The sequence below is a fragment of the Paraburkholderia sp. EG287B genome (assembly GCF_040965595.1).
Classification (GTDB): Bacteria; Pseudomonadota; Gammaproteobacteria; order Burkholderiales; family Burkholderiaceae; genus Paraburkholderia.
In genome coordinates, this window is sequence record NZ_JBFRCG010000041.1 from 1 (window position 1) to 40,538 (window position 40,538).

35 protein-coding genes and 3 pseudogenes are annotated in these 40,538 nt (G+C 59.7%); 20 read left to right on the forward strand and 18 right to left on the reverse strand.

The features are described from left to right. The 9 genes and pseudogenes from AB4Y40_RS41115 to AB4Y40_RS41155 all read right to left on the reverse strand — a co-directional run. A pseudogene (locus AB4Y40_RS41115) lies at positions 1 to 536 on the reverse strand (type VI secretion protein VasK); the annotation flags it as partial. Continuing rightward, positions 520 to 1,710 carry a hypothetical protein gene (locus AB4Y40_RS41120; RefSeq protein WP_368692742.1) on the reverse strand — a complete coding sequence of 397 codons (1,191 nt, stop codon included), beginning with the start codon at positions 1,708 to 1,710 and terminating at the stop codon, positions 520 to 522. The pseudogene AB4Y40_RS41115 and the gene AB4Y40_RS41120, both read right to left, overlap by 17 nt. Before the next feature lie 83 nt (positions 1,711 to 1,793). After that, a complete protein-coding gene (locus AB4Y40_RS41125) occupies positions 1,794 to 2,054 on the reverse strand; it encodes a PAAR domain-containing protein (RefSeq protein WP_368692743.1) in 261 nt (86 codons plus the stop codon). 31 nt (positions 2,055 to 2,085) lie between these two features. Beyond that, positions 2,086 to 2,814 carry a hypothetical protein gene (locus AB4Y40_RS41130; RefSeq protein WP_368692744.1) on the reverse strand — a complete coding sequence of 243 codons (729 nt, stop codon included), beginning with the start codon at positions 2,812 to 2,814 and terminating at the stop codon, positions 2,086 to 2,088. Beyond that, positions 2,811 to 3,566, reverse strand: a complete 756-nt coding sequence (locus tag AB4Y40_RS41135; protein ID WP_368692745.1) for a hypothetical protein — start codon at positions 3,564 to 3,566, stop codon at positions 2,811 to 2,813. Before AB4Y40_RS41135 ends, AB4Y40_RS41130 begins: the two co-directional genes overlap by 4 nt. 9 nt (positions 3,567 to 3,575) lie before the next feature. Further along, positions 3,576 to 4,712: a hypothetical protein gene (locus AB4Y40_RS41140; protein ID WP_368692746.1), complete on the reverse strand. Its 1,137-nt coding sequence runs from the start codon at positions 4,710 to 4,712 to the stop codon at positions 3,576 to 3,578. Positions 4,713 to 4,814: 102 nt separating this feature from the next. Then, positions 4,815 to 5,468, reverse strand: coding sequence for a hypothetical protein (locus AB4Y40_RS41145; protein ID WP_368692747.1), 654 nt, complete (start codon positions 5,466 to 5,468; stop codon positions 4,815 to 4,817). A 2-nt stretch (positions 5,469 to 5,470) separates the two neighbouring features. Further along, positions 5,471 to 7,885 carry a hypothetical protein gene (locus AB4Y40_RS41150; protein WP_368692748.1) on the reverse strand — a complete coding sequence of 805 codons (2,415 nt, stop codon included), beginning with the start codon at positions 7,883 to 7,885 and terminating at the stop codon, positions 5,471 to 5,473. 73 nt (positions 7,886 to 7,958) lie between these two features. Then, positions 7,959 to 10,331 (reverse strand): DUF2345 domain-containing protein, encoded by a 2,373-nt coding sequence (locus tag AB4Y40_RS41155; protein WP_368692749.1) that lies wholly within the window; start codon positions 10,329 to 10,331, stop codon positions 7,959 to 7,961. Positions 10,332 to 11,211: 880 nt separating this feature from the next. On the opposite strand from AB4Y40_RS41155, the gene AB4Y40_RS41160 reads away from it, so the two are divergent. Continuing rightward, positions 11,212 to 11,955, forward strand: a complete 744-nt coding sequence (locus AB4Y40_RS41160) for a PAS domain-containing protein (protein ID WP_368692773.1) — start codon at positions 11,212 to 11,214, stop codon at positions 11,953 to 11,955. Positions 11,956 to 12,210: 255 nt separating this feature from the next. Here the strand turns inward: AB4Y40_RS41160 and AB4Y40_RS41165 are convergent, their stop codons facing one another. Together AB4Y40_RS41165 and AB4Y40_RS41170 are read right to left on the reverse strand one after the other, a co-directional pair. After that, the gene (locus tag AB4Y40_RS41165; RefSeq protein ID WP_368692750.1) at positions 12,211 to 13,092 is read right to left on the reverse strand and encodes a hypothetical protein; all 882 of its coding nucleotides are present in this window, start codon (positions 13,090 to 13,092) and stop codon (positions 12,211 to 12,213) included. Between the two features lie 1,066 nt (positions 13,093 to 14,158). Further along, positions 14,159 to 15,079, reverse strand: coding sequence for a LysR family transcriptional regulator (locus AB4Y40_RS41170; RefSeq protein ID WP_368692751.1), 921 nt, complete (start codon positions 15,077 to 15,079; stop codon positions 14,159 to 14,161). Between the two features lie 126 nt (positions 15,080 to 15,205). On the opposite strand from AB4Y40_RS41170, the gene AB4Y40_RS41175 reads away from it, so the two are divergent. The 7 genes from AB4Y40_RS41175 (at position 15,206) to AB4Y40_RS41205 (ending at position 20,770) form a co-directional block, all read left to right on the forward strand. Then, a complete protein-coding gene (locus AB4Y40_RS41175) occupies positions 15,206 to 15,460 on the forward strand; it encodes a hypothetical protein (RefSeq protein ID WP_368692752.1) in 255 nt (84 codons plus the stop codon). A 147-nt stretch (positions 15,461 to 15,607) separates the two neighbouring features. Beyond that, complete coding sequence (locus AB4Y40_RS41180) at positions 15,608 to 16,309, forward strand: alpha/beta fold hydrolase (protein WP_368692753.1); 702 nt, start codon at positions 15,608 to 15,610, stop codon at positions 16,307 to 16,309. 323 nt (positions 16,310 to 16,632) lie between these two features. Further along, positions 16,633 to 17,259, forward strand: a complete 627-nt coding sequence (locus AB4Y40_RS41185) for a tyrosine-type recombinase/integrase (protein ID WP_368692754.1) — start codon at positions 16,633 to 16,635, stop codon at positions 17,257 to 17,259. Positions 17,260 to 17,565: 306 nt separating this feature from the next. Further along, positions 17,566 to 18,378 carry a class I SAM-dependent methyltransferase gene (locus tag AB4Y40_RS41190; RefSeq protein WP_368692755.1) on the forward strand — a complete coding sequence of 271 codons (813 nt, stop codon included), beginning with the start codon at positions 17,566 to 17,568 and terminating at the stop codon, positions 18,376 to 18,378. 1,065 nt (positions 18,379 to 19,443) lie between these two features. Further along, positions 19,444 to 19,656: a hypothetical protein gene (locus tag AB4Y40_RS41195; protein ID WP_368692756.1), complete on the forward strand. Its 213-nt coding sequence runs from the start codon at positions 19,444 to 19,446 to the stop codon at positions 19,654 to 19,656. A gap of 66 nt (positions 19,657 to 19,722) precedes the next feature. Further along, the gene (locus AB4Y40_RS41200) at positions 19,723 to 20,088 is read left to right on the forward strand and encodes a group 1 truncated hemoglobin (protein ID WP_368692757.1); all 366 of its coding nucleotides are present in this window, start codon (positions 19,723 to 19,725) and stop codon (positions 20,086 to 20,088) included. A 190-nt stretch (positions 20,089 to 20,278) separates the two neighbouring features. Then, positions 20,279 to 20,770 carry a type II 3-dehydroquinate dehydratase gene (locus tag AB4Y40_RS41205; RefSeq protein ID WP_368692758.1) on the forward strand — a complete coding sequence of 164 codons (492 nt, stop codon included), beginning with the start codon at positions 20,279 to 20,281 and terminating at the stop codon, positions 20,768 to 20,770. 287 nt (positions 20,771 to 21,057) lie between these two features. Here the strand turns inward: AB4Y40_RS41205 and AB4Y40_RS41210 are convergent, their stop codons facing one another. Then, positions 21,058 to 21,606: a hypothetical protein gene (locus AB4Y40_RS41210; RefSeq protein WP_368692759.1), complete on the reverse strand. Its 549-nt coding sequence runs from the start codon at positions 21,604 to 21,606 to the stop codon at positions 21,058 to 21,060. Positions 21,607 to 21,729: 123 nt separating this feature from the next. Then, a complete protein-coding gene (locus tag AB4Y40_RS41215; protein WP_368692760.1) occupies positions 21,730 to 22,020 on the reverse strand; it encodes a hypothetical protein in 291 nt (96 codons plus the stop codon). 341 nt (positions 22,021 to 22,361) lie between these two features. Here AB4Y40_RS41215 and AB4Y40_RS41220 point away from each other — a divergent pair, with 341 nt between their 5' ends. The 4 genes from AB4Y40_RS41220 to AB4Y40_RS41235 all read left to right on the forward strand — a co-directional run bounded on the left by AB4Y40_RS41220 (position 22,362) and on the right by AB4Y40_RS41235 (position 26,603). Continuing rightward, positions 22,362 to 22,988, forward strand: a complete 627-nt coding sequence (locus AB4Y40_RS41220) for an isochorismatase family cysteine hydrolase (RefSeq protein WP_368692761.1) — start codon at positions 22,362 to 22,364, stop codon at positions 22,986 to 22,988. 86 nt (positions 22,989 to 23,074) lie between these two features. Then, on the forward strand, positions 23,075 to 24,253 hold the full coding sequence (locus tag AB4Y40_RS41225) for an MFS transporter (protein WP_368692762.1): 1,179 nt from the start codon (positions 23,075 to 23,077) through the stop codon (positions 24,251 to 24,253). Between the two features lie 85 nt (positions 24,254 to 24,338). Beyond that, positions 24,339 to 25,325, forward strand: coding sequence for an MDR family oxidoreductase (locus AB4Y40_RS41230; RefSeq protein ID WP_368692774.1), 987 nt, complete (start codon positions 24,339 to 24,341; stop codon positions 25,323 to 25,325). Between the two features lie 39 nt (positions 25,326 to 25,364). After that, positions 25,365 to 26,603 (forward strand): YbfB/YjiJ family MFS transporter, encoded by a 1,239-nt coding sequence (locus tag AB4Y40_RS41235; protein ID WP_368692763.1) that lies wholly within the window; start codon positions 25,365 to 25,367, stop codon positions 26,601 to 26,603. A gap of 5 nt (positions 26,604 to 26,608) precedes the next feature. Here AB4Y40_RS41235 and AB4Y40_RS41240 read toward each other — a convergent pair whose 3' ends face one another. Then, the gene (locus AB4Y40_RS41240; protein WP_124599808.1) at positions 26,609 to 27,121 is read right to left on the reverse strand and encodes a helix-turn-helix domain-containing protein; all 513 of its coding nucleotides are present in this window, start codon (positions 27,119 to 27,121) and stop codon (positions 26,609 to 26,611) included. 252 nt (positions 27,122 to 27,373) lie between these two features. Here AB4Y40_RS41240 and AB4Y40_RS41245 point away from each other — a divergent pair, with 252 nt between their 5' ends. The 3 genes and pseudogenes from AB4Y40_RS41245 to AB4Y40_RS41255 form a co-directional block, all read left to right on the forward strand. Continuing rightward, on the forward strand, positions 27,374 to 27,997 hold the full coding sequence (locus tag AB4Y40_RS41245; RefSeq protein ID WP_368692764.1) for an isochorismatase family cysteine hydrolase: 624 nt from the start codon (positions 27,374 to 27,376) through the stop codon (positions 27,995 to 27,997). A gap of 66 nt (positions 27,998 to 28,063) precedes the next feature. After that, positions 28,064 to 28,690 (forward strand): glutathione S-transferase family protein, encoded by a 627-nt coding sequence (locus AB4Y40_RS41250; protein WP_368692765.1) that lies wholly within the window; start codon positions 28,064 to 28,066, stop codon positions 28,688 to 28,690. A gap of 34 nt (positions 28,691 to 28,724) precedes the next feature. After that, positions 28,725 to 29,120 (forward strand): annotated as a pseudogene (locus tag AB4Y40_RS41255) (glutathione binding-like protein); the annotation flags it as partial. Positions 29,121 to 29,183: 63 nt separating this feature from the next. Here the strand turns inward: AB4Y40_RS41255 and AB4Y40_RS41260 are convergent. Next, positions 29,184 to 30,101 carry a LysR family transcriptional regulator gene (locus tag AB4Y40_RS41260; RefSeq protein WP_368692766.1) on the reverse strand — a complete coding sequence of 306 codons (918 nt, stop codon included), beginning with the start codon at positions 30,099 to 30,101 and terminating at the stop codon, positions 29,184 to 29,186. Between the two features lie 182 nt (positions 30,102 to 30,283). Between AB4Y40_RS41260 and glaH the strand changes: the two genes are divergently transcribed. The 5 genes from glaH (at position 30,284) to AB4Y40_RS41285 (ending at position 36,088) form a co-directional block, all read left to right on the forward strand. Beyond that, positions 30,284 to 31,129: a glutarate dioxygenase GlaH gene (glaH, locus tag AB4Y40_RS41265; RefSeq protein WP_368692775.1), complete on the forward strand. Its 846-nt coding sequence runs from the start codon at positions 30,284 to 30,286 to the stop codon at positions 31,127 to 31,129. An 85-nt stretch (positions 31,130 to 31,214) separates the two neighbouring features. Continuing rightward, positions 31,215 to 32,453: an alpha-hydroxy acid oxidase gene (locus AB4Y40_RS41270; protein WP_368692767.1), complete on the forward strand. Its 1,239-nt coding sequence runs from the start codon at positions 31,215 to 31,217 to the stop codon at positions 32,451 to 32,453. A 39-nt stretch (positions 32,454 to 32,492) separates the two neighbouring features. Beyond that, a complete protein-coding gene (locus AB4Y40_RS41275; protein ID WP_368692768.1) occupies positions 32,493 to 34,544 on the forward strand; it encodes an FUSC family protein in 2,052 nt (683 codons plus the stop codon). 52 nt (positions 34,545 to 34,596) lie between these two features. Continuing rightward, positions 34,597 to 35,556, forward strand: coding sequence for a LysR family transcriptional regulator (locus AB4Y40_RS41280; RefSeq protein ID WP_368692769.1), 960 nt, complete (start codon positions 34,597 to 34,599; stop codon positions 35,554 to 35,556). Positions 35,557 to 35,641: 85 nt separating this feature from the next. After that, positions 35,642 to 36,088 carry a MaoC family dehydratase gene (locus AB4Y40_RS41285; protein ID WP_368692770.1) on the forward strand — a complete coding sequence of 149 codons (447 nt, stop codon included), beginning with the start codon at positions 35,642 to 35,644 and terminating at the stop codon, positions 36,086 to 36,088. A gap of 273 nt (positions 36,089 to 36,361) precedes the next feature. Here AB4Y40_RS41285 and AB4Y40_RS41290 read toward each other — a convergent pair whose 3' ends face one another. From AB4Y40_RS41290 to AB4Y40_RS41300, 3 genes and pseudogenes are all read right to left on the reverse strand, one after another. Next, entirely contained in the window at positions 36,362 to 37,447 is a 1,086-nt protein-coding gene (locus AB4Y40_RS41290) for a hypothetical protein (protein WP_368692771.1), read from the reverse strand. Positions 37,448 to 38,324: 877 nt separating this feature from the next. After that, entirely contained in the window at positions 38,325 to 38,612 is a 288-nt protein-coding gene (locus AB4Y40_RS41295; protein WP_368692772.1) for a hypothetical protein, read from the reverse strand. Positions 38,613 to 38,728: 116 nt separating this feature from the next. Continuing rightward, positions 38,729 to 39,781: pseudogene (locus AB4Y40_RS41300) on the reverse strand (diguanylate cyclase). Between the last annotated feature and the right edge of the window lie 757 nt (positions 39,782 to 40,538).

Consider the following 40,538-nt stretch of genomic DNA (forward strand, 5'->3'; position numbering starts at 1 on the left):
CCGAGCCACTTTTCTTTCTCGATACCGTCCGGCGCGGCGTGAACGAGGACGGTTTCGCCGACGTGCATGACGCCCGCCTGCTTGAGCCCGGGCGCAACCTGATCGACCCGCTCGTCGCTGCCGTCGACCATCAGCCAGCGCAGACGGTAGCGCCAGAACCAGCCATGAGCGACGCGTAGTTCCTCGGCCATGCGTTGTAGCCGGGCGTCGCGCTTGAGCGGCTTTGCTGCCTTCGTGCGGTCTCCGGTTTCCGAGCGGAACAGTCTGGCGGCCCAGCCACATGCACCCGTCGATACCGCGAACAGATGCGCGATCACGACGAAAACCAGCACGATCGGGATGCCGACCAGTAGCCGCGCGCGAGGTGCGCCATCGGCGATACCAAGACGGTCATTCCCGAACCAGACCAACAGGAGTGCGGCAATGGCGAGGACGAGCGCTGCGAGGGGCATGCCCCAGATCGCCGCGCGGCTCAGAGTCGGATTGCTGGCCACGGCTTCGGGCTCCATGTTCTTGAGGTTATTTTGAGTCGTCATGTGTGGAGGCGTTGGGTTGTTCTGCTGGTATGACGTGGAGGATGGCTGACTGCAAGCCGTCGACAACCAGTTGCGGGCCGTCTGCAGCGCCAGCCTCGATGGCGGCCGCAATCGCCAGCAAGCCGTTTGCGGTACCCACGTTGCCGACAATACGATCGAGCCGGTACTGTGCGGCGTCCTTCGACGCGGCCTGAAAACCAGCGGCAGCGAGGGCGCGGTCGCTGTGCTCTACCGGGCGCGTGATCCACGCGCGCGTTACCTCTGCGGCCTTAGCCTTGCCCCAGATAGCGGCATTCGCAAAACCGTACCCGGCCTCACCATCGATTGCCTGGACTGGACGGTGCAGCGCAGCCTTGTGGCAGACTTCCGGCGGGAGCCTGAAGTAACCGGGATCGAGCAGCACGGCGGCACAACCTTCGCCACAGCCTTCGTCGATGGCATCGTCGTACCATGCTGCGGCGACCGCAAGCAGCGGACGGTGATCGTGGGCGTCGAGCCAGCCGTCGGCTACCAGCAGACCATCGGTCGCGGGGACGGCCTGAACATCAAGTGGCGACAGCGCCGCCAGCCGCAACGCTTCCCGAACCTGCGTCAGGCGCAGGGTCGCAGTCTCCGGCCCCGCCAGCACGCGTACCTGCGGCCAGTACGGTTTTTCGTATCGCGTCAACGCCTGGATATTGCCGACTAAAGGTTCGAGCGCAACACGGATCATCTGAACAGCGGGGGCGACCTCCAGCAGCACGGCGTCGTCGCCCTCGCTTTCCTCTTCTCCCGCCACCGGCAGCCCGGCCAGCAACGGGTCACAGGCCTCGAAACGATTGCACGAGACCTTGCCCGAGCCATGTCGGGCACTCTGCATCTTGAGGAGCGAGCGCTTGCCTGCAAGAGCTTCGGTAAGGGACTTACCCGCCAGCGGTAGGCAATACCCGGTGCCAACTACGTGCAGCGGACGCTGCGCGAACCGGATCCTCTCCTTGAGCCAGCGGTCGCGATGATGGTTGTGCCAGTACGCGCGATACCACAGGACCTCGTAACCTGCCCGGGCGAAACCGACCAGAACCAGGAACACGCCGTTCGGTGCGCCGACCATCCAGTTCCAGAACTCGAGGCCACGCGCCGGCTCACCCTTCGGCCAAGAAAACAACACGAATAGCGAACCGAGCACGTTACACATGAACCACGTCACCGCCCATGGCCAGAAACGCATCCTGGACGGATATCCGCTGGGGCGTCCGGCGGGAGAAAGATCGACCGGCATTACTCGATGTTGAAATTCATGAGCGACGAGAGCAGACGGCAGCCGCACGCGCAGCGGTAATGATGGAAGGCAACCTCCTTGCCGTCGCGATCGGGAAATTTTGCGCAGCCCTCGTCAATGGTGGTTGGCCCATGCTGCTCGCAGATCGCTTCGTCGCCCTTCCGGGCGAGCGGGCGACCCATAACCTCGAACCACGGTGAGCCGCCTGTGACTTCGCCGCCGTGTTCGAGTTTGTCGCCTGTACGGATAGGAGATTGCATATACTAGTTAAATAATTGATTTCGACTATTGTTACTGCGCCGGCATAGCAGCGCATTTAAATTGAACACTTCGCAAGAGAGTAGGGAGAAAACCATCCTTCGAGTTACCTTCGCTCTGAATATCCGCCCCCCCGCCAGACACACCAATCAAAACGTTCTTGCCTTTGACGAAACAAAATCGCGATCCTTGAATCCCATCTTTCGATTCAATGTCGACAACAAACCCATTTGCGCCGGGCACATCGATATTTCCAAAATTCACCACCCCACTCTTCCGAAGCGGACTCCATTTCTTCCCGTCAAAATCTGCTGGACACCTCAATGAGTTAGCGCTCATAATATCCTGCATCTCTTGAGAAATATCGGTTTGTGCATTATCGGGAGACCACTTAAAATCTGCAGTGTTTTCGCACATAAAGCCAATCCACGGCACATGTGCAGTCCCGCGTTTCTCAAACCACCAGTCATACCCAGAATACATTTGCGCCTGCTGAAGGAATGGAAGTTCCCGATCAGGCAGCGGAGCGTCTGCGCGATAAATTATGAGATCTGGATCGTTGTATTTAATATGCTCGCCCTTTTTCAGAGTCATCGAAAACTTGCAGTCGCCCATTTTTACTTGCACCGATGTTGGTCCATCTGCCGTGAGTGTGCTTGTGCCCACCCCCAACGTCCTCACGCCATCATCGGCTAATGCTTCACCAGAAAAGCATGCAACAGCGAGCCAACCAGCCACAAAGATTGTTATGTAATGCTTCACGATTCCTCCACGCGCCCGAAACCAACCGGGAAAATAGATGTACTCCCGTCCGGCTGCGGGAAGCTAGTTACATCGAATAGTATTATTTGTGCGTTAGCGAATGACAAAAACCGAGACTGTATGTCCCACACCGAATTATAGTTACTACTTGGCTTGCCAGTGTTTATTGTGGCTGCGACCTTACCAAACGCCCCGTTTATGTAGAAGTATTTTATTCCGTGGTCCGTTGAGAGCGGACTGTATTCACTGGATTGATTAGTCCAGTACTCGTCTGCGCAACATGCTGCACCCGACCAAGCCCAATAACAGCCCGCGCTATCCGCTGCTTCAAATGGGTTCGCCATCGCCTCTCTTTTTTCGATAAGGTCGGCCGGAATATGCGTAGATGTATCTCTAAGGTAATGCATCGAATCGTACATCCCCTTATGACCATTGGGCAATGTTCTGCTTTGGTCAGCCATCTGGGTATGCTGCTTCAGGACGTCCTCCACCGTTGCACTTACTGCAATCCCTTTGAATTTCCAATATTTAATATAATTTGTGGCGTGTGTGAGCTGAAGCATTCCTCGCCCATCCCATGGAGCGTACCAAAATGGTGATCCCTCATGGTATTTTTGGAACCATTGCGTCTCCTCTGTTGCATTTCCAAAGAAAGACGCCATACGCGCGGGCGATTGAATCCCGTATTTGCGGATCGCGTTGTTGAGTTCCAAGCGCCTCTTAATGGCATTCGGATTATCTGCTGCCAACATGGAAGCAGCTCAACTAAGGTGTACCGTTTGCCACTTCCACGGCGTGGCTTTTTGTACAACATTTTTTGGAAGCAGGTGCTGAAGTTCCTGGCGACTTAGCCACCCACACTTTCTGAAGTGGCGAATAAACGCAAGCGGATGGAAGAACCAGAGTTGCTGCCCGGCAAGGGGCGTCTTGTCCAGAAACTGGAACTTGCTCAGGAAGTCCGTGAAGTTTTTGTACCCGTCGGGATTGGTATCCTTCTGCTTGCCAAAGAAACCATACGGATCGTTCAGGTCCTTGTAGCGTTCCTCGTTGTTGGACGGATCCCACTCGCTACGCGCCTTGAACACCATCCCCCGAAGCTTTTCGTCCACGCCATCCGTGTTCTGCACGTAGCTGGCAAGCTGCAGGTTGACGTCATTGTTGTTGTTCGGATCGACTTCGAGCGGTTGCGCCGACGGCAGCGAATCCTGAATGCCCGTCAACCCGCAAAGCGTCGCGTAATCACATCGCCCGGCGTCGTTGAACGGCGTGTTGTCATCATCCACCTTTTGCCAACCCGTAAAGAACGGGAAATCCGCGTCGGACAGCTTCTTGATGGCGTCCGGCGCGATGTTGACATAGCCCAGCGTGCCATTCTCGTCGAATGGCACTGCGATCCAGGTTGCACAAGCCGCCTGCGTCAGCGTTGAATGTTCCGATAGAATGCGTCCAAACCGCAGCATCTCATAGCCATCGCTCGGACATGCCGGATAGAGGGCCATCGCGCGTTCATACAGGTCGTATTCGTAATGCTTTTGGGCGTTGTCGTACGGATCCGCAACGGGGTCGGGCGTAAGCAAGGCCACGATGCCACTGCCACCCCTATCGATCCACGCGCGCGTAAAACGCTGCCCCTTGTCGAACCATGCCTCGACATAGAGCGTATCGCCTGCACCAAGTGAGCCGCCCGGCACGCGCGGAAACCAGGTCTCATCCATGCCCGCAGGCTGCGGATAGAACTCCTGCGGGCCGGAAATGACGAAATAGCTGTGCCCCCAATAGTCACTCGTGGTTGGCTGAGCCGGTTTTTTCACGAAAATGAATATCCTTTCATAGCTTCCGCTTCTCCAATGACGCTTGAATGGCGTGAGCGGTTGGTATATCGCAATTTTATTTTTCATTATTTCCGACACTCCATGTTTTACCGTTTCCGCAATCCGTCACTGGATTACCGTTTGTGTCAACCGGCGGCTCTGTTGCCATATTTTTTCATCGGATAAGCGTCACTGGTCAACAGGGATACTTGCTGGCGCGGAATTTCGCCCTGAAAAGTCAATAAATTCGACGCTGCGAAGAATATCAAGAGCGTATGGGAGCAGATTACTCTTTGGATCGCTAAGGTACATAACGGGTTCACCTCCGCACAAGGCGATGGCTCCGTGAAAAATACAAAATGACAGGTAGCGCTCACGCTGCGCCGGATCGCCATCCCGATCGTCTTGGATTACATAAAATCCGTTCCCGTTGACTGCATCCAGGTTACCCACTTTGGTGAATTCGCTCAAAAGTTTTTCATTTCTTTCGCTATCGAAGTAAGGGACCCAATTTTTTCTATTTCCGTCATAGACAGCACCATGCTGCCGTGCGATCTCCTCTTTGGATTGATCCATCAAGCGGGTGCAAACGAAATTTATGCCAAACTTCAACATCGGCGCTTTAACGGGTGGTTCTTCTGTCCAGTAAGACGCATTCAATGGCATTCCGCTGGCTAGATGACCTTTGAAATAGTCCTTGACGCTGATAACACATTTTTGCCCCATGTCGACCACGAGCCTAGATGGCTCGGCAATTGCAACGGCGCTATCCGTAGCATACGAGACGAATGGGATGATTACGAAAATGATCCCAAGCAAAACTACACGCAATTTGTCACGCATGTTCAATCTCTCCGAGGAATACGTCCCTCAGGAAACCCCAGTGAGGGAACCCCAGACGCATCTGGAAATTTGACTTCGGCCAGCACCGCTAGCGCCTGCGCGTAAGCCACGCACCGGGCGATGTAACCGTTAAAAGGTCTATTGGGTTGTCCTACCGTACTGGGGAGATTCACAACAGCTGATGCGTCCCGAAAATTCATGCTGTGGTAATAGACCTTTCCAACTGGCGAGTTCGGATGGGAATGATGGGGATCAGGTGGTCGCCTGGCAGTTATTGCACGCCGCTCCAATGCGATCGGTTTATCAGCGTAACGAGCCATGCCCATCTTGGCCCAGTAGTACCCTGCGCTATCGGCGGGAGCAACGGTGTCTTCAAGCGTTACAGGCTGGCCCTCGGCACTGACTTGCTCGCGCCACCCGATCATCACGAGCGTCACGCCACTGACCGGGTCAGCTAAATACATTTGGGCCTGCGCCCGATGTTGATTGGCTTGAGCCTGAGCATGTGCCAAGGCGTCACGTGTTGTTTGTGATATCTGGCCCTTACGTCCCCGAAAATCCCAGTAACCGATGTAATTTGACGAATGCGTAAGCTGAAGAAATCCTCGACCATCCCATGGGTAGTACCACTCACTACGATTGTTCTCATGCAATTTTTCAAACCATTGGGTTTCCTGCAAAGAATTTCCAAAGAACGCCGCCATACGTTCAGGTGTAGAAATGGTGTATTTTCGCAAAGCACAATTTAACGGAATCCGATGTGTTTTAGCGAGATCTGCTCGACGCCTCGAATAGGCCACGTCTTCGTAATAGAGCCCGTGTGCTCCGGCTTCGCGCAGGACTTCAGTCGGTAACAGTTGTTTGAATTCGCTCGCACTTAACCACGCACACTTCCTGAAATGCCGGATAAACGCAAGCGGATGGAAGAACCAGAGTTGCTGCCCGGCAAGGGGCGTCTTGTCCAGAAACTGGAACTTGCTCAGGAAGTCCGTGAAGTTTTTGTACCCGTCGGGATTGGTATCCTTCTGCTTGCCAAAGAAACCATACGGATCGTTCAGGTCCTTGTAGCGTTCCTCGTTGTTGGACGGATCCCACTCGCTACGCGCCTTGAACACCATCCCCCGAAGCTTTTCGTCCACGCCATCCGTGTTCTGCACGTAGCTGGCAAGCTGCAGGTTGACGTCATTGTTGTTGTTCGGATCGACTTCGAGCGGTTGCGCCGACGGCAGCGAATCCTGAATGCCCGTCAACCCGCAAAGCGTCGCGTAATCACATCGCCCGGCGTCGTTGAACGGCGTGTTGTCATCATCCACCTTTTGCCAACCCGTAAAGAACGGGAAATCCGCGTCGGACAGCTTCTTGATGGCGTCCGGCGCGATGTTGACATAGCCCAGCGTGCCATTCTCGTCGAATGGCACTGCGATCCAGGTTGCACAAGCCGCCTGCGTCAGCGTTGAATGTTCCGATAGAATGCGTCCAAACCGCAGCATCTCATAGCCATCGCTCGGACATGCCGGATAGAGGGCCATCGCGCGTTCATACAGGTCGTATTCGTAATGCTTTTGGGCGTTGTCGTACGGATCCGCAACGGGGTCGGGCGTAAGCAAGGCCACGATGCCACTGCCACCCCTATCGATCCACGCGCGCGTAAAACGCTGCCCCTTGTCGAACCATGCCTCGACATAGAGCGTATCGCCTGCACCAAGTGAGCCGCCCGGCACGCGCGGAAACCAGGTCTCATCCATGCCCGCAGGCTGCGGATAGAACTCCTGCGGGCCGGAAATGACGAAATAGCTGTGCCCCCAACAGTCACTCGTGGTTGGCTGAGCCGGTTTTTTCAGCCCGATCTGTACCGTGTCGAACCAGGCCGTGAAATTGCCGTCTTCCATGAAGATTTCGAAGTGAAGATGCGCCACGCCCTGATGCTGGCCGACGTAGCCGAGCATGTCCCTGCGGTACACCCTCTTCGTGCCGCCCATCTGGACCATCCCATCCTTGCCCCCTGCCGTATCGAGCAGCCATTTGGGTAGCGCGTTCGCCGAGCCGGTCTCCGGCGGATCGTTGGGTTGGGGAACAATATCCTCCTGGCTGGTCATGTCCAGCAGGTGCATGTAGAGCGAGTAATACGCGAGCGTGCGTCCCTCGCCCGTGTCGGTCGTGTGCCGCAGCAGAACGAAGCCGGCATTCGAGTTCAGCAAAGGCTGCCCGGTCTTCGAATCGGTCGCGCCGTCCGAGATGCCGTTCTTGCAGACCCGGTAGGCGACAACTTCCCCATCGGCGATCGCGCGCACCGGCTCTGCGTGGCCCGCGCCCTGCGTGCCAGGATGCAGATGGATAGCGCAATGAGAACGCCGGTCGAAGGTGACCGGCCAGACCCCGTGATGGCCAATCTCGAATTGGTCGATGAGATCCATCATGGGGTCCGGTTTCGACGCGTCGCTGGCCGTCTGGCCCGACGCCGGAAGAAAGGGAGGGCTGATGATCATGGCTTCAGTGGGATGACGAATACGGTTCGGAAATCTTCAGGCTGCTTTTCGGCAGGGACGGCAGCTGGGTCGGCACGTTGTCGGGTCCAACGAACGTGAACGAGCCTGCCTTGATGGTGAACGCGCCAGGGCAATGGAAGGTCATGTTGCCGTTCTCGATCACGAGCGAGGCCCCGCCGCTGTTGAGCGTGATTTTCGACTTCGCTGCGACCTGGACGTCCGCGCTCTCGCTCGCGATGCGGAGCTGCTTCTGCGCGAACAGGTCCATGCCGTCGCTGAGCGCCACCGCCGTAAACTTCCCCTTCGCGGCGGTCAGGTTGATACCGAGCTTGTGCGCGCATAGCGAAATCAGTTCGCCTGCCGCCATCCGTAGCCGCCTGACGATGCTGACGTCCAGATGCTGGCCCGCCGTAACGATCATGTTTTCGCCAGCCGAGTGCTGGGCCGAGCGAGGCGTCACGAAGGCCATGCCTGCCGGGGCGCTCGCGAGCAACCCCGCGTCACGAAGCTGGTTCAGCCCGTCGAGCAGCGCCGATTGCGTCGCGCGGTCGGCAGGATCAGCTCCCGCCTGCGTCGTCGCCGCCGCGAGGTCCGTTACGCGCTGCAGCGCCGCCTTGAGTTGCGCGACGGCGGCAGGCATCTCAAGGTGCGGCGTATCCGGTCCGGCCGCCGCGTCCGCCGAGAAGAACAGCCCCCTCGCCGCGCGCATCGTGCCCCACGACTTCGAGGTAAATTCGTACCCTTCCCCGCGAAGGAGCTTTTTGCTGTTGAGCAGGTAGCCCTGGTTGATCGCAGACTGGCTGTAGACCGTCGCGATACGCGCGCTTTCCTTGCCCTTCAGGTCGTTGAAAACGATCTCGGCCCCGAGGAGCGGCGAGCGCCAGATTGCATAGCTAAAAAGCGCGTCGGTGCTTCGTACCACATCAGGGTGCGAAAAATCGTGCAGGGCGCCAGCTATATGGAGACGATCGATATCGCCGTGGGCCCCGTCGAGCAAAACCTCGGTGGCGGGAAGCAGCGGCGAATGGAAGCCGCCCTGGTAGGACGATGACGGACGCAGCAGGCGCAGGTTCAACAGCTTGTTACTGGTGTTCCCCGAGCCCTGCAGGAACTTCGGTACAACGGGATAACGCCCGTATTCGTCGACGTATGCGTAGGGGGCCGAGTCCAGGGTAGTGACCACGCCGACGACAGGCCCCGTCAGAAATCGCCAGTCCCGCTCGTAGTCAAACGCCGGCCGGTACGTCAGATGCGCGGGCATCGCCTTGAAGCGCGCAAAAGCGGGCTTCGTGCGGCTTCCCTTCATCTTGAACGACGTCACCACGAAGCCGTATTCGGCGCTCGGCATCTTCGCGTTGGTCAGCTTGATCACTACGCCCGGTGCAATGCCCTTCGCGTCGCTAGCGCCAGCGAGCGTCACCTGACGCGCGACTTGCTCGTCGCGTCGAGTCTGCGCGAGTGTCTCGCCCTGCTGCTGCGTCAGATGGAACTCTGCGCTGCGGCTGATCTGCCCGTATACCGAGCAGTCGTCCGTCTCCCCGGAGACGCTTGCTGTGGCCCGTAGCGGTTCCTCAGGCGTGCGGTAGTTGCGCTCCCACACCTCGATCGTCGCAGGCACCAGCGTGCGCTGTTCGTGGACCGCCTGCGCCGCCTCGTGCGAGTTGCTCTGCAGTCCCGCGCTGGCCAGCAACGGCAAGTTGACCGAGCGGATATAGGCGCGCGGATTGTTCGCGAATACGAGGATATCGAGCAATCCGTTCTCGCCGCGCTCCTGCCGGTAAAACCAGAAAATGCCCTTGCGCTTCGCATGGCGCGCGATGAAGTGCCAAACCGACTCCTCGTACATCACGATCTGCTGCATCTTTTCCTGCGGCCCTTCGAGATGGAACTCGACATCGAAGGCGTCGAAGTTTTGCCCGTCGACCAGCTTCTTCCTGACCATCTCCTCGAACGTGACATCGGCGAGCACATCGGAGTGGACCATGCGCTTGCCGAGCGCAGCAAAGCGCGGTTCGATGCGGACCTCGTAGGCCGCCTCGTCGCGGCTTGTGCGGATCCGTCTCCAGCGCGTCACCACCCCATTGAAAGTGGCCGCCGCATGATCGGCAGGCGTCGTCCAGTTCGCCGAGGGCACCGCGGCGCGCTCGTCGACCTGCAGGCCCGCGCGCCGCCCGACGTAGTCCTTGCCGTCGATGTCGAGGCGCGCAGACGTGACCGTGACAATGACGACGTAGTCCTTGCAGAATCCGCCGCGCACCTTGAAGTCGAGCACATCGAGATCATTCTCCTGCTTGCCGATCCACAGCCTGAAATGCTGGGACAGGCGCACGCTCGGGTGTCGCAGCGCATCGGTGAAATTCTTCGAGAGAGCATTCATTCCACGCTTTCCTGTGCGGTTGAAAGGAACGAAAACAAAATCGTTGCGTCCGCAGCTATCGCGCGAAAAATCTAGGGCTGCAAGCACTGTCCGTCAATCACCAGGCAGCGGCCTTTCCTGGAATCTTCAACAACCCTGTTAAATGACAATAAATCGTAGTCCTTCTATTTTTTAAGACAGAATTTCGCGGTAGCCGATCAAGCGGAACCTCGTTGCGCAAAAGCAGCCCGAGCTTCGTTTGTAACCGCAGGGCGCCGAACCCCAGCGTCGGGCCGCCAATTAGAGAATGGGCGCGCAGCCTGCGGAGCAGGCAAGCGAGTTCTGCGATCCACGCGGCCAAGCCTGGATCACGGCTGGACGCAATGCGAATTGCATTTGCACCAGATCTCGCCGGGTTCTAGCTCGAGCTAGCGAAACTGGACTCGTATCACGTCTGCTCTCAACTGACGTGACGCAGTGGAGGAGACCGGGCTACGCCACGTCATTCGGAATGTGCCGTCTCCGTCGACTTTTGGCGTTTCGAACGGCCCGTATCGAATCTGCTTTGGGAGACTTGCGAAGAACTTATCGGGTGCTATGCCTGCCAGCACTCGCATAAACTCGTTGCGCACGCCACCTTTTCGCCCGCGATCCTTATGCCGTGGACGTTTCAGCCCCAGCACCCCGGCCCACGCCCCAACGCTCCGCTCCATTTATCGCCCTCCTCCGCCGCGGCAACGTTTTTTTCCCCTCGAACCGCCCCATTCATGATCGAAAACACCGGCCGATAAGCATCGGACAGCGGGACAACCCAATCAAAAAGCGACGGAGACCACGAGTGCACACCGAATCATCGACCCGACCCAACTAGCAGGGAGAAGCCGCTCTCCCACCCGGGAAACTGCTCGTTTCCACCACCGACACGCGCGGCGTGATCACCTACTGCAACGACGCATTTATCGAAGCCAGCGGACTTTCCCGCGAAGCCCTGATCGGGCAGCCTCATAACGTCGTGCGCCACCCCGACATGCCCGCCGAGGTGTATCGCGACATGTGGGCCACGCTGAAAAAGCGCGAGCCATGGGTCGGCGTGCTGAAGAACCGCTTCAGCAAGGGGCGGCATTGCTGGGTGCAAACCGGCGTCACGCCCATCATCGAAGGGCAGTATGTCGTTGCGTACCGGGCCGTTCACACCGCCGCTTCGCGCGATCAGGTTCGCGCTGCCGAGGCGCTGTATGCGACCTTGCTCGCGGAGCAAAGAGCCGGCCGGCAGGCGCACCATCTGCAGGCACGCGCAATCGTGCGCAAGGACATGGTGGGGCGGCTTGCGCGCTTCGTGCATCCCACCATGAAGACGCAGACCTACCTGCTCAGATGCAGGCGGTGTAGTGTACCGGGGCCAAGCGTCTTCTCCGGGTCGACTTCAGCCGACAGTACACTGCGCGTGCGCCTGCTCGGGGCTACGCATCGCAGGTGGCCACCCTGGCTTGCGTCGCCAGACCGTGGGCTGAAAAAGACCTGCTCACCTTACCAGATGAGCAGGTTGGTGCAGAGTTTAATTAACGGTGTGGGATCCACACGAAACCATGGCACGTCGTCTGTGTGGGGTCGCAGAAGTTGCCCGCGACCGCCCCCGGGTCGTTGATCGCGAACGGGAAAGTAAAGCTTGATCCTGGCGGGTCAATGGTGGCAATCGTTCCCTGGTGCGAGCGGACAAAACCGTGCAGCGCAGAGAAGTCTGAGAGGAGGGACCACCCAGTGGTGTCACCCGCGGCATTTATCGCGTCTGGCCCGGTCAATATATTGTCGCCAGGCGCCGCGAAAACCGTCATCGTTCCGTCGTTTGCGCGCAGGAACCCGAGGGCCACGTCACACAGTGCGTCATTGCAAAAACTTCCCGTTACCGTGCCCTGAGCATTGATCGCAATCGTTGGGGCGGTGTTGAGGAATCCGCCGTTCGGGGCATTAAACGGGGTGAAGCTCCCATTTGTTGTCCGAACGAATCCGATAACCAGGCCCGGGTCGGCCTCAAGGTAATACCCGACGATCGAGCCCGATGAACTGATATCGGTCGGCCAGGTGTAGACGAGCTTGGCGGATCGAATGTCGTGTAGATCCCGTTAGCTTGTCTCAGGAATCCGTGAAACAGCCCACCACTGCCGGTATAAACCCCGGTGACCGAACCTGCTGCGTTGATACCTTGTGGATCGGTACTGTTGTTCGAGCCGAGAACGTCGAACGTCTGAAACTGTCCGTCCGGCGTGCGCAGATAGCCATGTCCTCCCGTCAAGTCCACGTAAGAACCCATGACCACGCCGCCTGGTGTGATGCCAATGGCCGTGCTGCAAAACGCTCCCGGCGTGCACGCTGTGCCTGGCGGATCGAAGGTTGTGATCGTGCCATCAGGAGCCCGCAGGAAGCTGTGTTCCGCGAAGCCAGCATCCAGGTAGTAGCCGGCGACGGCGCCAGCATTATTGATGGCGGCGAGAACCGGCCCATACGAGGTGTCCTCGCCCGGTACGTCGAAGATGACAAACCTACCGTCAGCAGCAGGCGCCGCGGGCGACGCGGCAGCTGCGGGTGAAAGCGCTGCAAGCTGGGAACGGCAGGTCTTCAGGGCCCCGCGAAGCCCTTTCATCACAGAGGGCGCATTTGGATTTCCGACCGGCATCGACTGATAAATCGCACTGAGCGCAGCGCAGGCGTTGCCTGCCCAGGCCGGGCTGCTGAGACAGAGAAGGGTGACTGCTGCTGCAGGAAGATATAGATGTTTATTCTTCATTTCGTACCTCTTCACAATAAGCGATTTAAGTAAGCACGATCCACCTTTAACGTTTGGGAATAAACTAAAAAAGCCACTCCGCAATGCCGACGATTTACCGTGTCGTACGGGAATAACCGGTGCGGAAAACGAGCGCAGCCACTACGGTGTGGTGGGCGCCTGGAATTTCACTGATGAGCTGGGCAGTATTGACGTCGTCGGGCGTAGCAGTCACGCTCCGCCGGGCGATCGCATGCTCTCAAGTAGGCAGACATGCCGTTGCGGAGCAAACCTTGGCGAGTCCAGAGAACGACTCAGGTTGGCGCCGAATTCAGTATAGGCGGCGCGAAGATAATCGCCGGACAAAAAAAGCTAACACTGAACACAGTTTTGGCGGCCGCAAAAGACTCGTGAGCCTCGATGAACCAAGTAGAAGCTCACCTCACCGGCCTCTCGGACTATCCTCTTGCACGAAGTCATCGACGAAGATCTGGCGCATTTCCCCGCCTAGTTCAATGAATCTGCGGAGGCGGCTGGGATGATAGTCCTTCAGGGAACCTGATGCTTCCCGACTCCACTGGCCGACGGCAAGCTAACGAAGGAAAACATGACGAGACGCCGCGAGTAGCCCGGACAGCCGAAGCCAGCTTCGCTGAACAGCCTATAGCGGTAGTTGACTTGATGACCGGGACCAACGACCGCACGGAGTCGACTAACGCCGATTGCGCCAGACGATAGTCGGCCAATAGCGGTCGGCCACGTGCGTCAGCTTCGGAGCAGTTGAAATGCGAAGTATGCCTCTTGCGTGGCGCCATTGCCGTTCTGGCACATCGTAGGTGAGCGTCTGGGCGCCGCTATTTCTGCTGCGACGTCCGGAAGGAACGAGGACCATCAACGTAGTATGGAGCGGCGAGCTTCTCCCAGGGCACGATGACCGGCGCCTGCAGGAAGGTAGCAACCCGACCGAACGCGCGACGGCGCTGAGTGCGCTGGGAACGTTGCCCAGAAGCGGTCGGGCGAGGCGTGCGGGGAAGCGCTCCAAAGCCAATGAAACAGTATACGTACGAGAACATTGGCCGGGGTTACATCACGTCAGCAGGACGGGTGTGTCTGTGCCCGGCAAGGAGCCGGCGATCAGTTCATCGGCGCGTGCCACGAAGCGCTGGAGCAACGGCGAGGGATTCGTCTTCGCGTAGCCCAGCATCAGGTCGATCATCGGTGCGGTACCGGACAACGGGCGCGCGACGACGGTCGGGATCAGTGCGTTACGTACGTACTGCGGCAGCAGGGTGAAGCCCCCGGTCGATGCCACCAGCGACATGCCCCCAGACAAGGTCTCGGCATCGTAGGTCTGCCTAAGCGTGATGCCGATCTCGGCCGCGTAGGCGTCGATCACGCCCTTCAGCACTGGCGCGATTCGTGCCGTACTGACGAACGCCTCGGCCGCGAGGTCCTGCGGCCGAACAGCTTTGCGCGCGGCGAGGCGATGGTGCTTCGGCAGGATCACTACCAACGGCTCCTTCACTAGGTGCTTAAATACGAGGCCGGCGGTCAGCGCCTCGTGCCGCAGAAGTGCGACGTCAAGCTCGCCCCGCATTAGGGCGTTAGCGAGCTCCGGCGACGACTTGGTCACGAGTGTGATCTCGACATCGCACTCCTCCTCGCGGAGGATGCGCAATGCCTCACGCAGCCAGACCGCTTCCTGCCCGAGCAGGAAGCCGATGACGAAACCCTGCTTCCTGGGCCCTTCGCAACGGCGCGCCGCTTCGCAGGCGACCTCGATCTGCGCCAATGCGAGCCGCACGTGATCGAGGAATACAAGCCCCGCGGGCGTGAGCGCGACGCCGCGAGCATGACGTTCCATCAGCCGGGCACCGACTTCGGCCTCCAGGTCCCGCATCTGCCGGCTAAGTGACGGCTGCGCGGTATGCAGCCGGCGCTCGGCCGCGCTTGACAGACTGCCCTCTTCGGCGATGGCCACGAAAAAGTGGAGATGACGAAGGTCCATCCGAGCCTCCCATGCCTCAACGGTATGCTTGCAGCATCAAAAGTATTTCCTGCATGGCCCGCCTGCGTATAGGCTGATTTTGTCGGTATCGCTAGTCAAAGATTGCTTCGACCGAGGAACGCCACCATGCGCACGCCAAGCAAAGTCGGCATCGTCTTCATTCACGGCATCTGGGCAGATGGACCGTGCTTCGCCAAAGTCATTCCGATCCTGCGTGCCGAAGGATACGAGGTGATCGCGGCGCAGTACGGCTCCAAAAAGCACGCCGGCGACGTCCCCGCGCGGCGCAGCGCACTCGACCGGCGAGTCGGCCCGGTGCCCCTCATCTTCCATTCGTACGGCTGCACTCGGCGACATGTTTGGCGCGATCCCGGATGCTGAAGCCGCCGCAACTGTTTGCGCAGTGCGGAGCCAATCGTAAATGAACAAGTACCTCTGACGAGTTCTGGTACGACTCGTCGCCAGTTGCTTGTCGCCGGCACCAGCCTGGAGGCAGGCATCGCTTTTCCATTGAAAGGAGTAAGCAAAGTGAACGCATCGCACAAGCCAAGCATCGTGTTTTGCCACGGCATCTGGGCCGACGGCTCGTGTTTCAACAAGCTGATCCCGGCGCTGCGAGCGGATGGCCACGAAGTGATGGCGGCGCAGTACGGCCTCGACTCGGTGAAAGGCGACGTGGAGGCAACCATTCGCACATTCGGCCGCGTTAGCGAGCCGATCCTTCTCGTCGGCCACTCCTACGGCGGCGCCGTGATCACCTACGCCGGCATGGACCCCCGCGTTGCCGCGCTAGTCTACATCGCGGCGCTATGCCCGGACGAGACGGAGACCGCGCAGCAACAACAGGAGAAGTTTCCGACGACGGACATCTTCACTCACGTCGAAGTCGCCGATGGCCGAGTCTGGCTGAAACCCGACGGGCCCGCGGCTTTCGCTGGTGACCTGTCCGCAGAAGAACAAGGGGGCGTCTATGCGACCCACTTCGCGCCGGCGGCGGACCTGTTCACCCACAAGCTGGACGGAAACGCCTGGAAGTCGAAGCCTTCCACGTATATCCTCGCAACCGAGGATCACACCGTCCATCCCGAGTTGCAGCGCACCTACGCGAAGCGCATGGGCGCCACGATCGTGGAAGTCAAGAGCAGTCACGTCCCGATGCTCTCGTGCCCCAACGAAGTGCTCGCAGCAATTCGCAAGGCCGCCGCCGAGGTTGCTGCGAAACGGGGATAGGCGTCCTGTACGCGCCGCGAAGCTCGGAAGCATTGGCGAGGCAGTCAACCTCCATCACGCCCTTGTCGAACGGTTCCTTGTGGCCCGAGAAGTCATCGCAGGCGAGCGTGCCGCGTCAGCGCCAGGCGAACGCTTGTAGATGGCTTCTGAATTGCTGAGCAACCAGTCCGTCATTCCGATCTCGCTGCGCGATCCAGCTCAATTGCGACGTTGAACGGCCGCTACGGAGCGCCGAATCCGGCGGCCCCGACGACCGCAACCGGTCAGCGTCCACCGGCCGACGCGCACACTGGATCTCCCTCCAACTTTGGAAGGAGATTGTCATGGAGACGGAGAAACGCGCCGCCGGCGCCCGAGTGCCATGGAACAAGGGCAAGCTTACTGGGCAGAAACCGCCTTTGAAGCTTCCGGAAATCTGGGCGATTCGCACGAGACTGCAGATGTCTTCGAACATCCGCGAGTTGGCAATGTTCAATCTTGCGATTGATAGCAAGCTTCGGGCGTGTGACCTGACGCGACTGCTAGTGCAAGAGATCTGCCAGGGTAGCCACGTCGGATCGCGAGCAATTGTCATGCAGCAAAAGACGCAACGTCCGGTCCAGTTCGAGATCGCAGAGCAGACTCGCCAGAGCATCGAAGCCTGGATAAAGGCGCGGAGATTGAAACCAGACGACTATCTATTTCCGAGTCGGCTGCACGCGTCGCCGCATATCTCGACGCGGCAATATGCTCGGCTGGTCCACCGATGGATCGGCTCGATCGGACTCGACGATACAGCGTACGGCACCCATCCCATGCGCCGCACGAAGGCTTCCTTGATCTACCGGCGAACGAAGAACCTTCGGGCTGTGCAGTTGTTGCTCGGCCACACCAAGCTCGAGAGTACCGTTCGCTACCTCGGCATTGAAGTGGACGACGCCCTTGAGATGGCAGAGCAAACCGAAGTATGAAGGCAACTGGCCGGCGAGCGGACGCTTGCCGGCCAGCAGGGGCCACCAGATCCATGCTCGCGACCGTCCGTTTAAGGTGGGAGAGTGGGTGCGTATTGCGGACACTAAGCCTTCCGGCCACGACTTCACATACGACAAGGTTCACTGTATTGCTCCAAGGTCTCCGTCTGTCAGGGCGAATTGATGAACCCCCATTCAGCCTTGTATAACCGGCCGAGGGACACTAACCTATTCAGCATGCGTCGGCTGGGAACGCTTCGACCCGATGTCGGCATGCACCCGGCCGAGCCGTGATGGATGTTTGCCATGGAACATGACGAATTCAGCGTCTTTGAGCTTCGGGGCTGGGAAACAGTCGCGCAGCCATATCACTCGTATTTTGGTGAACTGACGACGCAGTCCAATGATGCGCTGCTCGATGCGCTTGACGTCGGTGCCAGCGTCCAGTTCCTTGATGTCGCGTCGGGCCCTGGCTATCTAGCGGCAGCGGCGGCGCGTCGTGGCGCCGATGTAGTAGGCGTCGATTTCGCGGACGCGATGGTCCAGCAAGCGAGACGGCTTTTTCCCTCCCTCACGTTCCGTCCCGGGGGCGCCGAAAAGCTGCCTTTCGAGGATATGAGTTTTGACGCGGTCGGCATCAGCTTCGGAATGCTCCATTTCGCTCGTCCCGAGGCTGCGCTCACCGAAGCGTTTCGGGTGCTGCGCCCGGGTGGCAGAATCGCTTTCACTGTTTGGGCGTCGCCTGACCAGGCTGTTGGATTCCGCATGGTGCTCAAGGCCATTGAGGAGCACGGCCGCATGGATGTCCAGCTACCGCCTGGGCCTCCGTTCTTCCGTTTCAGCGATTCGCACGAGTCGGAACGTGCGCTGCTTGAAGCGGGCTTCGTTGAACCCTGCATTAAGATAGTCAGTCAGACGTTGCGTCTTCGCGCACCCGAAACGCCTTTCGACGTCCTGATGCGCGGCGGCGTGCGCGTCGCTGCGATCTTGAGGGCGCAGTCGCCACAGGCGCTGGCTGCGATCCAGAAAGCAGTGGCCGACGACGTCGCATCGTATACGACCAACGGTGAGGTGCAAGTTCCGATGCCGTGTGTGCTCGCATCCGCCAGAAAGCCCTGAGCAGCTGTCGGCACTGAACCCGAAGCTGGGTTACACCGGTTGCGTCCGACCCTGCGGCGTGAGGCGGAAGGCCGCCTTGAATCGCGGTAGTGACAGTCGCCGAGAGTACCCGAAGGGCAGCAACGGCCGACTTGGTCCACTCGCCGACGGCGCAGTGGCGGCCAGGTGCTCCCAGTCGCCTTCGGCCAGAACACGGCCAGTTCCTGACGTTCGCCCGCATAAGCAGATAGACACTCAGGCGGTCAATTCTCGCGGGACGGCAGTCATTCGCGTTGGAATCGGTTCACGGTGCGCTGTCTGCCAGATGCATCCGTCGCATGCATATCAGGCCTCCGCGTGCCCCACACACCCACGGCTGCGCCCACGCGCCCTCGTCTGCGACTGAAGCACGCCTTCATCGATCTGACGTCGTCGTCACTCCCTTCGCGCGGCTTCCTTGTTGCTGAAAGAAAGGAATCCCGGCAAGAAAACGTTGTCGGCAGCACCTGGAATACGAGCATGACTTAGCGACTTGAGGTATGCCTCACCTGTTTGAAATCCGAAGGCAACACTGTCCGGACCGGGAAGCACGCAGTGCACCGAAAAGGTGAAATTAAATTCGCAATTCAAAAGGACACGGACCGTCACGAGAAACTGAACTGGAGTCGGTAGGACGTCACGCCATTGACATCGCCATGCCGCAGCGCCATTGCACACGTGGAAAACGCCATTTTCCGCTGCGAGGGTTGAGTTATCCATGACCCTGATCTAGCCTAAATCTGTCCACAAGCCAGCGCTTTTTCCCAGATTACCGGGTGATGGTTGCGAGCCACGAAATTTACGACACGGCAAGCGGCGTGACGGCAGTCGCGGAGCCTCCGGATCCGTGTGGCACCCGGACTGCGTGCGGGAGTGACGCGTCGATCGGCATCCTCAGGGTCGTGTCGAGCCAGACGGCGCGCTTTAGCGCGGTGAGCGTGGCTAAGCCAACTACCCCAGGACCCCTGCCGGGTCGAGCTGAGCTTTGTCGACACGAACGGGCAGACGCTCACGAATGGCTACGGCGTGCCCCTGCAGCAGGAGTTCATGCTGACACCCGGCGTGGCGAGCATGCTGGATTTTCATCCGCTCGCCAGCGGGCCAGCCCTCGCGCGGCCGGTGCTGCGCGCCATCAACACCTCGGAAGGAGCGCTGCAGCAGTGCAAGATCGTGACGGGCGCCGAGGTCATTGACGACTCGAACGGCTCGACGACATCGGTCTCGCCGTCGACCCTGCCGCTGCCCGGTCCGCCGAATTAATGCCACAGCTCCCGGAAAGCGCGGGCTTGATCACCCGATCGGAATATTGAACGCGAGGAAAATGCCATGACCAGCCTGTATGAAAGATTGGGCGGCGCGCCAGCGCTCGATGTCGCGGTGGACAAGTTCTACGAGAACGTTCTCGAGGACACCCGCATCAATCACTTTTTTCGCGGAGTCGATATGCCGCGGCTGCGGCGGCATCAGAAGTCCTTTCTGGCGTATGCCTTCGGTGGCGTGCCTGCTTTTGACGGGCGCACGCTGCGCGCCGCCCACGGGAATCCGCGCGCTCTCGGGCTGAACGACGATCATTTCGACGCCGTGATAGAAAACCTTTCGATGGCACTCCAGGAGTTGGGCGTCGCCAGCGAACTCATCGAAGAGGTCAGGCTCGTTGCGGAGTCGGTTAGAGCGGACGTCCTGAACCGTTAGACTGGTTCCGGGACTTACGGTGAGGCAATGTCATCAAATGCGCCGCGCCCCGCTCCCTCCGGGAGCCGGCGCGCGACATAGTGGTTCTGCGAACGAATCGGATCGGCGATTTGGGGCACGCACTTCCTGTTTGCCAGCAAATGCTTGAAGGGCCAATCGCGTCTGCCGAATGAGAGAAGGAACGGTCACCATGTGGCGAATTCTGCTGATTCAGGGCGCTAACATGATTCACCTGGGCAAGCGTGAACCGGAGATATACGGCAAGACGACGGCGAGCGAGCTTGACGCCATGCTGCACCAGCATGCGCGCTCGAAAGGTTACGAACTGGAGATCTTCTATACCAACGTCGAAGGAGAAGCGATCAATCGCATCTATCGAGCCGTTGAAGATGGTGTCGACGGCCTCGTCATGAATCCCGCGGGCTTCAACTATGCGGGATATGCGCTGCGCGATTGCATAAAGGGTGCAGCGCTACCCTATGTGGAAGTACACATGACGAATGTCGAAGCACGGGAAATCAAATGTTTGATCGCGAAAATCGCGGATGGCGTGATCTTCGGTCTTGGAGTTCACAGCTACGTGCTTGGATTGGAAGCCATGCTTTATTTGCTCACCAATGCACCTATTGGGACGCTCAAGACGCACGGCGGCCAATCTGCCGATACGGGCGGACGGGAGTAAGCAGCGGGTCACATATATAGGCCGAATTCTGTCCGTGAACGGCCATATCGAGCGCCTGCTCGACTCTTCGGGGTCGATCCAGCCTCGCTTCTCAACCGCGCAAGTCGTAGCCAGCGGCCAAATAACGCAATGTGATGGAGCGTTGCGAGTTGCACACCTTGCGAGCGGTATCGCGCTCGGATATGGCGCCTCCTTGATGCACGTTCCAAGATCGCGAGTTTCGACTGCTGCGCCAGCCTGAATGGATTGCGCGGAAGGCGTCCTCCAGGTGCGGCGAATCCCTGACCTCACGCTTCGAACCGCTCGGCCATGCGTAGCAACATCGCGACAACCATGACCATGCCGGGAACGAGATAAGCGGCATGTTGATGGACTCGGGTGAGGAAGGAAGCCGTGAAAATGACGGCGAGTATCCATACGCCCACGAGATGCAGCTTCTTCCAGTTGGCCGGACCGATCAGACGCGCCGGCATTGCGAACGATGTGACCGTCAGCAACAGAATCATCAAATAGCCGATGGAGCCCGGTATGTTTGTCGCGGGCGTACGCCCCACCCAGAATGCCTCGGGCGCTGTCCTGATGTAGATAATGAGCGCCGTTGCGTGAAAAAATTGCGAGGCGGCGAACGACAATCCGATAAACCGCCGCTCCGTGACCAGGGCGCGGCTTAGCGCCGACGGGACGACTCGCGCAAACGAGGTGGCCAGGAAGACCGCCAGAAACAGGATAAAGGACGTGCGAGCCGTTGCTCGTATCGCGTATTGCAGCGATGCAACGCGGTCCGGCGCTATTGCAGAGGACACCGCTGCGAACAGCGCAACGACCATGGTTAGCATACCGAATAGTTTCCAGCGTGTCATTGAGATTGTTCCAGGATGATTGTCAGCTTGACGACATGATGTGAAAGTCGCCATCTCCACCGATTGGCCGGCCCGTACAGGCGTGGGAACTGGAGTGGCTCAGAGACTACGCGGACCAAACCCCGAATACGAGCGCAATCGGCTGATCTGTGGCGGCGCAAGATAGCCAGTCTTGACCAAAGGAAGTTCGCCGAGGAGTTGTCTCAGGCCGTCTTCGTCATCTGCTTCCGAAATCATGCAGGCTCCCCCTTCTGCCCTCAGCCATACCTGCCGAACTATCCCGGAGGCGTAAAGACGGCGGACAAACTCGGCCTCCGCCTCAACCTCTTCCTTGTGAGGGGACATGGAAAATGCGTTTTCGGAACGGGAAATCATCACGAGGTATTGCATGTTGCTCTCCAGGGTATGGCACTGCGATCAGGTGGGCGGCTTCGTACGAACAATACGAACAACTCCGGGCTTGTTGACTCAGACTTTTGTATATGATCTTCATAGTAACAAGATTTTTCCTCGCATGTAAACCTGGTCATATACACAATAAAGCTGCATAAACCCCCAGTTAAGGTATGGGATTCACGCCAAACTTGACGCTATGTTTTTCATATATACAATGCCGGAACAGAGAGGCTTCACTCTAGCCGTACCGGCATCACGAGTCGCACGCGTGTCCGGATGAGTGGCGAGCCGTTTCAGCTCAACGTTCTGGTGTGAACCCCTTCCGGAGAAATGCAATGAGCCGCTTCACCTACGAGGCCAGATCAACCGCACTGCTGTTCGTCGATCCTTTTAACGACTTCCTCTCCGAAGGAGGCAAAGTCTGGCCCTTCGTCAAGGATGTCGCTGAAGAAGTCGGACTGCTGGAGAATCTGCGACGTATCAACGGAGCCGTCCGCGATGCCGGTGTCCAGGTGGTCTACGTACCGCACCGCCGGTGGCAGCCGGGCGACTATCAGTGCTGGTGTCATCCGAGCCCGAGCCAGCGCAAGATCATGGACGGTCATCACTTCGCGAAGGGCGAGTGGGGCGGCGAATGGCACCCTGACTTCACGCCGCAACGAGGTGACGTCGTGGCGCTCGAACACTGGGGCTCCAGTGGTTTTGCCAATACGGATCTCGACTTCCAGCTTAAGCAGCATCGCATCACGCACGTGGTGATCGTCGGCCTGCTGGCCAACACCTGCATAGAGGCTACGGCGCGATATGCAACGGAGCTTGGTTACCACGTGACGCTCGTGAAGGACGCAACGGCCGCTCTCAAGCGGGAAGCGATGCACGCGGCGCATGAGCTGAACGGGCCGACCTACGCGCACAATATCGTGAGCACCCGCGAGTTCCTCGACGCATTGCCCAAAGCCTGATCACGCCTTGCTCTGTAATTCGTGCGATTCCGACGATACCGCGCGTTCCGCCCAACTCCGCCCCCCCTACCTTAGCGAAGGCACCCATGATCTCCCCGCGCCAAGTCTTTCTGATGGCACTTTGCTGCGCGCTCGCGGTCTCGCCCATCTACTACCATCAGCCGCTGCTGCCGCAGATCGCATCGACCTTCGCTGTGCCGTCGGCGCGTGGGAGCCTCATCGCCACCCTCACCCAGCTCGGCTATGCAATGGGACTGCTGCTCTTCGTCCCGCTCGCCGACGGCGTCCAACCACGCAAACTGGCAACGCGTGCGATCATCGCGAACGCAGTGGCGCTGCTCGCCTGCGCAGCGGCACCGTCCTTCTTCGCGCTGGCTCTATGCAGCTTCCTCGTTGGGACGACATCAATCTCAGCGCAAATCATCATCCCGTCGGTCTCGGGCATGGCTACCCCCGAGACGCGCGGACGCGTAGTCGGCTCCCTGCTGGGCGGCCTCTCTTCTGGCGTCCTGCTGGCACGCACACTGAGTGGCATCGTCGGTGCGCTGTGGGGTTGGCGTTCGATATTCGTGATCGCTTCCGCCATCGACATTGGCCTTCTGCTTGTCATCAGAGAGCTGCCTGCGTCGAATGCGCTCGCGGCGATCCGCTATCGCGAGTTGATGCACTCGCTCGCTGGCCTCGTCCGCAAGGAACAGCTACTACGCCTCTCGGCAACGATGGGGTTTCTTGTGTTCGCCGCATTCAGCGCGCTCTGGGCAACACTCGCGGTACTACTCGCACGAGCGCCCTACCATTACGGCCCGGCCACGATCGGAGCATTTGGGCTGATCGGCCTTGTCGGTCTTTCGGTATCGCCACGACTGGGCGCGATCGTCGATCGCGTCGGCGCGCGCCATGTTGCAACCGCAGGCGCACTCACGGTCGCCATCGCGTTTGCATTTGTCGCAGCGGGCGCACGCAGCCTGGTGTGGTTGATCGTCGGGATGGTGTTGCTGGATCTGGGCAATCGCGCGAGCTTCATTGCCAACCAGGCGCGGATCTATGCACTGCGGCCCGAAGCCCGCAGCCGCCTGAACACCGTTTTCATGGTTTCGTACTTTCTTGGCGGCGCAGTCGGTGCAGCACTTGGCGGTGCGGGGGCCCTGCACGCTGCCTGGCTCGGCCTCGCCGCGATCGGCGCCTTGCTCTCGCTCGCCGCCGTGGTGGTCAATACGCTCGCATACGCACGATCCAGTTCGGCCGTTGCTGACGGGCACGCATGACCCGGCCACCCGCAAACATCACTCTCCGATCGGCAACGGCTCAATAGCTCGAGCCATCGGGAAACGATTTGCTCAGGAGAATCACATGACCTTCAAAGCACTGCTCGCGACGAAACCGCGTGACGTGATCTCGACTCGCATCGTCAATATGCGCGAGCAGGACCTCATGCCCGGAGACGTTACCATTGCAGTCGAATATTCGACCGTGAACTTCAAGGACGCACTCGCCATCTCCGGACGCGCGGAGATCATCCGCGAGTTTCCACTGGTCGCGGGCATCGACCTGGCCGGGACCGTCGAGGCATCCACGTATCCCGGCATTTCCAGCGGCGACCGTGTCGTCCTCAACGGTTGGGAGCTCAGTCAGAACCATCACGGCGGATTCGCGCAAAAGGCACGCGTGAAGGGCGAGTGGCTCGTCAAGCTTCCAGAAGTCTTTTCCGCGCACGACGCGATGGCAATCGGCACGGCCGGATATACGGCCATGCTTGCCGTGTTGGCGCTGGAACATGGCGGCCTCTCGCCACAAAGCGGCGACGTCCTCGTCACAGGTGCCAATGGAGGCGTCGGCTCGATCGCCATTGCCATCCTGTCGGGCCTCGGGTATCGCGTCGTCGCATCAACCGGACGCCCCGCGGAAGCCGACTATCTGCACAGCCTCGGCGCCGCGGAAGTGATCGACCGGCGAACGCTCTCGGAGCCAGGTGTGCCGCTCGCCCGCGAACGTTGGGCGGGTGCCGTGGACTCCGTCGGACATCACACGCTGGCTAACGTGCTGGCCCAGACGCAGTACCGCGGCGTGGTCGCCGCTTGCGGCCTCGCACAGGGCTCGGGCCTCCCCGGGTCGGTCATGCCCTTCATCCGACGCAACGTGACCCTCGCGGGCATCGATTCTGTCAATGCTCCCCAGTCCGTACGCATCAATGCCTGGGCGCGGCTTGCGCGCGACCTCGATTTGAGCAAACTCGGCCGCGCGACGAAGGTGATCGGGCTCGCCGACGTTCCTGCTGTCGCGGGCCAGATACTGGAAGGCAAGATTCAGGGTCGCACAGTCGTAGACGTCAATGCGTAGACGCTTCCCCCCGCAACACCCGTGATACCGGAGTTCGCAATGTCTGCAGTTCCTTCCACGTCCCACGTGAGCGATGCATCATCGCTCGATGCCCGCGCGCTCTTCGCAGCCTTCGCCGGGCTTTGCGGCAGTCTGGTCGCCATCGGTCTCGCGCGCTTCGCCTACACGCCGCTCATTCCCTCAATGATCCAGGCGCACTGGTTCAGTTCCTCGCAGACCGTCGCGCTCGGCGCGGCAAATTTCGCCGGCTATCTGATGGGTGCGATGGCAGGACGGCCGCTCGTTGCAAAGCTGTCGAACCGGGCCGCCTTGCGACTCCTGATGGCCGCAGTGACGATCGCGTTCTTCGCGTGCGCCTGGCCCGTCTCTGTCGCGTGGTTCTTCTTCTGGCGTCTGCTGTCGGGCTTTTCCGGTGGCGCGATCATGGTACTCGTCGCGACATCGATCCTCCCGCACATTCCTGCGCCCCGCCGCGGCTTCGCGAGCGGGATGATCTTCCTCGGGCTGGGCCTCGGCGTTGCGGCATCGGGCACATTGATCCCGCAACTCCTGTCGACCGGACTGCGCAACACGTGGCTCGGCCTCGGCATGCTCTCGTTTTCGCTCACGGCCTTGAGCTGGTCCGGCTGGCCAGCGACGAATGCGCCGGCTGCACACGCCGAACCAGCGCACAAGGCTGAGCGTGGCAGCCTCGCGCTGCGTGTGCTCTACGCACAATACGCCGCGAACGCGCTCGGCCTCGTGCCTGTGATTGTGCTGCTCGTGGACTACGTGGCGCGCGGCCTCGGCCGCGGCGCAGCAGTGGGCGCCGACTATTGGGTGCTATATGGTCTCGCCGCCATCGCGGGGCCCGTGATCTGCAGCAATCTGGGCAGCCGCATTGGCTTTCGCGCAGCCTGGCGCGCCGGCCTTGTGCTACAGGCCATCGCGATCGTGGTACTGGCGAAGACGGGAGATCCCTATGTCCTCGCAGGCGCCACAGTCATCCTGGGCGTGTTCACGCCTGGAATCGTGCCGCTCGTTCTCGGACGCATCAACGAGTTGCTACCGGACAATTTCCTGGAACAGCGCGCAGCGTGGAGCCGCGCAACCACGGCTTTCGCCCTCTTTCAGGCACTCGGCGGCTATGGAGACTCGTATCTGTTTTCTCGCCTTCACAACGACTACGCGCTCGTATTCCTGTGCGGCGCGGCCACTCTCGCACTAGCCTTCGTCACGGACTTCCTGGTGCACGCGCGACGCACGGAACAGACTGGACGACAGCCCGCTGCGCGCTGACTGAACTATTCGGATCTGGCCTTCGCGGCCCGATATGTCTCGCGCCTCTTCTCGCGCTCTTTCGCAAACGAAGCACTCAAGGTTGCATCGAGGTCGCGACGCTCCACGTATTCTCCGCACGACGGGCAGATATAGTCGAGGCCAACCTCGTGCCCGCACACACGATGCGTAAAATGCACCGCGACTTCCTCGCCTTTGCTCTTGCACCAGGTCTCGCCCCAGGTGCGTAGCGCCTGGATCACCGGATAGTACGCCCGGCCTTTCTCCGTGAGACGGTACTCGTAGCGCAACGGCCTTTCCTGATACGGATGGCGCTCGACCATCCCGTCCGCTTCGAGTGACTTCAGCCGCGTCGCCAGCATCTGGGGCGTCGCCTCCGTCTGAATCTGGATTTCCTCGAATCGGGTCGCGCCCATGTACAGCTCGCGCAGCACAAGCGTCGTCCACTTGTCGCCGACAACTTCGGTCGATCGCGCCACAGGGCACACCGTGGCCACCCCTTTCTCTCTGCGCTTCATTTTGCCTCCATCGTAACTACTATTTTCATAGTATCACGGATTACGTCACGGCGATGACATCCGCATCCGGGGCGAGAAATGCGTTCGATACCCGCGCAGTGGGTATGGTGTTTATGTTCCAGTTGAAACTATGAAATTCATATATATACTCGACTCGTGAGGCAACGAAGTGCTCGACGTCGTGCAGAAGTTCCGCGCAACGGGTGTCGGTTGTGTCGTGCCCCATCCCGAACCGTTTTTCCGGAGAACATCATGACGGACCTCGTCTATCACGCCGAACACACCGGTCTTTTGCTGGTCGACCCGTACAACGACTTCCTGTCACATGGCGGCAAGATCTTTCCGATGATCGAGGCAGTCGCCAACGACGTTCGGCTCCTCGACAATTTGCGCGCAACGGTGGTCGCCGCACGCAAGGCTGGCATTCAGGTGTTCTATGTGCCGCATCGCCGCTGGCAGCCTGGCGATTACGAAGACTGGGACCATCCGAACCCGACGCAACGGCTCGTCCAAAAGCGCCAGACCTTCGCAAAGGGCACTTGGGGCGGCGAATGGCACCCCGATTTCGTTCCCCAGGAAAACGACATCGTCATCCACGAGCATTGGGCGCAAAGCGGCTTCGCCAACACGGACCTCGACTTCCAGCTCAAGCAGCACAAAATCTCGCACGTGATTACCGTCGGCCTGCTCGCGAACACCTGCATCGAATCCACCGCGCGATTCGCGATGGAACTCGGCTATCACGTGACACTCGTGCGCGACGCGACCGCCGCCTTCTCGCCGGAACTGATGCGAGCCGCCCACGAACTGAACGGACCCACGTTTGCCCATTCGATCGTGACGACGGCCGAATTGGTGGCAGCATTGCCAGCGTAAGCGTTATGCCGACGACGGAGTGAAGCGGTCAATCCACTAATAACAAAACACTAGAAGGACTCACGCATGATTACCATCTGGGGACGTGCCAATTCGGTCAACGTCCAGAAGGTCTTGTGGCTTTGCGAAGAGATCTCCCTACGCTATAACCGGATAGACGCCGGTCTGCAGTTCGGACACAACACCGAACCTGACTACCTCGCGATGAATCCGATGGGCAAAGTCCCCACCCTCGTCGACGGCGATTTCGTGCTTTGGGAATCGAACTCGATCCTGCGCTATATCGTGATGCAGTACGGTGGACCCGGCACACTCTATCCCGCCGATCCAAAGGCGCGGTCCAGCATCGACCGCTGGCTCGACTGGTCGCTCTCGACTTTGCAGCCGGCCGAGCGGCCCGTGTTCTGGGGAATCGTCCGCACACCCGAGGCCAAGCGAGACGTCGAGAAAATTGCCGCCGATGTCGTAAAGGTCACGGAAGTCTGGAAAGTGCTCGACGTACAATTGAAGCGTCGCGACTTCGTCGAAGGCGAGTCGTTCACGATTGCGGATATCGTTCTCGGTGCGTTCGCGAAGCGGTGGTTTGGCATGCCGGGCATAGAACGTGCTCGAATGCCCGACCTCGAGCGCTGGTACGCGTCGCTCGCCACGCGTCCGGGTTTCAACACACATGTCGATGTCGAATTGAGCTGAATCCATGAAGACCGAACCGATCACGCTCTATGCCTATCTTGGAGAAAAGACCGGCCGATTCCTTCCACGCGGTCTACGCGAGCGGGTGCCCGTGATCGAATGGCTCATGTGGCAGATGGGTGGTTTCGGACCGATGCCCGGACAGGTGCACCACTTCGCCGCCCTAGCTTCCGAGGGCGACAGACGCTACGGTCTCAAGCGCTTCTCAGACGAAACACGACGGCTTTATTCGGTGCTGAACGAAAGGCTCGCCGGCCATGAGTACGTGGCCGGCGAGCCTTTGATCGCCGACTTTGCCATCATTGGCTGGGCGTGGCGACACGAGCGGCACAAGGTCGATCTTGCGGACTACCCAAACGTCAAGCGATGGTACGACGCCATGTTCGATCGCCCCGCGGTGCGTCGCGGCTTCGAGGTCAAGCTTGACTAAAAGAATTACGTAGCCATCCTGATCGACTCTCTGGATCGTCACCAACAGGCCCGTGAGTTCAACTCAAGCTGGGTCTGATAAGGCGCGACCGGTGAAGAGTGCGAGGGATTCCTTTACGAATGCGCGAACGGCGGGAGAAAGCTCTCGCCGCCTGCTGGCCAATGCGAGATGACACGGATACTCGAAATCCGCGATCGGCCGATAGCAGATTCCCGGTTGTGTGAAGTTGCGCATCGATTCCGGGACGACGACCACGCCGTAACCGGCCGATGCGAGACTGATCGCGGCGATGAAGTCATGAACGCGATGTTCCAGAAAAGGAACGAAGCCTCCCGCTGCACCCAGCGCGGTAAGCACCTCGCTGAATCCCCCGTCGTCGTCGAAATGGGGGGAAATAAACCGCTGATCTTTCAGATCGCTGACCGACACGTGGCTGCGTGCCGCCAATGCGTGGTCCTCGGCCATCGCGACCAAAAGGCATTCGGTCTGCACGATCGTGGCCACGATCCCTGCCGGATGCTGGCGCCAGGGCCTCACGATACCCACATCGATCTCGCCTTCGACGAGCGCCTCGAACTGACGCGGCGTCTCCATGGCCACGACCTCGATGCGCACGTCGCCGTGCGTGATGCGAAACTGATGCAGCATCCTCGAGAGCACGCCGCTGCTCACGCCGGATGCGACCGATCCGATCCGCACCACACCGGCGAGGCCCCTGGCCGCCAGCCGGCCGACCTGATCCGCGCGCTCGATATGCCGTAGTGCTGCAACCGCTTCGGCATGGAACAAGCGCCCCGCATCGGTCAGCGTAACGGGCTGTCGCTTGTTCCGGTTCAGGAGACGAACGCCGATCTCCTGCTCGAGCCGTTGAATCTGGGCGCTGAGCGCCGATTGCGCGACATTCAGTCGATCCGCTGCCTTGGCAAAGTGCAGATCCTCCACCACAGCAACGAAGTATCGCAGTTGACGGGCGTCGATCATTTAATCTCCTGGAGCGAATAAACATTCGCGGATAGCGTCTGGATGATATCAAAGAAGAGGCATCAAATAGAGCCCTGAAACAACAGGAGGACAACATGGACGCACTGATCACTCACCCTGGTTCCATCACGCACCGGCAGCCGCTTTTCCGCTTGTCGGCGCATCCCACCCATCACCGCATCATGAACGTGACGATCGACCCCAACGCGCTGACCGGATTCCTGGCGGACGTGCGCGATATCGACGTCCAGAATCTCGAGTATGTCCCGTTCATGCGCCATCACCTTGCCGATCTGCTGGTCGAGCGTCTCGGTGACGACTTTGCCGACATGCTCGTCGAGCTGGTCAAGGACCGTCGGCACGGCGGTTTCACCATCGGCCTCCAGGACCTTTCGCAAGACCCTTCTGACTTCGTGAAGTTCGGTACGGCCATCGGTCATATCCTCGGCCCGAGCAATCACGATGCGATGTCGGGAACGTACTACGCCCGCTTCGTGGTGAAGCACACCGATAGCAGCGACTCATATCTTCGTCAGGCATACCGGCTGTTCACGATGCACACCGACGGCACGTACGTGAGCGACGCAACGGACTGGCTGCTGATGATGAAATTCGCGGAGCGAAGCGCGGTCGGCGGCGAATCGCGGTTTCTGCACATCGACGACTGGGACGAGCGCGATCGCTTCGTCAATCACAAGCTCGGCACGAAGCCATTCTTCTACAAGGGATCCGGGTCCAAGAACGTCAACGAGCAGATCGAGCGGCCGCTGTTCTTTCAAAGCGAATTCGGTCTGTCGATCTCGTTCATCGACCAGTTCGTTCAGCCGTCCAACCGTGAAGAAGCGGCATTTCTCCGCTCACTGTCCCAGTCGATGGAAACGTCGGCCGGCACGAAGGAAGTGTCTTTGCCGGTCGGCGGTCTGGTGGTGCTGAACAACTATTTTTACCTTCACGGCCGGGCGCCATTCCAGCCGAACGAATCGCTGTTCCGCGAGTTGATGCGCCAGCGCGGTTCGTTTGCGTCTTGATGTCGCCGGCGCTCTGGCGTTGTCGGGCACACCGACCGCCGAGGGCCGACGCAGCGATTTCGATGTAACACAGTGGGACGGTGAGATGAACAACTACGCAGAGCACGTGACAGTGCAGGAGACGACGCCCGTCGGGCGAATTGAACAAGCGGCTTACGGGGTCAAGCAACATCTCCCCCGGCGCCTGCGCCAGATCCTCTCGCTCGCGGACTTCGAGGCGGCGGCACGGCGTGTTCTGCCGCGTCCGCTCTTCGGCTATATTTCAGGCGCAGCGGAGGACGGCATGTCGATCGCGGCGAATCGGGCTGCGTTCGAACACTTGAAGTTCCGCACGAAAGTGCTTGTCGACGTGTCTCGCCGGTCACAGCAGACAACGATCTTCAACCACACCTATTCGTCTCCGTTCGGAATCGCACCGGTCGGAATCAGTGCCATTTCGGCATATCGCGGCGACATCGCGTTGGCCGCGGCGGCGAAGGATGAAAACATTCCTGCGATCATGAGCGGCTCCTCGCTCATTCCGATGGAGACGGTCCATGCCGAGGCACCAGGCACCTGGTTCCAGGCCTATCTCCCCGGCGACGCCGCCCGCCGCGACGCCCTGATCGAGCGCGTCAAGGCCGCCGGCTTCGCGACGCTCGTTCTCACAGTCGACATTCCCGTTTGGGCGAACCGCGAAAACAACGTGCGCACGGGCTTCTCGCTGCCGTTGCGCCCGTCGCTTCGTCTCGCAATGGACGGTATTTCCCATCCGCGCTGGCTGCTCGGCACGTTCGCCCGGACGCTGATCAATCACGGGATGCCCCACTTCGAGAACTCGTTCGCGACACGAGGGGCGCCGATGCTGTCCGCTTCGGCGATACGCGACACCACCGGACGCGACCATCTGTCATGGTCGGACATCGCAAGCATTCGTCAACGTTGGAGCGGGAATCTGGTCATCAAAGGCATTCTTCACGCGGACGATGCACGGCGCGCACTCGCGATTGGCGCGGACGGGATCATCGTGTCGAACCACGGTGGGCGCCAACTGGACGGTGCGGTCGAACCGCTAGCCGTATTGCCGCAGATTTGTGATGCCGTTGGTGACAAGACCGTCGTAATGATGGACAGCGGAATCCGGCGCGGGGGAGATGTCCTGAAGGCGCTCGCGCTCGGTGCGCAGTTCGTATTCGCCGGGCGCCCGTTCATGTACGCCGCCGCGGTGGGCGGCGCGCCGGGTGTTCGACATGCAATCGGCCTTCTCAGGGACGAAGTCGATCGAAACATGGCAATGCTCGGCACGGTAGCGATTCGCGAGATCGATCGCGCAATACTGGCCTGAACGGCGCGTTCCAACCGAATAACGTGGCCCTGCTGGTGTATGAAAACCGGCCGCCTATCAATTAGGATTCCAGATCACGTGGACTTCAAGAAACTACCCCCTCTGCCCATCCCGGGCGTTACATGGGAGGGACTGGCGTACGCAGTCCGGACCGCAGGCGCATCGCTGATCGCACTCTACATCGCGTTTTGCATGAACCTCGACGATCCGAAATGGGCTGCAATCACCGTGTGGGTCGTCGCCCAGAATAGTCGGGGCATGAGCGTCTCGAAGAGCCAGTACCGGATCCTCGGTACTGCGCTGGGCGCGGTCGCAGCACTCGTGTTCGTCGCCCTGTTTGCGCAGACGCCGGAATTGTTCCTGTTGGGACTCGCCGGCTGGATTGGACTTTGCACCGGCTTGGCGACGGCACTGCGGAATTTTCGCGCATATGCAGCGGTACTGGCGGGCTATACGGCAGCGATCATCGGGTTGGACGCCGCTTCCGCACCCCTTCACGCATTCGATATTGCGCTCGCGCGCTTTGTCTATGTTGTCGTTGGCATTCTGGTCGAAGCAACCCTCACTGCAATCCTCGCCCCTGGGGCGCCGTTACGAGAGGTACGCGAGCAATTTCATGGCTACGTGAGCAAGGCTTCGCAGTTCGGCGCACGCGCGCTGCGCCGCGAGACGGATGAAGTCGCCATACACAAGCTGTTTGCTGCCGCCCTCGAACTGGACACTGCGGCGGAATATGCTGCCGCGGCATCCGCGGAAGTCCGTCTCGCCGTTGGACATCTGCGTGCCGCAATCGTCGCCGTACTCACGCAACTGAGCGCCATCCACGCATTGCGAGCGCAACTGACTCGCCACCCCGATCTTCAGATTGATGTTGTCGATGAAACGGCAACGCTGTTAGCAGGCGATGACACCGATTCCTCCAGTGCCAAATCCAGAATCGCCTCTCTGAAGTCGAGAATCAAGCACGCTCTTGCCTCGGAAGGATACGGCCAGCACGGCTCGCAGAGTGGCAGGCTGTTCATTCTTGATCGGCTAACCCTGCTTCTCACAGCGCGGGAGCAGGTTATCGCACGAAAATCATGTCTGGACCAGGCAAATCCTCCGCGATCTCTCGTGAAATTTGCCTTCCACCATGACCACGTGCTTGCCTGGCACAACGGCATGCGGGCGTTTTTCGCTGTGGTAGCCGCGTCGATTTTCTGGCTATTTAGCGCGTGGCCGTCGGGCGCGGGTTTCGTCGCCACAGTTGGAGTGGTGAGCGCACTCTTCGCCACGCGCCCCAATTCCATAGCCGCCGCGATGGGATGGTTCAAGGGCGCATTCATTGCGGCACTGGCAGGCATCCTTTGTAATTTTGTTTTGCTACCGGCAGTGACGAACTTCGTTCCGCTGGCGTGTATTGCTGGCTTCTTCACGATCTCTGCGGGTCTTGCGATGCGCAATCCTCGAACGGCATCGATTGGCAGCGGATTTGCCCTGTTCTTCTGGAATTTTACTTCACCCAGCAACGTGGCGCGTATTAACGATGCGGCGTTCCTGAACGACGCCCTGTCCACCCTGCTGGCAATCGCCTGGGCCACGCTCGCGTTTTCGGTTTTGTTTCCGGCGGACCGTGCGTCGAGCATCGCGCGCCTGCAACGCGCGGTCCGGCGGGATCTTTCCAGCCTGGCCAGCCACCCACAACGATGGCGGCGAGATGCCTGGCTTAGCTGCACTGCCGATCGCCTCGGCCGCCGTTTCGCCACGGAAGCCTCCAGCGCGAAGCCCGGATCAGGTGCGCAAACCGGCCTGCGCGAACTGCTTGCGGCATGGACGATAGGTGACAGCGTGCTCGCGCTGCAACACGGTGCCTCGTCACATCCAGGCTTGCGCCGCTCGATGACAGTCATCCAGGGACGCCTGCGCACGCTGGATTTCGCGCGCCTCGCAACGGTCTGCGACGCACTTGCAGCCAGATTGCTGCGGCAGGCCTCGATCCCCGCCGATCGGGCCAGCCCCGATCTGTTGGATGGTGCGGCACTTCTGCAAACGATCGCGGTTTCGGCAAAAGAGTATATGGACGCATCGCGCGGGTATGCCGATCCGGCATGAACGGCATTGCCGCCACCCATCCCGTGCTGTGCGGCGCAATAAAGGAAATACGATGGACACGCTAAGCAACATGAGGATGTTTGTGCGCGTAGTTGAGGCTGGCAGCTTCACCGCTGCGGCCAACTCCGTGGATAAATCTACCGGTCAGGCGTCGCGGGCCGTCACTGAACTGGAGGCACATCTGCAGACGCGTCTGCTAAACCGTTCGACTCGGCACGTTGGTGTGACGGAAGCAGGTCAGCGTTACTTGCAGCATTGCTACCGGATTCTGGCTTTCGTGGATCAGGCGGAGGCCGAGGCGTCGAATGCGCACTTGCAGCCGTCGGGACGCCTGCGCGTGCATGCCACCGCGAGTTTCGGTCAGCACTATGTGATGCCCGCAGTCCTGCGGTACCAGGCGCTGTTTCCGCAGGTCTCCGTCGAATTGACGCTTTCACAACACGTTCCCGACCTGATCGAAGAAGGCTACGACGTGTCGGTTCAACTAGGCGCGATTGAGTTGCCGGACTCCGGTCTCGTGTCGGTCCCGGTCGCAAAGACCTGCAACATCTTGTGCGCGTCGCCTTCGTATCTCACCCGGCATGGCACCCCTGCCACGGTGGCCGACCTCGCCGCTCACACCTGCATGCGCACCAGTAGTCCGGTATTCCCGCAAAGCCGATGGAATCTGGATGGTCCCCATGGCACGGAAACCTTTGAGCTTCCTCCTTCGCCCTTTCAGGTCAACGTAGCGGAAGCCATGGCGCTCGCATTGCGCGACGGTCGGGGCATCGGCGCGCTCCCGCTATGGACTGCGATGCCGTGGCTGCGCAACGGCACGCTGCTACGTGTACTGCCTACACATCGGATGAATGAGACACACATCCGCGCTCTTTATGTGTCTCGCGAGTATCTGGATGCCAAGATCAGAAGCTGGGTGGATTTTCTGAGAGACTTCATTCCACAAACGCTCGATGACGGCGATAACGTGCCACCCGCGGCCGTGCTTACTGACGCTGATCTGACGATGTAACGCAGATGACGCCAGCATTGACGCACACGATGCCGCGAGCGAACAACGAGCGGACCGTCCGGAACCACTTGCAAGGAGAAGTCACGTGAGAGCAGAGCCGATTTATCTGGAAGACCTGACGCAGGGCGCGACATACACGAGTTCGGAGCACAGGCTCGACGCCGAGCAGATACTCGCTTTCGCAGAGCAGTTCGATCCCCAGCCCTTCCATCTGGATGAGGAATCCGCGCGCGAGACCTTCTTTGCAGGCCTTGCGGCTAGCGGCTGGCATACAGCGGCCATCACGATGAAGCTTCTGGTCGAGAGCCTGCCGTTGGCGGGTGGAGTGATCGGTGCGGGAAGCGAGATCAGTTGGCCACGCCCAACCCGGCCAGGCGACATCCTGCACGTCGTGAGCACGATCGTGGAGATTGCGCCATCCAGATCGAAGCATGACCGAGGAATTGTGACGGTGCAGAGCGACACGTTGAACCAGCATGGCGAAGTGTGCCAGCGATCTGTTGCCCGCCTCCTCGCTTTCAGACGCAGTTGACTACGCGCTCCCCGACCAGACTTCGGCTGTCCTTGTCGCCGGGCCGATGACCGTTTAATCACTGGAACCGGCCGTCCGCTTGACCAGCTACCATAAGACTTCGGGTCGAATATGACCCATTCGCTCTCACCTGAAAGCAACATGCGTTTCGCAGGCAGTACATCGGGCCGCCTGCCCCCTTCTGCTGTAGCGCTCAGGATATCGTCGGCGCCGAAGTAATCGCCGCAGAACTGCTTGCGGCGACCACGTCATACGGGAATCAACGCGTGGCTCTTACTGCTGGTCGTCTGTCGGCACGAAGACCATGCCGTGCGGACTGCCCAAATTGGCGACCAGCGGCAGAAGTGCCCCGCTACGCAAATCAAGTTGACCAACGTAAGCCGGCACCGCCGGTGTGCTACTCGTAGCGGCCACCCCCGTTGATGCCGAAAACGCTGCGTCGCGCTGCCAGACATTGGCGCTTATCTTGTACACCACGTTAGCCTTCGTATCGGACACCAGCAGGTAGCCGCGTCGCGCCGTGGCGAATACCGTGTCGTCAACCTGCACGTTGCCAAGAAGTGGCAGAAATTGCACGCGCGGTTCACCGCCCGATGCGTTCAAGAGGACTAGCTGGCCATCTCCCTGATCGTCGAGCAGTACATCGCCCGCAGGCGTTAGCGTCATTGAATCCGGATCGGTCAGGTTGAGGGTCGACACCGTACCAAATGGAATGTTGCTGGCGTCAAGCGAGCCTCTCAGTACCGGTGTGACGTCGATCGTGTAACTGTTTGCATCGAGGTGCACAACGCGGACTATCGCGGGTCCCATGTTCTTGCCGCTAGCATTAAGGGTGGGATTGGACGCACTGAAATACGCCTGGCCGTCCTTGAACACGATGTCGTCATAGCCGCCTCCGTGGAGCGTCTTGGCGAAGGAATACGGCTTGGATGCCTGGCCTGTCGCCGGATTGACAATGACGAGGTTCGGATTCGCATCCTCGTTCTGCATCGCCCAGATCTCGCGCGTGTACGGATTGACCTTCAGGCCATCATTGTGTCCCGTGACTTGATACGTCTTCAAGACACTGCCGTCCTGTGCGTATTCGACAATCAAGCTCATCGCACCATTCGAGCCATCCGGTGCACCGTTGTTTGCGTAGCCGACCCAAACGTGGCCATCAAGCACTGCCAGTGAGTCCGGTGCGCTCATGAGGCCGCCGGAGCCAGTTGCGAACACAGCCAGGCTAAAACCCGGCGTGACCACAGGCTTCGCCGAGGTCTGCGCGGACGCACCGGACGCAAAAGACAGGACGGCAAGTGCAAGCGTGCTGCAATGAATAATGCGGCGGGCGGCAGCAAAAGGTCGAATGTAGTGCATGTTCTGCTCCTGAGAGACGTTCATCTTCGGAATGGTTGGGGACGGCAGACCGGCCCCAAGACGAGCGGCTGTAATGCTTTGTAACGACGCAGGAGACATGGAAGCAGGCAATCGTGACCAAGAGGTGTCACAAAGGAGCTAAAAAAATAGAAAAAAATCCGTTACCGATCCGTAAGTCTCACTCTCCAATTAATGCAAGGTCCATTACGATTTCCGCATACGTACGCCGTCGATCGCTCGAAGCGACCTTTGTGCCTGGCTCGCAGAATTCATTGCGACCGGCCAGCAACAAAAAATTTCGGCATGACGGTCGCGAGCCTATGCGCCCGTTCTTGCGAGGCAAAGTGCAGTGCGCTGAGCGACAACCGTGATCGCCGAAGTCAGATGCTCAAATGTCAGCTCCGCGCGGACGTCATCTGACGCCACAGCATTGTCAGATCTATCGATCTTGTCTGAATCACGAACAACCTCGTCCAGTCTTCGCCGACATTCAACCAAACCTCTTGTTAAGGCTCCCATCATGTTCATCACTTATGCTCCGACAAGGCTTTGTCGTCCCTCATGGACCCGCAGGAAAAATGGCCGCATGGGCTTCGCCTTAAAATGTGGAATCCAGCTGCCGGCTTAGGTACATAGAGACTAACGTGACGGATGGATGGCTCTTCGTCCTTACCTGAATCTGAAGCCGGTCCAATTTCCAGCTTCGCAGATGATCGGCCGGTTATCCAGAGCGCGAACGCATATTGTGCGGCGGCCTGAGACGAGAGACCGATCGCTTGCTCGACCATGCGCAATTGCGCTCCGTAATGACGATGGTCGACGACGTATAGTGACGACGGCCTTGTTGCATCGCGCGCGATAGAGTGAATCGGCAGCCTCAGCCAGGTTCTCGATCCAGATCAGGAAGCCCATCAAAATGGATGTCCATTTCGGCTGCACGGCATGTGGAAAATGTTGCACCGATCTGCGCTTGCCGCTCACGATCGTGGAAGCCATGCAATGGCTTGAGCGCGGCCACACCGTCGAAGTCCTTTGTGACGCCATCCCCTGGCCGCTTGAACCCGCGAGCGACGATGCAATGGCGCAGCACAAGCGCGCAAGTGCCTTCGGCGCCCGCAGCGGCACACTGCACGTGCGGATCGGCGTGGTACTGGCGGCTACGCACTACGGCCCATGTCCCAATCTCGCTGACGACGGCCTAGCCCACCGATCGGACTGCCATCGCTCGACTCTCGTCAAGTGCCCATATGCCGGAAGGACGTCGCACTATCAAGGAAAGGGTCAGCGCGACTGCAACTTGAATCCCTCGCCGCCGATACCTGCCCGGTCCACCGCCGCGATGCGGTTGCGTCCCTGATCCTTAGCTTGGTAGAGTTGCGCATCCGTCAGATTGATGAACGCTGTGACGTCGATCCCTCCGTTTGGCACAACGGTGGCCACCCCGAAGCTTGCCGTGACTCGCTGACCGTGGGGGGAGCGCAGGTGCGCGATGCCTTCCTCCGCGATCAGCGTGCGGCAACGCTCCGCGATGCGCACGGCGTGATCGGTGTCGGTGTCCGCGAGCACGAGCACGAATTCCTCGCCGCCAAACCGGCCCAAGAACGCGTTCGGCTGGGCTGCCTCGCCGAGCACGCGCGCAATGCGCTTCAGACATTCGTCGCCCTGCAGATGACCGTAGTAATCGTTGTACGACTTGAAGAAATCGATGTCGATCATCACGAGAGAAAGCGGCTTGCCCGATGCCGCCGCGCTCGCCCATTCACGAGCAATGACCGTGTCGAACATGCGACGGTTGCCGACATTTGTCAAACTGTCGGACAGCGAGAGGCGCTCCAGTTCACGCTGGAGTTCCGCGAGCCGTTGCTCCGTGCGCTTGCGTTCGCTGATGTCGAACATAAAGCCGATCAGCGCGTCAACGTCGCCGTTCTCTTTGCGCACGACGTGGACAACGTCGCGAATCCACACATAGCCGCCGTCCGCAGTAAGCGCGCGATAGTCCGCTTCGTGATCGGTGCCCGCCTGCTACTGCGCGACGCAAAAATTCACCACGGCCTCACGGTCGTCCGGATGCATGCGCGTCGCCCAGTCCTCGACCGTTTTCCACGTGGACGGCGCGTAGCCAAGTAGTGCTTCGACCTGCGGGCCGATATAGGCGAACTGCATCGTCGCCCAGTCGATCTTCCAAGGGATCGCCCGTGTGGATTCGAGCAGCGTGCGATAAACGGCGGGGTTGTCCTCGCCGGGCTGGCGCCCTGGCGGTGCAAGACTGTCCTCGCGGCGCAGGAATGCGGCCAGAAGCGAACTGCGGGCCAGATCGTTTTCTTCGTGACCCATTGTGGTCGTCCAATAACGCGTAGGTGCGTTATCGGCAGGTGCCAGCAGTGCCTTGAGCCCGGCGCAAAGATCGATCGCCTCGAACCTTGTACGGCGTCGCTTGACGACCGGGGGATCGAAGGAACTCCTCCAGTTCGAAGCGAGCTCTTGATGACGGAATGGATCGATCTCTGCCGGATGCCGCCCCCCATCGCTGCGGGCCGACGGCGACACTCATGACTCTGCGTTGCTCTCACCGTTGGGGCACGGAACGAGGTCGGCCACCTACGGCCAGTCGACACCGGCACGTAGATCGTTAACAATCGTGGCTACACATTTGCTCCGGCCATCTACAGATGAAGGTATCGCGAGATTTCGGAATCGTTGTCCGACGAGCAGCACTCACGGTCAAGAATGTCGACCTCTCGACGGTTACGGTCGAATTCAATTTGCGGACATACTTCGACGAATCTAGCAGTCTGATTTCGCTTGGTCCGTTTTATGGCGGAGATGCAGCAGACGCGTGCATGAGGTCTTTGGAAAAGCTCGGTCTCGGGTACATCGACGATTTTTTCATCTTCGAAGGGTTCGTGCCCGACTGGCGTTCGGTCGAAGTGTTTTGAAGCGCAGCCGCCGACGAAATGCTTCTGAACGGCCACGAACGGTCGTTCGACATCAACCCTCAAGCGTTGACGATCGCGAGGTCGCCTTCGCGACCGCTGGTCGCGAACGTCTACTCTGCCGCACTGGGCCTGTGGGTACCGGTGATCGTTGACGC

What these genes read in the sequence shown, in the direction of transcription:
- AB4Y40_RS41170 (WP_368692751.1), bottom strand. Translation starts at nt 15,079, where the DNA reads ATGGACCTTCGTCATCTCCACTTTTTCGTGGCCATCGCCGAAGAGGGC.
- AB4Y40_RS41260 (WP_368692766.1), bottom strand. Translation starts at nt 30,101, where the DNA reads ATGATCGACGCCCGTCAACTGCGATACTTCGTTGCTGTGGTGGAGGAT.
- AB4Y40_RS41145 (WP_368692747.1), bottom strand. Translation starts at nt 5,468, where the DNA reads ATGCGTGACAAATTGCGTGTAGTTTTGCTTGGGATCATTTTCGTAATC.
- AB4Y40_RS41140 (WP_368692746.1), bottom strand. Translation starts at nt 4,712, where the DNA reads ATGAAAAATAAAATTGCGATATACCAACCGCTCACGCCATTCAAGCGT.
- AB4Y40_RS41225 (WP_368692762.1), top strand. Translation starts at nt 23,075, where the DNA reads ATGATCTCCCCGCGCCAAGTCTTTCTGATGGCACTTTGCTGCGCGCTC.
- AB4Y40_RS41200 (WP_368692757.1), top strand. Translation starts at nt 19,723, where the DNA reads ATGACCAGCCTGTATGAAAGATTGGGCGGCGCGCCAGCGCTCGATGTC.
- AB4Y40_RS41175 (WP_368692752.1), top strand. Translation starts at nt 15,206, where the DNA reads ATGCGCACGCCAAGCAAAGTCGGCATCGTCTTCATTCACGGCATCTGG.
- AB4Y40_RS41235 (WP_368692763.1), top strand. Translation starts at nt 25,365, where the DNA reads ATGTCTGCAGTTCCTTCCACGTCCCACGTGAGCGATGCATCATCGCTC.
- AB4Y40_RS41150 (WP_368692748.1), bottom strand. Translation starts at nt 7,885, where the DNA reads ATGATGGATCTCATCGACCAATTCGAGATTGGCCATCACGGGGTCTGG.
- AB4Y40_RS41190 (WP_368692755.1), top strand. Translation starts at nt 17,566, where the DNA reads ATGGAACATGACGAATTCAGCGTCTTTGAGCTTCGGGGCTGGGAAACA.
- AB4Y40_RS41280 (WP_368692769.1), top strand. Translation starts at nt 34,597, where the DNA reads ATGGACACGCTAAGCAACATGAGGATGTTTGTGCGCGTAGTTGAGGCT.
- AB4Y40_RS41230 (WP_368692774.1), top strand. Translation starts at nt 24,339, where the DNA reads ATGACCTTCAAAGCACTGCTCGCGACGAAACCGCGTGACGTGATCTCG.
- AB4Y40_RS41120 (WP_368692742.1), bottom strand. Translation starts at nt 1,710, where the DNA reads ATGTGTAACGTGCTCGGTTCGCTATTCGTGTTGTTTTCTTGGCCGAAG.
- AB4Y40_RS41215 (WP_368692760.1), bottom strand. Translation starts at nt 22,020, where the DNA reads ATGCAATACCTCGTGATGATTTCCCGTTCCGAAAACGCATTTTCCATG.
- AB4Y40_RS41195 (WP_368692756.1), top strand. Translation starts at nt 19,444, where the DNA reads ATGCTGACACCCGGCGTGGCGAGCATGCTGGATTTTCATCCGCTCGCC.
- AB4Y40_RS41155 (WP_368692749.1), bottom strand. Translation starts at nt 10,331, where the DNA reads ATGAATGCTCTCTCGAAGAATTTCACCGATGCGCTGCGACACCCGAGC.
- AB4Y40_RS41275 (WP_368692768.1), top strand. Translation starts at nt 32,493, where the DNA reads ATGAAAACCGGCCGCCTATCAATTAGGATTCCAGATCACGTGGACTTC.
- AB4Y40_RS41125 (WP_368692743.1), bottom strand. Translation starts at nt 2,054, where the DNA reads ATGCAATCTCCTATCCGTACAGGCGACAAACTCGAACACGGCGGCGAA.
- AB4Y40_RS41210 (WP_368692759.1), bottom strand. Translation starts at nt 21,606, where the DNA reads ATGCTAACCATGGTCGTTGCGCTGTTCGCAGCGGTGTCCTCTGCAATA.
- AB4Y40_RS41205 (WP_368692758.1), top strand. Translation starts at nt 20,279, where the DNA reads ATGTGGCGAATTCTGCTGATTCAGGGCGCTAACATGATTCACCTGGGC.
- AB4Y40_RS41270 (WP_368692767.1), top strand. Translation starts at nt 31,215, where the DNA reads ATGAACAACTACGCAGAGCACGTGACAGTGCAGGAGACGACGCCCGTC.
- AB4Y40_RS41250 (WP_368692765.1), top strand. Translation starts at nt 28,064, where the DNA reads ATGATTACCATCTGGGGACGTGCCAATTCGGTCAACGTCCAGAAGGTC.
- AB4Y40_RS41185 (WP_368692754.1), top strand. Translation starts at nt 16,633, where the DNA reads ATGGAGACGGAGAAACGCGCCGCCGGCGCCCGAGTGCCATGGAACAAG.
- AB4Y40_RS41245 (WP_368692764.1), top strand. Translation starts at nt 27,374, where the DNA reads ATGACGGACCTCGTCTATCACGCCGAACACACCGGTCTTTTGCTGGTC.
- AB4Y40_RS41135 (WP_368692745.1), bottom strand. Translation starts at nt 3,566, where the DNA reads ATGTTGGCAGCAGATAATCCGAATGCCATTAAGAGGCGCTTGGAACTC.
- AB4Y40_RS41240 (WP_124599808.1), bottom strand. Translation starts at nt 27,121, where the DNA reads ATGAAGCGCAGAGAGAAAGGGGTGGCCACGGTGTGCCCTGTGGCGCGA.
- AB4Y40_RS41220 (WP_368692761.1), top strand. Translation starts at nt 22,362, where the DNA reads ATGAGCCGCTTCACCTACGAGGCCAGATCAACCGCACTGCTGTTCGTC.
- AB4Y40_RS41290 (WP_368692771.1), bottom strand. Translation starts at nt 37,447, where the DNA reads ATGCACTACATTCGACCTTTTGCTGCCGCCCGCCGCATTATTCATTGC.
- glaH (WP_368692775.1), top strand. Translation starts at nt 30,284, where the DNA reads ATGAACGTGACGATCGACCCCAACGCGCTGACCGGATTCCTGGCGGAC.
- AB4Y40_RS41165 (WP_368692750.1), bottom strand. Translation starts at nt 13,092, where the DNA reads ATGAAGAATAAACATCTATATCTTCCTGCAGCAGCAGTCACCCTTCTC.